Annotated in this window: 43 protein-coding genes (1 of these 43 cut by a window edge); 19 read left to right on the forward strand and 24 right to left on the reverse strand. The window is 63.7% G+C overall.

The window, feature by feature from the left end:
• Positions 1–1,041 carry the final stretch of a calcium-binding protein gene (locus IMCC21224_RS28900; protein ID WP_156178434.1) on the forward strand. It extends 1,251 nt beyond the left edge of the window, so 1,041 of the gene's 2,292 nt are visible here — the last part of the coding sequence; its start codon lies off the left edge, out of view; the stop codon is at positions 1,039–1,041.
• A gap of 10 nt (positions 1,042–1,051) precedes the next feature.
• On the opposite strand, the gene IMCC21224_RS25280 is transcribed toward IMCC21224_RS28900, so the two are convergent.
• Positions 1,052–2,020, reverse strand: a complete 969-nt coding sequence (locus tag IMCC21224_RS25280) for a sulfotransferase family 2 domain-containing protein (protein WP_082135467.1) — start codon at positions 2,018–2,020, stop codon at positions 1,052–1,054.
• 26 nt (positions 2,021–2,046) lie between these two features.
• On the opposite strand from IMCC21224_RS25280, the gene IMCC21224_RS25285 reads away from it, so the two are divergent.
• Positions 2,047–3,087, forward strand: a complete 1,041-nt coding sequence (locus IMCC21224_RS25285; protein WP_047998313.1) for a hypothetical protein — start codon at positions 2,047–2,049, stop codon at positions 3,085–3,087.
• Between the two features lie 23 nt (positions 3,088–3,110).
• On the opposite strand, the gene IMCC21224_RS25290 is transcribed toward IMCC21224_RS25285, so the two are convergent.
• A complete protein-coding gene (locus tag IMCC21224_RS25290; RefSeq protein WP_231582232.1) occupies positions 3,111–3,944 on the reverse strand; it encodes an ABC transporter permease in 834 nt (277 codons plus the stop codon).
• A gap of 70 nt (positions 3,945–4,014) precedes the next feature.
• Here IMCC21224_RS25290 and IMCC21224_RS25295 point away from each other — a divergent pair, with 70 nt between their 5' ends.
• Both IMCC21224_RS25295 and IMCC21224_RS25300 read left to right on the forward strand, forming a co-directional pair.
• Entirely contained in the window at positions 4,015–5,379 is a 1,365-nt protein-coding gene (locus tag IMCC21224_RS25295) for a sugar transporter (RefSeq protein ID WP_047998314.1), read from the forward strand.
• Positions 5,380–5,431: 52 nt separating this feature from the next.
• Positions 5,432–6,094 (forward strand): ABC transporter ATP-binding protein, encoded by a 663-nt coding sequence (locus IMCC21224_RS25300; RefSeq protein ID WP_047998315.1) that lies wholly within the window; start codon positions 5,432–5,434, stop codon positions 6,092–6,094.
• Between the two features lie 158 nt (positions 6,095–6,252).
• Here IMCC21224_RS25300 and IMCC21224_RS28760 read toward each other — a convergent pair whose 3' ends face one another.
• The 17 genes from IMCC21224_RS28760 to IMCC21224_RS25390 all read right to left on the reverse strand — a co-directional run bounded on the left by IMCC21224_RS28760 (position 6,253) and on the right by IMCC21224_RS25390 (position 30,466).
• The gene (locus IMCC21224_RS28760) at positions 6,253–9,468 is read right to left on the reverse strand and encodes a glycosyl transferase family 1 (RefSeq protein ID WP_231582233.1); all 3,216 of its coding nucleotides are present in this window, start codon (positions 9,466–9,468) and stop codon (positions 6,253–6,255) included.
• A gap of 38 nt (positions 9,469–9,506) precedes the next feature.
• Positions 9,507–10,838, reverse strand: coding sequence for a UDP-glucose/GDP-mannose dehydrogenase family protein (locus tag IMCC21224_RS25315; RefSeq protein ID WP_047998316.1), 1,332 nt, complete (start codon positions 10,836–10,838; stop codon positions 9,507–9,509).
• A 46-nt stretch (positions 10,839–10,884) separates the two neighbouring features.
• Positions 10,885–12,369 carry a phosphomannomutase/phosphoglucomutase gene (locus IMCC21224_RS25320; RefSeq protein WP_047998317.1) on the reverse strand — a complete coding sequence of 495 codons (1,485 nt, stop codon included), beginning with the start codon at positions 12,367–12,369 and terminating at the stop codon, positions 10,885–10,887.
• A 111-nt stretch (positions 12,370–12,480) separates the two neighbouring features.
• Positions 12,481–15,573 (reverse strand): FG-GAP-like repeat-containing protein, encoded by a 3,093-nt coding sequence (locus IMCC21224_RS25325; protein ID WP_047998318.1) that lies wholly within the window; start codon positions 15,571–15,573, stop codon positions 12,481–12,483.
• Between the two features lie 188 nt (positions 15,574–15,761).
• Positions 15,762–17,411 carry a sulfotransferase gene (locus tag IMCC21224_RS25330; RefSeq protein ID WP_047998319.1) on the reverse strand — a complete coding sequence of 550 codons (1,650 nt, stop codon included), beginning with the start codon at positions 17,409–17,411 and terminating at the stop codon, positions 15,762–15,764.
• Positions 17,412–17,583: 172 nt separating this feature from the next.
• Positions 17,584–18,861, reverse strand: coding sequence for a hypothetical protein (locus IMCC21224_RS26845; RefSeq protein WP_053079219.1), 1,278 nt, complete (start codon positions 18,859–18,861; stop codon positions 17,584–17,586).
• Between the two features lie 192 nt (positions 18,862–19,053).
• Positions 19,054–20,304: a hypothetical protein gene (locus IMCC21224_RS25340; protein WP_053079220.1), complete on the reverse strand. Its 1,251-nt coding sequence runs from the start codon at positions 20,302–20,304 to the stop codon at positions 19,054–19,056.
• A 46-nt stretch (positions 20,305–20,350) separates the two neighbouring features.
• A complete protein-coding gene (locus IMCC21224_RS25345; protein WP_047998320.1) occupies positions 20,351–20,773 on the reverse strand; it encodes a hypothetical protein in 423 nt (140 codons plus the stop codon).
• A gap of 218 nt (positions 20,774–20,991) precedes the next feature.
• Positions 20,992–22,257, reverse strand: coding sequence for a hypothetical protein (locus tag IMCC21224_RS26850; RefSeq protein WP_053079221.1), 1,266 nt, complete (start codon positions 22,255–22,257; stop codon positions 20,992–20,994).
• Between the two features lie 130 nt (positions 22,258–22,387).
• Positions 22,388–22,948 (reverse strand): hypothetical protein, encoded by a 561-nt coding sequence (locus IMCC21224_RS26855; protein WP_053079222.1) that lies wholly within the window; start codon positions 22,946–22,948, stop codon positions 22,388–22,390.
• Positions 22,949–23,075: 127 nt separating this feature from the next.
• Positions 23,076–23,597 carry a hypothetical protein gene (locus tag IMCC21224_RS25360; protein ID WP_047998321.1) on the reverse strand — a complete coding sequence of 174 codons (522 nt, stop codon included), beginning with the start codon at positions 23,595–23,597 and terminating at the stop codon, positions 23,076–23,078.
• Positions 23,598–23,873: 276 nt separating this feature from the next.
• Positions 23,874–25,088: a hypothetical protein gene (locus IMCC21224_RS25365; RefSeq protein ID WP_047998322.1), complete on the reverse strand. Its 1,215-nt coding sequence runs from the start codon at positions 25,086–25,088 to the stop codon at positions 23,874–23,876.
• 176 nt (positions 25,089–25,264) lie between these two features.
• Positions 25,265–26,260 (reverse strand): hypothetical protein, encoded by a 996-nt coding sequence (locus tag IMCC21224_RS25370; protein WP_156178435.1) that lies wholly within the window; start codon positions 26,258–26,260, stop codon positions 25,265–25,267.
• Positions 26,261–26,359: 99 nt separating this feature from the next.
• A complete protein-coding gene (locus tag IMCC21224_RS25375; protein WP_156178436.1) occupies positions 26,360–26,590 on the reverse strand; it encodes a hypothetical protein in 231 nt (76 codons plus the stop codon).
• Between the two features lie 139 nt (positions 26,591–26,729).
• On the reverse strand, positions 26,730–27,989 hold the full coding sequence (locus tag IMCC21224_RS25380) for an SEL1-like repeat protein (RefSeq protein WP_053079223.1): 1,260 nt from the start codon (positions 27,987–27,989) through the stop codon (positions 26,730–26,732).
• Entirely contained in the window at positions 27,986–29,605 is a 1,620-nt protein-coding gene (locus IMCC21224_RS25385) for an SEL1-like repeat protein (RefSeq protein ID WP_047998325.1), read from the reverse strand. Before IMCC21224_RS25385 ends, IMCC21224_RS25380 begins: the two co-directional genes overlap by 4 nt.
• A 90-nt stretch (positions 29,606–29,695) precedes the next feature.
• Entirely contained in the window at positions 29,696–30,466 is a 771-nt protein-coding gene (locus IMCC21224_RS25390) for an A24 family peptidase (protein WP_047998326.1), read from the reverse strand.
• 164 nt (positions 30,467–30,630) lie between these two features.
• Here IMCC21224_RS25390 and gspG point away from each other — a divergent pair, with 164 nt between their 5' ends.
• Genes gspG through gspM form a run of 7 tightly spaced genes read left to right on the forward strand, consistent with a single transcriptional unit; the run spans position 30,631 to position 35,330 of the window.
• On the forward strand, positions 30,631–31,122 hold the full coding sequence (gene gspG, locus IMCC21224_RS25395) for a type II secretion system major pseudopilin GspG (protein ID WP_082135469.1): 492 nt from the start codon (positions 30,631–30,633) through the stop codon (positions 31,120–31,122).
• Positions 31,107–31,586 (forward strand): prepilin-type N-terminal cleavage/methylation domain-containing protein, encoded by a 480-nt coding sequence (locus tag IMCC21224_RS25400; protein WP_047998327.1) that lies wholly within the window; start codon positions 31,107–31,109, stop codon positions 31,584–31,586. The genes gspG and IMCC21224_RS25400 overlap by 16 nt, the downstream gene beginning before the upstream one ends.
• Positions 31,571–31,987, forward strand: a complete 417-nt coding sequence (locus IMCC21224_RS25405; protein WP_156178437.1) for a prepilin-type N-terminal cleavage/methylation domain-containing protein — start codon at positions 31,571–31,573, stop codon at positions 31,985–31,987. Before IMCC21224_RS25400 ends, IMCC21224_RS25405 begins: the two co-directional genes overlap by 16 nt.
• Positions 31,987–32,691, forward strand: a complete 705-nt coding sequence (locus tag IMCC21224_RS25410; protein WP_047998329.1) for a type II secretion system protein J — start codon at positions 31,987–31,989, stop codon at positions 32,689–32,691. Before IMCC21224_RS25405 ends, IMCC21224_RS25410 begins: the two co-directional genes overlap by 1 nt.
• Entirely contained in the window at positions 32,688–33,617 is a 930-nt protein-coding gene (gene gspK, locus IMCC21224_RS25415; RefSeq protein ID WP_047998330.1) for a type II secretion system minor pseudopilin GspK, read from the forward strand. Before IMCC21224_RS25410 ends, gspK begins: the two co-directional genes overlap by 4 nt.
• A 10-nt stretch (positions 33,618–33,627) precedes the next feature.
• Complete coding sequence (locus tag IMCC21224_RS25420) at positions 33,628–34,842, forward strand: hypothetical protein (RefSeq protein ID WP_156178438.1); 1,215 nt, start codon at positions 33,628–33,630, stop codon at positions 34,840–34,842.
• Positions 34,839–35,330: a type II secretion system protein GspM gene (gene gspM, locus IMCC21224_RS25425; protein WP_047998332.1), complete on the forward strand. Its 492-nt coding sequence runs from the start codon at positions 34,839–34,841 to the stop codon at positions 35,328–35,330. The genes IMCC21224_RS25420 and gspM overlap by 4 nt, the downstream gene beginning before the upstream one ends.
• An 11-nt stretch (positions 35,331–35,341) precedes the next feature.
• On the opposite strand, the gene IMCC21224_RS25430 is transcribed toward gspM, so the two are convergent.
• Entirely contained in the window at positions 35,342–35,866 is a 525-nt protein-coding gene (locus tag IMCC21224_RS25430) for a hypothetical protein (protein ID WP_047998333.1), read from the reverse strand.
• Between the two features lie 120 nt (positions 35,867–35,986).
• On the opposite strand from IMCC21224_RS25430, the gene IMCC21224_RS26860 reads away from it, so the two are divergent.
• The 5 genes from IMCC21224_RS26860 to IMCC21224_RS25455 all read left to right on the forward strand — a co-directional run bounded on the left by IMCC21224_RS26860 (position 35,987) and on the right by IMCC21224_RS25455 (position 42,856).
• Entirely contained in the window at positions 35,987–36,472 is a 486-nt protein-coding gene (locus IMCC21224_RS26860) for a hypothetical protein (protein ID WP_156178439.1), read from the forward strand.
• A 140-nt stretch (positions 36,473–36,612) separates the two neighbouring features.
• Complete coding sequence (locus IMCC21224_RS25440; protein ID WP_047998334.1) at positions 36,613–37,875, forward strand: SulP family inorganic anion transporter; 1,263 nt, start codon at positions 36,613–36,615, stop codon at positions 37,873–37,875.
• 289 nt (positions 37,876–38,164) lie between these two features.
• Positions 38,165–40,123 carry a type II secretion system secretin GspD gene (gene gspD / locus IMCC21224_RS25445; RefSeq protein WP_082135470.1) on the forward strand — a complete coding sequence of 653 codons (1,959 nt, stop codon included), beginning with the start codon at positions 38,165–38,167 and terminating at the stop codon, positions 40,121–40,123.
• Position 40,124: 1 nt separating this feature from the next.
• The gene (locus tag IMCC21224_RS25450; protein WP_231582234.1) at positions 40,125–41,624 is read left to right on the forward strand and encodes a GspE/PulE family protein; all 1,500 of its coding nucleotides are present in this window, start codon (positions 40,125–40,127) and stop codon (positions 41,622–41,624) included.
• A complete protein-coding gene (locus IMCC21224_RS25455) occupies positions 41,621–42,856 on the forward strand; it encodes a type II secretion system F family protein (protein ID WP_231582235.1) in 1,236 nt (411 codons plus the stop codon). The genes IMCC21224_RS25450 and IMCC21224_RS25455 overlap by 4 nt, the downstream gene beginning before the upstream one ends.
• A gap of 39 nt (positions 42,857–42,895) precedes the next feature.
• Here the strand turns inward: IMCC21224_RS25455 and IMCC21224_RS25460 are convergent, their stop codons facing one another.
• From IMCC21224_RS25460 to IMCC21224_RS25470, 3 genes are read right to left on the reverse strand one after another with little or no spacing between them, the layout of a single operon-like run.
• Positions 42,896–43,864: a hypothetical protein gene (locus tag IMCC21224_RS25460; RefSeq protein ID WP_047998335.1), complete on the reverse strand. Its 969-nt coding sequence runs from the start codon at positions 43,862–43,864 to the stop codon at positions 42,896–42,898.
• A gap of 41 nt (positions 43,865–43,905) precedes the next feature.
• Positions 43,906–45,756: a sulfotransferase family protein gene (locus tag IMCC21224_RS26865; protein ID WP_053079225.1), complete on the reverse strand. Its 1,851-nt coding sequence runs from the start codon at positions 45,754–45,756 to the stop codon at positions 43,906–43,908.
• A gap of 35 nt (positions 45,757–45,791) precedes the next feature.
• Positions 45,792–46,805 (reverse strand): NAD-dependent epimerase/dehydratase family protein, encoded by a 1,014-nt coding sequence (locus IMCC21224_RS25470; protein WP_047998336.1) that lies wholly within the window; start codon positions 46,803–46,805, stop codon positions 45,792–45,794.
• A 236-nt stretch (positions 46,806–47,041) separates the two neighbouring features.
• Here IMCC21224_RS25470 and IMCC21224_RS25475 point away from each other — a divergent pair, with 236 nt between their 5' ends.
• Genes IMCC21224_RS25475 through IMCC21224_RS25485 form a run of 3 tightly spaced genes read left to right on the forward strand, consistent with a single transcriptional unit; the run spans position 47,042 to position 48,401 of the window.
• Positions 47,042–47,383 (forward strand): helix-turn-helix transcriptional regulator, encoded by a 342-nt coding sequence (locus tag IMCC21224_RS25475; protein WP_047998337.1) that lies wholly within the window; start codon positions 47,042–47,044, stop codon positions 47,381–47,383.
• Positions 47,380–47,847, forward strand: coding sequence for an SRPBCC family protein (locus IMCC21224_RS25480; RefSeq protein WP_047998338.1), 468 nt, complete (start codon positions 47,380–47,382; stop codon positions 47,845–47,847). The genes IMCC21224_RS25475 and IMCC21224_RS25480 overlap by 4 nt, the downstream gene beginning before the upstream one ends.
• 35 nt (positions 47,848–47,882) lie before the next feature.
• Positions 47,883–48,401, forward strand: a complete 519-nt coding sequence (locus tag IMCC21224_RS25485; protein ID WP_047998339.1) for an SRPBCC family protein — start codon at positions 47,883–47,885, stop codon at positions 48,399–48,401.
• Here IMCC21224_RS25485 and IMCC21224_RS28905 read toward each other — a convergent pair.
• Positions 48,359–48,714, reverse strand: a 356-nt coding sequence (locus IMCC21224_RS28905) for a tyrosine-type recombinase/integrase (RefSeq protein ID WP_304413794.1), incomplete at its 5' end; no start/stop codon positions are given. The two genes, IMCC21224_RS25485 and IMCC21224_RS28905, sit on opposite strands and share 43 nt — an antisense overlap.

The raw sequence follows: 48,714 nt of genomic DNA on the forward strand, positions 1-48,714 counted from the left end.
GACACAAATACATCCTCGAACGACATCACCTTTCTGGCCAATGAGGGCGGGCTTTATTACGTTGCCGTTGGGTCGAATTTCAGCGGCACCTACAGCCTAAACCTGACCTCATCCTCGGGCACTGGCGGCAACGATACGCTGATCGGGACCGATGGCAGCGACACCCTGCTGGGGCTGGGCGGCGATGACCGGCTTGAGGGCGGTGACGGCAATGACCGGCTAGAGGGCGGTGCTGGCGATGACGGTCTGCTGGGCGGCGATGGCAATGACACGTTGCTGGGCGGTGACGGCGACGACAACATGGCCGCGTCAAGCGGCGATGACAGTCTGCTGGGCGGCGCGGGCGACGACCAGATGGGCGGCGGTCTTGGGGATGATACGATGGACGGCGGCGCGGATGATGACCGCATGGGCGGTGGTCAGGGCGATGACGTGATGTCGGGCGGTGCCGGCGACGATACGGTCAACGGCGGCGCGGGGAATGATGTCCTGGATGGCGGTGCCGGCAATGATGTGATGGGCGCGTCCTTTGGCAATGACACCGTGACGGGCGGTGATGGCAATGACGACATGGGCGGCGGTGCTGGCCAGGATGTGATCGAGGGCGGTGCCGGCAATGACAGCGCTGGCGGCGGTGAGGGGAATGATACCATCGACGGCGGCAGCGGCGACGATTTCCTTGCTGGGGGTGGTCGTGACGATGACATCATGGGCGGCACTGGCGATGATACGATCAACGGCGGTGCTGGCAACGATACCATGTCGGGCGGCAGCGGCGCGGACGTCTTTGTGTTCAACGCCTTTGCGGCTGGCGAAGCCGACCTGATCACCGATTTCGAGGATGGCAGCGACATGTTCCGCATGTCCGGCGTAACCGGAGAGCCGGGGTCCGGCCTTCAGGGGCGGGTCGACGCGCTGGGGATCACCGACGTCACGCTGGACGGGCAGGCGGGGGTCAGCATGAGTTATGATGGCCAGACAATCACTGTTCTGGGGGTTGCCGCTGCGGATCTGGGGCTTGAGGACTTCAGCTTTTTCTAAGGGGGCAGGCCTATCCGGCCCGCTTTGGAGGGGGCACCAGAGACTGACTGAGCAGCGCCTGCATCCGGTCGCGCAGGGTTGGGCGTAACCCCTCCGGCGCGGTCGGATAGCCAAAGGTGTCAAAATCGCCGCCATAGATCCTGCGGATCCGGTGCAGGGTCTGCGGGCGGATGAAGTTACGGTAGCCAAAGGCGTGATCCGCCACATGGCGTGCCTCGACCTGACCCAGATACCCCTTGTGCCCGCGCTCGGTGACTTTGGTGCGGTTCATCGTGCGGGGCTGGAATTGCAGATCCAACTCAGCCGCCAGCGCGGTCATCTCTGAGTCAAAGTTTTCCAGATGCAGGATGTGGTCATACCGGAACCCCGGCATTCCGACCATAAAGGGCGGGATCTGCGTATCCCAATGGCCGTTGATCGGCTGGCGCGGCTGCGGTCGGGTGGCGTGCAGGTGCGCCACTGTGTCGAGGAACTGTTCAAAGCTCATTATATTGTTCTGCGTCTGCGCCCCGTGCAGATCGCAGAAACTATCGTGCAGCGCCTGGGCAAACACCTCTAGATCGGCGCGGACCCGCAGTTTTTTGCCGTTATAGAGACAGAATTTGTTGAAATAGGCGCTGATCACCCGGGTTGCCGGATGGCGCACCAGAATGACCGATCGATAGCCGCGCTGCCGGATTGCCGCCAGACAGATTTGGTGCGGCTGACTTTGAGTGTGAAAGAACTTCTTCTGTTCCGGGCGTTCGGGGATGTTCTCGGCCAGGATGTTGAACAGCGTGGTGCAGGCCGCCTTTTGCGACCAGAAGAACACGGTTTTGCGTGTGTCGTCGATATAGCCGCGCCAGCCCATGCCCGTTTGTTTCCGCTTGCCCGTTTCTGCGCGTCCAGCATAGGGCCGCGGGCGGGCCTTGGCCAGCGATGGCACGGCAGATGCGGGGTGTTTGTGGCTTGCCTGTGGCGCAGGGGGATGCGACACCATCCGGGCATCAAGGGGCGCACAAACGCATGAGCAGAACGGTTTTCTTGCATATCGGCATGCCGAAATGCGCCACGACCACCATCCAGGATTATCTGAAGGACAACACCGACGCCCTGCGCACGGCGGGGCTGCATTACGGTTTTCACCCCGACGACACGACAACGGATCAGGGCAATTGTGCCCTGTTGGTGGCCGCGCTGTACGGCGAAAAATTTGACCGGGTCGAGGTGTTGCTGGATCATCTTCTGGACGGTGACGGCGATGTCATCCTGTCGAGCGAGCTGTTCATCGGTCTGGGGCGCAGTCTGCTGGGGCAGCGTCTGATCCAGAGCATCCGCAGCCGTGGCTTTGATGTGCGGATTATCTGCTACATGCGGCGTCAGGATCTGTGGATCGAATCCGACTATAAACAGCATATCAAGGGCGGCGGCCCCTGGCTGGACGATATCCAGACGCTGATGGACTTCCGCGCTGAGAAAAAGGTGCTGAACTATACCTGGGCGCTCAAGACCTGGGCCCGCTACATTGATGAATCCGCGATTATCGTCGAGCCGCTGGTGCCCGGCCGACCCGAGGATGCTGCGGTGCGCCGCTTCCTGATCCATGTGGGCGCCACAGCGCTGGCGGCGGGGCCGATCACGGTGACCTCAAGCAATGTCAGCCCGCCCACTGGGCTGATCGAACCGGCGCGGTTTCTGAAACGGGCGTGGCTGCATCGGGGGTTGTCGCTTGAGGCGGCGACTGTCCGGATTCATGAATTTTTCGACACCGCGCCCGGCGTGATCGAGGTGCCGCAGCGCCGCTTTCTGCTGCCGCATCGCAAGCGGGCCCGGCTGGTGCGCATCCATGCACGGATCAATGCCGCTCTGGCGCAGGATTTTCTGGGCGGGCAGGCGCCCTTTGAAGATGTGGTGCAGGAGGATGCCGCCAGCGAAGTGGATCTGGCCCAGGAGGCGGGCGATCTGCTGGCGCAGTACCTGTTGGCAACCGAGGCGCCGTCGCGCTACCGCGACCTTCTGCAAAGCGGTTTGCGCCGGGTGTCGCGCAGCCTGCCGCGCCGCAGCTGAGCAGAGCTGTCGCGGCGCAGGGATCACATATTGATAATGTCGCGGTGATAGCGGCGCAGCAGCATCAGGCCAAGCGCCAGAACCGCCCCCGACACCGTAAACACAAACAGCGGTGACACATAAGACGCGTCATAGGTGGCATAGATCCCCGCGCGGGTCTGACCCACCACATGCACCAGCGGGTTCCACCACAGCCAGTCCTGATAGGGCTGTGGTACGGTGTCAAACGTGAAGAAAATGCACGAGATCAGGAACAGCGGCCGGTTCAGGATCGCCCAGGATCGTTCCCACAGCGGATAAACCGACAGCAGATAGCAGTTCAGCGTGCCGATTGATATCGCCAGACTGAACGCCATGGCATAGCCTAGGGCGATACTGGGCAAGTTCAGAATCACATTAAGGTCAAAGGCCTGGATGATCCCGGCGAACAGGATTGTGGAAATCAGGATCTGGGTAATCACGTTCAGCAGCACCCGCGCGATCAGCGCATCGACAAAAGTCACACCGGGATAGAACAGCAGCGGCTTGGAAAACCGCACTGCCACCGACACCTTGCCATGCAGGTCCATATAGGCACTGAACGGCAGGATGCCCGAGGCAAAGAACAGCGCAAAATTGGTACCAATGCTGGGAGAGCGGAATCCAAAGGCGAACAAAAAGCTCATCAATGCGATCCCGGCCACTGGTTCGAGGATGGCCCAGAGATACCCCATGAACGACCGCCCGTAGGTGGTGGACATCTCGCGCAGCATCAGGGCGACGATCACCCGCAACGTCACGAAATGCCGCGGCGGGCGGGCCGCGCGGTTGGGCAAGGGGGGGGGGGCACTCAGGTCGGTCATCACGATGACTGGCATAGCGCCTTCCGGTTTGCTAGGACAGCCCTAACGCAGACCCATCTGCGTGGTAGTGTCGGAGAGTTCTGAGTTGGAAGACGCAAAGCAGGTTCAGCAGGCCGCCCCGGGCGCTGCTTCGACGACATCACCCGCCGAGAAGGCCGCGGCACCTGCGCCCAAGCCGGGTCCCGCGCCCGCGCAACCCGGAGCGGCAGCGGCCAAACCCGCCGCAGGCAAGCCTGCCCAGCCGGCGGCCGCCAAACCTGCCCCGCCCGCTCCGACTGCTGCGAAACCGGCAAGTCTGCCGCCACCCGCACCCTATGCGACCCCGCGCAAACGGCACTGGATGTTGCTGCTGGTCTTTGTGATCTGGGTGCTGGCACCGATGGCCGGGGTCGGCTGGTATCTCTACACGGTGGCCAAAGATCAATATGCCAGCCATGTCGGTTTTTCGGTACGCACCGAGGAAATCGGCTCGGCGATCGAGCTGCTGGGCGGCATCACCCAACTGTCGGGGTCCAGCTCCTCCGATACCGATATTCTGTTCGAATTCATCCAGAGCCAGCAGATGGTTCGCGCTATCAACGCCGAACTGGATCTTGCCGCGATCTACAGCGCGCCTGAGGATCCGTATTTCGGTCTTGGGGATGACACGCGGATCGAGGCGCTGGCCGAGTACTGGCAGCGCATGGTCAAGGTGTTCTACGACCGTTCCAGCGGGCTGATCGAGGTGCGGGTTGTGGCCTTTGACCCGGTCAATGCACAAAAGATCGCGCGGGCGATCTTTGCCACCAGCAGCGCGATGATCAACCAGCTCTCGACCATCGCGCGCTCTGACGCCACCCGCTATGCCGAAGAAGAGCTGGAGCGCGCCCAGGAGCGGCTCAAGGCGACGCGCCAGGCCACCACGGCGTTTCGCAACCGCACTGGCATCATCGACCCGCAGGCCGACATCCAGGGCCAGATGGGTGTGGTCAACGCCTTGCAAAGCCAGCTTGCCGAGGCGCTGGTGTCGCGTCAGACCCTGCTGGACAGCGCCACCAGCGCCAGTGATCCGCGGGTGACGCAACTGGATGGCCGCATCGAGGCGATCCGCAAGCAGATCACCGCCGAGCGCAGCCAGTTTGGCGGTGCCAGCGGACCCGCGCCCGGAGAAGCGGTCGGGGATGGCACAAGCGAGTCGGCCTATTCCACCCTGCTAGAGGAATACGAGTCGCTGGAAGTGGACCGTGAGTTCGCTGAAAAAAGCTTTTTGTCGTCGCTGGCCGCACGGGATGCCGCGGTGGCCGAAGCACAGCGGCAGTTGCGCTATCTGGCCAGTTATATCGACCCGACTTTGGCTGAAACCCCGGAATATCCGCGCCGGATCGAGCTGCTGCTGATTATCGGCGGCATCCTGTTCCTGACCTGGTGCGTTGGCGCGATGATCTATTATTCGCTGCGCGACCGGCGGTGAGGACAGCCATGGTAACGGCAACGGCGGCGGGTCACAAAACGGATTTGGGCAGATGATCGAGTTGCGCAACGTCAACAAGACGTATGTGATGGACGGCCGCCGCAAGGTGGTCGCCGACAACCTCAACGTCATCTTTCCAACCAGGACCGCCGTGGCGGTGCTGGGACGCAACGGCGCAGGAAAATCCAGTCTGCTGCGCATGCTGTCGGGAGCGATGGAGCCTGACAGCGGCGAAATCATCCGCACTGGCACGATCTCATGGCCGGTGGGGTTTGCAGGCAGTTTTCATCCGGATCTGACCGGCTTGCAGAACACCCGCTTTATTGCGCGGGTCTATGGCGTGGATTCCGACGCGCTGGTGGAATTTGTCGCCGACTTTGCCGAGCTGGGCCAGCATTTCAACCTGCCGGTGCGGACCTATTCCTCGGGAATGAAATCGCGGCTGGCTTTTGGCGTGTCGATGGGGATCCCGTTCGATACCTATCTGGTGGACGAGGTGACGGCGGTGGGCGACGCGTCGTTTCGGCACAAGAGCGAGGCCCTGTTTGCCGCCCGCATGAAAAACAGCGCCGCCGTGATGGTGACCCACGCCCTGGGACAGGTCAAACGCCTGTGCAAACACGCCTCGGTGCTCGAAGAGGGCATCCTGCATTACTATGGCACCGACCTCGACGGCGCGATCGAGCATCATACAGAGCTGATGAAGGTGCGCTGAGGGGGGCGCGCCATGAATGCGCCGAAACCTTGGGTCGTTTGTCCATGCAAGGTCTGTCGTGGCTTACTTATCGCTAACCTGCTGACGTCGTTGCGACGCCTCAAACGGACACAAACTAGGGCTTTGGCCCTGGCTCCTTCGGTAAATATCTCGGTTTTTTATACGGTGCAGGCGACCTGTTCCGGCAGGCGGTTGTCGTAGCCGAAGGTTTCGAGCAGGGCCTGGTTCTGCGGCGCATAATGGCGTTCGATCCGCGCGGTGCGAGTCTCGGTGCGGCCTGAATCCGTATCACCTGCGTGGTGAAAGGCGGCGCGGAACATTTCGCGAATTTGTTCGGGTGGTATGGCGGGGTCCTGCATGGCGGCGGCAATGCGGTCACAATCCTCGACCCGCAGCGACGGGTTGGCGTGGTGATGCGGGACTGTCCAGTTCAGATCGGGCAGCGGCGTGCCGGGCCGCTGCAGTAACCCGGTCATGACCGGGCGGATCTGACTGTGCGGCGCGAGGACCACGGGTGTGGCGGGGAACAGTTTCTGCCAGTTGGTCAGGAACACCGCCGGGCGCAGCGATTCCGTCCGGCGGGTGGCAAAGGCGTGAAAATCCTTGCCGCCATAGGGTTTGCGGGTTTCAAGAAAGCTCTCGAAATGTTGCTTCATGAATTGCGAATAATCGCTGTAGAAGAAGTCGCTGAACGGTCGCAGAAAGGCCACCACCTGCACGTCGATCCCGGCGGCTTGGGCGGCCTTGGACAGTTCCAGCCCGGTGCGGGCCTTGGAATACAGATCCTCGTGGCTCAGCATCACTGTATGGATGTCCCCGGCAAAAAGCGCCTCAAGCCGGGCGGCGTCAAAGACGCTTAGGTCCGGGGCATTGCCGGGATGGTCGTCACCGTCATAAGGATAACGGATGCCCGCGCCCTCAAGGGTGTCGCGGTTTTGCTGCATCACCCGTTGCAGATAGGTCGATCCGCACTTGGGGGACCCGATGTGCAGGAGGATGCGGCGCTGGCCCGCGCCTTGCGGGTCTAATCTGCGGGTCAGCCGCCGTGCCAGCCGGTCAATCATCACCTCGGGCGGCAGGCCCAGTTCGGTCAGGTCGATCTGGCGTTCCTGCGCGGTGACGGGGGCGGCGGTCCAAGCCTGCGACAGCGCAGCGGCGATATCCGGTGCTGTCGGTGGCGCTGACAGGATCGCGGGGCTGAGGCGGCTCAGATCCTTGGGGCCAAAGCTGTTGGTCACCACCCGCACGCCCGAGGCGGCCATTTCAATCGGCGGATGGCTGGGATGCGGCGAATACATCAGCGACAGACCCAGATCGGTGTTCAGCAGGAAGGGGGGGTAATCCTCCATCGGCAGCTTGCCCTGCGAGTCCAGCAGCAGCCCGTTCGGCATCTTCAGCGGCGCATGTGGCAACCCGACTGAGACCAGTTCGATATCGTCGGGGCCAAGGTTGTGTTCACGCACAAACATCGCCAGCGCCTCGACTGCGGTGCCGTACATGTTGCGTGGCACTTCGGGACGGCCATAAAGCGCCAGTCTGCGCGGCCCTGTGCGATCGGGGCGCGCCCCGCTGGCATAGCGTTCGACGTTGATCGAGGGGTGAAAGGCCAGCGCGTCCGGCGTGGCAAAGTCAAAGCCGCGTTCGGCGAAATAGTCGCGCAGCAGGGCGGTGTTGAACACCGGCTCAAAGTCAAAATGATAGCTGGCCATGGCGTCGGCATATTCCACGCCCCAGGCGTAGAAATTCGGCTCAAAATCCTGAATCAGATACCAGAACCGGGTCTGAGTATAGCCAAAGTCGCGGATCAGCCCGTCGGCCAGATGCGCGCTCCACCAGGCGGTGGCCAGAAACAGATCGTCTTTGTGGGCGGGGACGGTGCCGTCCTTGACGCCGCAATGCAGCGATACGCGACCCTGGGCACCGCTCTCGGCACCTGCTTTGCTCAGACGGTGCAGCAGAAAGGCACGGCTGGTGCCGGGGGACGAGATCGGCAGGTCGGTGGCGATGAACCGCACGTGGTGCCCGCGCGCCGCCAGTCCCAGCCCGATATCGAGTGCTGTGTTGATGCCGGCAAAAATCTCGGAGGGGTTCAGCGTCGGGACCAAGATGGTCAGTGCAGGGCCGGGGGCGTCGAACCCGGGTTCCCAGCGGCGCACCTTGCGGATGTCGATCTGGCCTTCGTGGTTGTGCGGCTTGATCTTTTCGCGGGTGGCAATCTGCGGCGGGCGCGGCCGCACACCGGGCGACATCGAATAAAGCCGTGTGTCAAAGGCGTCGATCGCGGCGTTGAGCCCCGGTCCCAGCGCCTCGCGCAAGGTCCAGACGTTGCGCCCGGCGCTGACAACCATAAAGCCAAAGGCGATCCGCGCCAGCGTCATATGCCCGGTCAGCGCCAGTTTGATACAATCGCCCAGATGGCTGCCCCAGCCGCGCATCCGGCGCAGGAACGGGCGCAGCGGCGCGGTTCGGGCCTGATCTGGGGGCAGGCGTCCGTCATCCACCGCCTCGACCATGCGGTTTTGTGCCGAATGCGCCAGGAACCGGGCCAGGGCATAGCCCGCCGCCTCGCGTCGAACCCACATGGCATCGGGCAGGCAGCGGCCCGTGTTCTTGCCATTGCGCAGATAGCCGGCCTGCCGGTCTACAGCGCCGATAGCGTTCGCGCCGTGCTGGCGGTAATCGACCAGCGGCGCCTTGATCAGTGCGACCCCGCCGGTGGCGGCAGCAATCAGGCCAAGCCAGAGGTCGTGATAGTAATGCACGCCCGACTGCGCCGGGAACGGCACCGCGATGCGCGCGACCCGCGCCCGCGCCAGCAGCGTCATGCCGGTGATGTTGTTGCGATAAAGCAGCCCGCGCAGCCCCGGATTGCGGTGCCGCCGCTCGAACCGGAACATCGATGGCTGGAGTTGCGTGGTGCCGTCGCCAGCCACCAGCCGTGCGTCGCTGTGCACCATCTGGGCCTTGCTCGATTGCAGCACCGCCACCCCGCGCGCCAGCCGGTCCGGGTGCCAGATGTCGTCCTGATCCGACAGGGCGATCAGGCAGGTGTCATCGTCCAGCCCCTCGGCGTCGATCAGCCGCAGCACTTCGGCCAGCCCGGCCTCAAAGGCGCGCACCGCGTCCAGTTCAACGTCGCTGGGCACCAGATGTACGGCGATCCCGGCCTCTTGGGCGGTCTGGGTCATCAGATCTTCGGAGTGGGTATCGGCGATGACCGCGATCAGCCGCAGGGCAACACCGGACTGCCCGGTAATCGAGGCAATCTGCGCCGCCAGATGCGCAGGATCGGGCCGGAACACGGCCAGAACAACAAAGACGGTCGGCGCCATATCCGCAAGCGCGTCAGATGAAGGTACAGTCTTGTGCGACATCGGTTACTGCGCGTCCCTGGTCGCCCCGTGCACCACTGTCATGCGGTATCTCCTGCGGGATGGCCGGTCCGGCCGATGCTTTCGTAGGCCGCAAAACCCGCCTCGCTGGCGTCATTGACGGAATAGATATTGCGCAGATCGGCCATGTGCGGCGTGGCCATGGAGGCCGCGACGCGTTTCAGATCCAGCGCGCGGAATTCGTTCCATTCGGTCAGGATCACCAGCAGGTCGGCACCAGTTGCCGCAGTATAGGGATCGGTTTCCCAGATGACGCCGGGCAACAGCGCCTCGCCCTCGTGATGGCCCTGCGGATCGGTCACGCGGACCTTTGCACCGCCGCCCACCAGGGCGGGCACGATGGTCAGGCTGGGGGCGTCGCGCATATCGTCGGTGTTGGGTTTAAAGGTCACACCCAGTATCGCGACCGTCTTGCCGTTGAACGAGCCGTCGCAGAGATCGCGCAGCTTGTCGATCATCCGGCGCTTGACCTCCTCGTTGACCTTGATCACGGCCTCGGTGATCTGCATCGGCACGGCATGTTCCTGACCGATGCGGGCCAGCGCCTTGGTGTCCTTGGGAAAGCACGACCCGCCATAGCCGGGGCCGGCGTGCAGGAACTTGTTGCCGATGCGCCCGTCCATGCCCATCCCACGCGAGACCTGTTTGATATCCGCGCCGACCTTTTCGCACAGGGCGGCAATTTCGTTGATAAAGGTGATCTTGGTCGCAAGAAACGCGTTGGCGGCGTATTTGATCATCTCGGCCGATTCCAGATCGGTGGTGACAATCGGGAAATCGCGCAGATAAAGCGGGCGGTAGATGTCGGACATGACGGCGGCGGCGCGGTCGGTCTGCACGCCGACAACCACGCGGTCGGGCTTCATGAAGTCGTCAATCGCCGCGCCTTCGCGCAGGAATTCGGGGTTGCTGGCGACGTCGAAATCCAGATCCGGGTTGGCGGCGGCAACGACGGCCTGCACCTTGCGGTTGGTGCCCACGGGGACGGTCGATTTGGTGACGATGACGATATAGTGGTCTGATGCGCGGGCGATTTCCTCGGCGGCGGCCATGACATAGGTCAGATCCGCATGGCCGTCACCGCGCCGCGTCGGCGTGCCCACGGCGATGAATACCGCATCGGCGCCGTCGATGGCGCTCTTGAGGTCGAGCGTAAAGCTCAGCCGCCCGGCCTCAACGTTCTTGGCCATCAGCGTGTCGAGACCCGGCTCAAAGATCGGCACCTTGCCGTTTTCCAGCATCTCGATCTTGCGCGGATCCTTGTCGACGCAGATCACTTCGTGACCAAAGTCCGAAAAACAGACCCCCGAGACAAGGCCCACATACCCGGTACCGATCATTGCAATTTTCATGGCCGTGCTCTTTCGTTGCTATTGGTCTGCGGCGGGTTTTCGGGCCTTAGAACGTCTGGTCATAGGCGCCGACGCCGGGTTCCTCGCGGATCACCGCATCGGTGGCGGCAAAGAGTGCGCGCAGCTCTTCTTCGCTCTGGCTGCTTTCGCAGACGACCACAAGGTTGGGTGTGTTGGAAGAGGCCCGCACCAGCGTCCAGGAGCCATTTTCCAGGATCACCCGGGCACCGTTGACCGTGACCACCTCTTTGACCGGCACGCCTGCAAATTCGGCGAGCGGTTTCAGACGCGCCACAATGCGGTCCAGGATGTCGTATTTTTCGGTATCCGAGGCATAGGGCGACAGGGTCGGCATCGACCAGGTGCGCGGCAGGGCACGGCGCAGGTCCGACATCGAGGCGTCGGGGTTACGGTCCATCAGCTTGCAGATCTCGACCGCGACGCGCATGCCGCAGTCGTAGCCGCGCCCGATCGGCTCGGCCAGAAAGTAGTGGCCGGATTTTTCAAAACCCGCCAGCGCGCCCAGATCACGCACCCGGCGTTTCATGTGGCTGTGGCCGGTCTTCCAATAATCGGCGGTGACGCCGTTGGCCTTCAGGACCGGGTCAGAGGCAAAGAGCCCGGTGGATTTCACATCCGCCACAAAGGTGGCACCCGGGTAGATCGCGCTCAGGTCGCGGGCCATGATCACGCCAACCTTGTCGGCAAAGATTTCCTCGCCCTCGTCATCGACCACACCGCAGCGGTCGCCGTCGCCGTCAAACCCCAGCGCCAGATCGGCACCCGAGGCTGTCACGCTGGCGGACATGTCGTGCAGCATTTCCATCGCTTCGGGGTTGGGGTTGTAGTGGGGAAAGGTGTAGTCGGGGGTGCAATGGCTCTCGACCACTTCGACGCCGATGCGACGCAGCAATTCAGGGGCAAAGGCGCCCGCCGTGCCGTTGCCGCAGGCGCAGACCACCTTGAGCTTGCGGGACATTTTGAAGTCCCCGGCCAGATCATCCAGATAGGCCTCGCGTACACCATCGACAAATTCATACGATCCGCCCGGGCGGGGTTGCCCACGTCCCTCAAGCACGATGTCGCGCAGTTCCGACATCTCGTCCGGGCCGTGGGTCAGCGGGCGGTCAAAGCCCATCTTGACGCCGGTCCAGCCGTTGGGATTGTGCGAGGCGGTGACCATGGCCACGGCCGGTACATCCAGATGGAACTGTGCGAAATAGGCCATCGGCGACAGGCAGGGACCGATATCCTTGACGTTGATGCCCGCCTGCATCAGGCCCAGGATCAGCGCATTCTTGATCGACAGCGAATAGTCGCGGTAATCATTTCCCACGGCAATGACCGGGTCGATGCCGCGCTGGATCATCTGCGTACCCAGCCCCAGACCCAGCGCGGTGATGCCGGGCAGGTTGATGGCCTCGGGATATTGCCAGCGCGCGTCGTATTCGCGGAACCCCGTCGGTGCGATCATCGCGTCGCGCAGAAAGGACCATGTGTTGGGGGTGACTTCGGGCAGGGGTCTGGTCATGCGGGGTATCCGGATCTGGAGTGGAGCGGGGATTCCTGTTCCGCGCAGGGTTAGGGGCTTTTGCAGGGGGATCAACCGCTCGGGCGGGGTCCTGCTGTGTGTGTTGCACGTTCAGCCCGCGCGGCGCAGATGATAGAGCGCATCTGCCTCCAAAGGACCCATAATTGCGGTTTCGCTGCCATCTGCCCAGCGGATCCGCAACTGTGTGACGCGCCGGGCCGCACCCAGGCCGAAATGCACCCGGGGCGCGTCGAATGACATGAACCCGCCGCCCAGCTGCACCTCGCGGGTCATGGTGCGGCCCAGATCGTCGGTGATCTCGACCCGTGCGCCGATGCCGTCGCGGTTGCCGGCCATGTCGGTTAGTTGGAATGCGATGGCATGGCCGCTCTGTGTGTTGTTGCGAAACAGTGCCATCGGCCCGTTTACCGGATGGCTCAGAATATCCAGATCGCCGTCGCCATCCATGTCGAACGCGGTGGCGGCGGCGGTCATCAGATAATCCTCAAGCCCCATCGGACCCGACGCCTCGGTAAAGGTGCCGTCGCCATTGTTGTGGAAATAAAGGTTCGAGGGGCTGACCTCGTTGGGGACCCAGGTGCCGTTGACGATATAGACATCCTGCCAGCCGTCCTGATCGAAATCCGCCACCTTGGTGTCCCAGCTCCAGCCCCCAACCTCGAGCCCGTGCGCACCTGCGGTGTCGGTAAAGGCATCACCCGCCGCGTCATGTTCCAGCAGCACGTTCGAGCGCAGGACCTGCTGCACGGACTCTTCGGCCTCGACCGCCGTGACCGCGCGGATCGGCAGGAAATGCAGCTCGCAAAAGCTGCGCGGGCGCGGCTGGCCATTGGGGATCAGCTTGCAGATCGACGGGTCGTTGCGCTGGATCGCCAGATCCTTGACCAGCATCGCCTTGCATTCTGCCTGTAGTCGTCCGGTCAGATCCTGACATTTGCCGGCATAGGTCGGATCGAAATTATTGCCTGACTTGTACCAGGTCTTGATCTGCATGTTCTGTGCGCAGGCCGCTTTGGCCTGCGGGTCCGCGATGCCATCACAATAGCGCCCCAGCGGCTGCATCTTCAGCTTTTTTGACACGCCGGATGAGCGCCCGGCGATCTGGGCGAAATAGATCTCGGGCACACCGTCATTCATCAGATCGGCGGTCTTGATTGCCATGGTGGTGGTGGTGGTGTGCGGCAGAAGATTGTCCGCATGGGTGATGGCGCTGAACCCACCGGCCCCATCGCCACGGTAAAGGTAATCGGGGATCTCGAAATCATTGCCCACCAGCAGGTCGGTCTGCCCGTCATTGTCGAAATCCGAGAACAGCACCGAAAGCGTCTCACCGGGGATGCCGGGCAGGTCGGTAAAATTCTGACCCGTCAGGGCGCCCGCGTCGTTCCAGACCACGCGGTTGCGGCTTTCTTCGCCCGGCACGCGGCGGTACCAGCCCGAGGTCCAGTTGCCGAGGGCGAGGTCCAGATCGCCGTCGCGGTCCGGGTCACCCAGACTGAGGGCAAGCGACAGCACAGCGTCGTCGCGGTTGAGGATCGGTTCGGGCGCGCCGACAAAGCCATCCGCCGAATTGCGCCACAGATAATTGCCCTGCCGGTAGGTGGCCAGGATCAGGTCGCGCCAGCCGTCATTGTCGATATCGGCGATCACCGCGTTGAACACGGCCATGTCGGCCAGCGGGCCGGGGTTGGCAGCCATCCGGGTGAACTGCCCCGCGCCGTCATTGGCATAGAGATAAAGGCCCTGTTCCGTCGAGGCGACCGCCAGATCCAGATCGCCGTCATTGTCGATATCGCCGCTGGCGACGCTGCGCCCCTCCCAGAATGGCGGCCACATATCCGCCATCGAGAACTCCAACGGCTTGTCGATGCCGGCCTCTGCGGCCTCGACCCGGGTGAACCCGGTTTCGGCAGCGGGCGAGGGCGGGGCAAACGGCGTCGCCTCGATTGTGATGCGGGTGGCATCGTCGCTGACCACCTGCCACGGCACGGCGTCTGCGGCCTGCGCCGCCCAGAGCAGGCGGGGCGGAGTTTCGGGCACGGCCTCTCCGGTCAGCATCTTCAGGGCGCGGTCGGTCTGGTACTGGTGCCAGCCCTGCGCGCCGAGCCCTGCCAGCACGCCGCAGACCAGCACCGTCGCCGCCAGCATCCAGGCCGCGCGCGGCCCCACCGATTGCGCCACGATGAAGTGTGAATAGACACTGAAACTGCCCAAAGTGAACAGAAGCGCCATGACATAGCCCTGCTCCAAACCGCTCGCCAGCAGCACCCCGGCCATCACCACATCGAACCCGATGGGCACCGGCAGGAACACCCCGACCGCCGCGATCCCCACCAGCATCAGCAGCGAAAACGGCAATCCCATGATCAGCCCCGTCGGCAGCAGCACCGCCGCCACCGTGCCCAGAAACCCGGCCAACAGCATCAGCGGCACGGTTAGCCGGATGATGTACCACAGGTTCCGGGCATAGCTTTTTGCCACCTCCCAGACCGCCATGTGCAGCCCCTCGGGGCGGGCCTCACCTGCGGTCAGATCGGCGGCGCTCCAACCGGTCTGGATGCGGTGCTCGGGCGCGATTTCAGTGCGGGGCAGGGTGCGGCAGATCAGCGGCACCAGCACGAGGATGATGAGCAGACTCAGCGCCACCTTGGTCAGCGCCATGTAGACCGGCACCAGCGAAAACAGCATCGTCAGCACCACCATGTTGAGCGTGGGCGAGGCGATCATCGCGCTGAGCGTGGTTTCGGCCCGCAAGCCGCTGGAATACATCCCGCGCGCAATCGGCGCGGCGCAGTTGACACAGACCCCCAGCGGCGTGCCGATCACCAGCCCCAGCAGCGAATTCGAGAACCGGCCGCGAAAGCTTTTGGTCTTGAGGTATCCCGCTGCCGTCAGGAACGCGGCGGCAAACAGCACACCGAATGTCATGCCCTTTTTGTTGGTATTGATCCAGTTCATCGTCGACCAGAAGATATGCTCAAAGATGTTCATATCAGCGGTGACGGGGAATTTCGCCTCAAAGCTCAGCGCATCCTCAAGCTGGATCGCGCCGGACATCATCGCCTTTTCATTCAGCGCCGGATAGCGCGATCCGGTCCAGAACAGATAGGCCAGCACCGCGACGATCAGCGCAGCAAGGAAAAATCGTTTTTGAAACGGGCGGTGGATGAGCGTATCGAGCATGTGCAATGACCGGGTCCGGGAACAGGGAAAATAAGGTTGTGCCGGGGCAACACGCGCCGACGAGGAACAAAGACGATTGTGCGCGAGTCTAGCATCGGTGCCGTGGCAAGAAAAGCGTTCCGGGGCGCGCGGGTGGATCGGAATGCTTCACGTCTGTCACTGGACCGCCAGCGCGTCGCAGACGGCGTTTAGCGGGGGTCAAAGCGCGGATCAAAGAGCGGTCGCCCACTGCCCATATCGGTGATCATTTGCGGCGTCAGACGGCGTGCGCGGTCTGCCACCGCGCGAAACCAGGTCTGGCGCGGATGGAACCAGGGCAGGCGCTGTGCCTGCAGCCCGGCAGGGGCGCAGATCGCCTGTACCTCGTCCTCGTCAAAGGTGACGCATCCGGGATAGATCCAGCCCTCGGCCTGATCGCCGCGCGGGATATTTGCGGTGTTCGGCATGTCGCGCAGGATCGCCGTGAACAGGAACTGCCCCCCCGGGGCCAGCACTGCCGCTGCCGCCGCAATCGACTGGCGCAGCATCGCGGTCCCGGTATGGGAATAGATCGACTGGGCGATGATGAAATCCACGCCTGAGGGTCCGATATCGGCGGGGCTGAAATCGGGGTTGGCCAGAATGCGCGGGCGTTTGATCCGGGCGATGTCGGCGCCGATCTCGGTCTCGAGCGCGTTCTGCCACAGCCAAGTGTTGGGCTCGGTGCCAGTATAGCGGTCGGGCAGCAGATAGTGCAGCAGGAACTTGCCCGCCCGCAGCGACCCGCAGCCGATATCCAGCACCCGGTGTTCTTCGCGCAGACCCAGCCCGGTCAGCAGGCGAAACTGGGTGGCGCCCATGAAATCGTACTGGTTGGGCGGGCCGACATAGGCACGGTAATGCTGGCCCCCCGCGCGCATCTTGCGGGTGCGCAGGATTTCGATTTCCAGCGCGCCCTGCGCCGAGGCAGTTTGGGGCGCGGTTTTCAGGTTAGGGGGGGTCTGCTGCGGGGGGGTGGCCCCTGCGGTGGTCCCAACCGTGTCAAGCTGGGCGACATAAGCCAGATCCCGGGGCCGAAAGACCGACATGTCATGCGCCCGGTGCCGCCCGACTGTCTCAGGCGCAACGATCTGCGCCGCAAAGGCATCAAGCTGCCCCGGCGCAAGAGCAATCCCAAGAAAGCCGAACAGCCCGTCCAGAACTCCGGCAGGGTCATGCAGCATCCGGTCGTAATCCAGATGAAAGATCCGGTCGGGATACAGCGCCGCCAGCCGGGTCATGCGCTGGTGTACCGCGACCCAAAAGGCCAGCGCATCCCGTGGCCCCTTGGTGACATTGCGGTTGAGCAATACCGGGCCCCATTTCAGCAACTGGTTCTGGTTGGCGCTATAGGCCATGTCAGGTCCGTTGCGGCTGATGTGGACATAGCGCAGATCCGGCTGCAGGGTCAGAAGCCGGTCGATCAGGATATGGGTATAGGGCACCTTCCAGCCCCAGACCGGGGCCGGTCGGCCAGTCTGGCCATGCTGTTTCAGGCTTTGGGCCCAGGTCTGCAACCGTTCTGGCTGATGCTGAATTCGGTGCTGCGCCGCAAGTGTATCGACCAGCCGGATCTGCGCGTCATTCATCGGTTGCGGTGTCGACATCTGGCGAAAGAACAGCTGTGCCAGGGTCTCAAAGCGGGCATTATCCTCGACCAGCACCTCGCGGCGGCCAAACAGCAGCGCATACCATAGGTTGTCGCGGGCCTTGCCCATGTCGGCCCCCAGAAAAACGCCCAGTTCTTCGAGAAAGCCGGCAATCACCCGTGTGCCGCTGCCGCCGATGCCGCCCACGGCGATTGGTCCTGTTGTTGTCATACTGCCGTCTCTTTGTTGGTCTTGCCGGTCCGGGGCGTGGCCCGCCCGCGGTTTCGCGGGTGACTGTGCCGCGCCTGTGCCACAGGGACAACCGCCAAACGGCAATAGACCCCGGGTGGTTCATCCCGGGGTCTATCGTAGGTCGGATGCGGGCGATCAGCCCGCGTTGCGGTTATCTGGCTGCAAGCGCCGCCTCGACCGAGGCAAGGCGTGCGGTCAGAGTCGCGATGACGGCATCTGACTGGGCCTGTGTCCGGGTCTGGGACTGGTGCAGTTCGGCGATGTAGATATGCGCCTTTTCCAGTTCGTTCAGCATGCCGGCCATCTTTTGCGTCACGTTGAACGGGCCGTCTTCGGGTGTTGGGCCAACATTGGGCAGATGCCGGTCGGCGAACATCATGGTTGCCTGTTCGGTGATGCTGGGCAACGGGTAATCCGCATCGAACACCCGGTCACACCCGGCCGAGCAGACTCCGCCGGTGGTGAACAGATCACCCTCGATCGTCAGATCGCCCTGGGGGGTCAGGATCATCTCGATATCGCCGGCGCCGCCGGGCGCGGTGGTGACGCGGAATGTGCCGCCCTGGTTCTGGAAATTCCATGACCGCCCGGTATCGTCGCCCGCCGCAATCGAGGTGTCTTCGAGCGTGAGGAAGGTGGTGCCGTTGTTGCGCAGGGTCAGCAGGCCGCGCGCGGCGACGGAGCTGCTGGCCTCTTCGACCAGCACGGTGGCGCTGCCGTCGGTCTGGCGCACATGCAACTGGGCCTCGGCCGTCAGGATGCCGATGCCGACATCGCCGTCGGTGTCGATGACCAGCGCCTGGCTGGGCGCGCTCGGGCGGATGCGGAACGGCAGGGTCGAGCCGTTGGTGGTGTCACGGATGAAAAAGCTGGTCTCGTTACCGGCCATGTCCCAGGTCTGCGGCGCAAAGCCGGACGACCCGTCCTGCGCCAGCCGCAGCGTCGGGGTGTCGCCGTCGATCACATGCAGCTCTACCGACGGGGTGCTGGTGCCCAGACCGACCCGGCCGCCATCGTCGACATAAAGCGCGTTGCTGCCGGCCCCGGCCTCGACCGTGAACACATTGGCGGTCGGCGAACCGCAGCCGCCATTGTCCGAGGCGGTGCCGCAGTCAAGGATCGCGAACTGGTTCCTACCGCCGTTGTTCAGCTGGTTGGCCTCCAGCTCCCAGTCGCGGTTGGGGAAACTGCCAGTCGAGGTGTCGGCGAATTTGAGCCGGGTGTTGTTTTCCTTGAGGATGATCGTGCTGTCGTCAAACGCGATACCGGCCTGACAGTCGCCACCAACGCACAGGCTGTTGCGCACGATGCCATTGGCCGTGGTCAGGACGGTCTGCGCGTCGGCAGTCTGGGCAGGCAGCCAAGGCAGCGCGACGCCCAACAGCAGGACGGCCGGGTGGCGCAGGGCGGGAAACAGGGAATAACGCATTCAAATGCTCCTTTGGTCTAAGAGGGCCGGAGAAAGGCGGCCCGCGGTAATAATACGCAGCAGAGACGCACAGCGCCCCACCTGCATAGTCTATAGTTAAAACGCCCGAAGCGGCACCAATTTCTGGTGCCGCCCGGAAAGGTTCCGGAATCCGGGCGGCAATACACCCCAGACCCCGCTGTTCAGATCCGCTTAGTTGCGGGTCTGTTCCAGCATATCGAGCCGGGCGCGCAGCGCGTCCATCTCGGACAGACGTGTGCGCAGTTCGGCAACTTCTTCTTCCTGCGTGGTGACTTGGCCATGCAGCTCGGCGATGTAGATATGTGCCTTTTCCAGCTCGTGCAGCATGCCGCCGACCTTGGTTGTGATGTCGAAGGGCGCATTCTCCAGGGTGGGACCAACAGCCGGCAGATGCCGGTTGGCGAACATCATCTCTTTCTGCTCGGGGATCGTCGGCAGCACGCTGTCGGCATCAAAGATCCGGTCGCAGCCGCCGCCGCCGCAGGTGGTGCCACCCGTGGTCAGGCTGCCCGAAATGGTCAGATTGCCCTGTTCCGTCAGGGCGAATTCAGGCCCCGCCACCGCCGATGTGGCAAAGCGCAACTCATTATCTTGGTTCTGCAGGTTCCATTGCACAGAGCTGTTGTCGAGGGTCATGAACACGGTGCCGTTGTTCTTGAGGCTCATCAAACCACGCGCGGTATTGGTGCCGCTGGTCTCGTTGATGGTCAGCTTGGACGTACCGGCCGAGCTGGTCACCAGCACGGTACCATCACCACCTGCCACATGCAGGTTGGCCGTGGGGATGTCCGTTCCCAGGCCGATATCTCCGTTTGCTTTGATGAATATGGAGTCTTCCGGGGCACCCGGCTTGATCCTAAACGACAGGGCCGAGCCGTGGGTGACGTCGCGGATAAAAAAGTTGGCCTCGTTGCCGGCGATATCCCAGGTCTGGGCGGAAAAACCCGACGATCCGTCCTGTTCCAGCCGCAGGGCCGGGCTATTGCCGTCCGTTACATGCAGTTGCACCACCGGATTGCTGTTGCCCAGACCGACATTGCCATTGTTTTTTACATAGAGCGCATTGTTGCCCGCGCCCGCCTCAACACGGAACGGGATCCGGCCTGCGGTGCTGTCCTCAATGGCAAGGTAGTTTGCGCCACCGTTGTTGCTGTCATTGGCGATGATACGCCAGTCGTTGGCAGGGAAGCTGCCCGAAGACGACGTGTCATCGAAATGGATGCGCAGGTTGTTTTCCTTGAGTCGCAGCGTGTCAAAACCAAAGTTTTCGCCGCTGTTGCAGTCAAAGCCGGTACAGGTCGACCCTTGGACGATCAGATCGGTGGCAAAGACCTGGGCGGCCTGTGCGGTGCCGGAAATCGCGCAGAGTGCGGTGGCCCCCAAAAGGGCTGCTCCGATCCGGTTGTGCAGCGTGATACTCATTATTTGGAACTCCTATATTTTCATTACTTTGCTGATCCCAGCAGGCTCAGCCGTCTTCTTCCTTGATCTCTTCGGGGGTGATGATCACCCCGCGTTCGACCACAAAAAAACCGGTCGAATAGTATGGCTTGGCCATAGTGCCGTCATCGCTGCTGTCACCGCGGCCGTTGTCCACCTGGTTGACGATCTCGACCTTTTCGTCGGTCGCGGCGCGCAGTTCGAACCGGTAGACGCCATCCTGTGCCTCGGCGCGGTCAAGCTCGAACACCGGGGTGCCGGATTCGGCGTAAACCGTGGACATCTTGCCATTGGGTGCGGCGACCACCAGTGTGGCATTGGTCAGCCCGACCCAGTTTTCAAACCAGACGGCGTTTGAATTGTGCTGTTGCACCGGATCAGCGGCCAGAGCGGCACCCGCGCCAAACCCCATGAGCATCGTCGCAACAAAAACAGTTCTTAGAATATGCATGCTCAAGTCTCTTGTTGTCTTTACCGGATTTCGTGCCGTGCCGATCCGTTTTGGCACAGGCGTTCATATACATATTAACATTATAGTAAGCATGTTTCTTTTTTAAGAGAAAACTTGCAACATTACGGCGCAGGTGTGGCATTCAAGCGGTGCTCGGGGGGAAATCCCGAGCACCGCAAGCTCAGCACGACCAGTATTATGGTTGCCCGGCTTGTGCGCTATTTGCGGGATGCCGGTGACTGGCGCGCTCCAAGGCCCTCGACCAAGGCCTCCAGCCGGAGTATGCGGGCTTCGCGGTTCGCGGCCTGGTCATGCAGCTGTGCGATATACAGATGCGCCTTTTCCAGCTCGTTCAGCATGCCGCCGACCTTTTGCGTCACGTTGAACCGGCCCTGTTCATCGGTCGGGCCGACATTGGGCAGATGCCCTGTGGTACGCATCATCGCGGCCTGCTCGGCCATTGTCGGCAGTGGGTAATCGGCGTCAAACACCCGGTCGCAGCCCGCCGCGCAGACGCTGCCGTTGGTGAAAAGGTCGCCGCCGATGGTCATGTCACCGCCGGGTTCCAGCACCATCTCGATGGCGCCGCCGCCGCCCGGTCCGGGTTTGGTGGTGACGCGAAAGGTGCCGTTCTGGTTTTGAAAATTCCACGCCCGGCCGTTGAAATTGGTATCGGCGCGCGAGGTATCTTCGAGTGTGAAGAACGTGGTGCCGTTGTTGCGCAGGGTCAGCTGCCCCAGGATGCCCGCGCCAGTCTCTTCGATCAGCAGGGCGGCGGTGCCGTCGGATCTGACCACATGCAGGGCGGTTGCCGGATCGTCGGTGCCGATGCCGATGTTGCCGGTGGCTTCGACAAAAAGACTGTTGTCCGGCGCTGTCTTCTCGATCTGCAGGGGCGTCTGATTGTTGGTATTGTCATGGAAGCGGAGCGTGTTGCCGCCGATGAACTGCCAACTTTGCGCCCCGACGCCTATGGAATCCATCTGAATGTTCGGTTTGACGATGTTCCCGACGATATGCAGATTGGCGGTCGGTATCGAGGTCCCGATGCCGATGTTGCCGAAGTTGCTGATCCAGAGGGCATTGTCCGGCGTACCCGCCTCGATGGTGAAGGGGATCGTGCCCGCCGACAGATCCTCGACCGAAAACCGGTTCATACCGCCGCTTGCCAACAAACTGCTTTCGTTGACGAGGAGCCGCCAGTCGTTGCCGGGATAGGTGGAGCTAGCGCTATCCTGAAATTCGATGCCGGTGACAGGGCCATTCAACTTGAGCAATGTATCGGTGGCGAATGTCTCGGTCAGAACGCAGGAGTTGCCGATACAGACCTTGTCATCCAGAACGGATGGCCCCTCCACATACAGGTCGGCATTCGAGATATTGCTGTCGAATATGGTGATGCCACCGGCATGGGTGTTCTGCGCCAGAACAGGCATCCCTGAAAGAGCACAGACAATCGTTGCAAAAAGCATTTTCGAGAACATGGGTCATACTCCGTCCACCGCCGCGAAACCGGGGGCGCGGGGGAAATGAAGTGAAATGATGCAGCGCCGCATCCCCCCGGGGGGCGACGCCCAAAGCTATGTGGCACGACCGCATTCTGTCAATTTCGGGTCATTTGGCGGTCTTCTGGCCAAGCCCAAGGACCAACGCGCGCAATTCGGCGATCTGCGCCTGCTGGTCGGCACGGGCCTGCTCCAATTCCAGCGTATACAGCGTCAGTTCCTCGACCTTTTGCAGCAGGGTCATCTGCATCCTGCTCAGGTTGTGGCTGGTATCTGCGATCTGCGCCGCCGAGGGCACATCGGGCAGATGCCGGTTGGCGGCGATGAAACTGGCCACCTCGCTCAGCGGCCGCAGGGCATAGGCATCGTCAAAGACGTAATCCGGCACCGGCGAGCCGCCGTTGGAGAAGTAATCGCCCGAGATTGTCATGTCGCCGGTGGGTGTCAGGATCATCTCGATGCTATTCGCGCCGCCCGGCGGGGTGGTGATGCGAAAGGTGCCGTTCTGGTTCTGAAAGTTCCACTTGCGGCCCGAATTGGCGGTGTCGGGGCGCGAGGTATCCTCGAGCGCGAAATAGGTGATGCCGTTGTTCTTGAGATGCAGCTGGCCCAGGGTGCCGGGGGATGTCTCCTCGACCAGGATTGCGGCGCGGCCGTCACTGCGTTTCACATGCAGGCCGGGGTCAGGGTCCCCACCCCGACCCCCGGCGCGCCGACCACCAGCGCATCGTTGAGTGCCCCGGACAAGACCCTGAACGGGGCCACGGTTCCGCCCGTGGCGTCGCTCCGAGTGCGGTTCAGCAGGGCAACTCGAATTCGTAGCCATACATGTCCCAGGTATATGGCGTCCGCCCGCCAGCGCTGGTCTGGTCGAACTTCATCCCCGGAAAGGCGGGCGACGCGATGTGCAGCCGGGATGCCGGCAGCGCCGTGCCGATGCCGATATTGCCGTCTCCGGCGACATAGAGCGCATTTGTCGGCGCGGCGCCCTCGATTGCAAAGGGCATCCGGTTGAGGGTCAGGTTGTTGACCGCAAAGAGGTTGCGCCCGAACTGGTCCGCGTCGTTCACCAGCAATTGCCAGTCGTGAAAGGGATAGCCGCCGGTGTTTGACGACAGGTCGTCGAAGCTCAGGCGCGGCGAGATTCCTTTGACCTTGATCTGTTCGGTGCCATAGACCTCTCCGTCGATGCAGTTTGTACCGGCGCAGAGCTTTGGCGTGGCGATGGCGTCCGCGATGACAAAATCGGCGCTGGCGCCGGTGACGGCGGAACTCCAGAGGGCGGCGGCCAGCGGCAGGCTGAGAGAAATGGAGCGCATCGGTCAGATCCTTGTGAAAAATACAGGCAAAAATAGATACCTCCACAGGGGGAAGGCCGCAGACGAAACGGACGTGCAGGGGCCGTTTCCGGGCGGCGATCCATCGCAAAGGTTCAGTCCGGGAAAACGGACAGTGCACGGGATTAACAGTGCAGGCTGGCCCGGTCTTGTCGAGTTTTTCCGGCCTTGCCGGGCATTTTGCACCCCCCCGCGCGTGCCCGCACCGGCAGGCACACGCGGCCCAGAAGGCGGCTCTGCATGCAGGGCGCCGGGGCCTTACCGGGTGATCTGCGCCTCGATCCCGGCCAGACGCGCGGTCAGCCCGGCAATGGCGCCGGTCTGCGCCGCATTGGTCTGTTCCAGCTCAAGGGTATACAGCGTCAGTTCCTCGATCTTGCGCAGCAGGGCCATCTGCATCCGGCTGACATTATGCCCCTCTGCCGCGACCTGCGCCGCCGACGGCACGTCGGGCAGGTGGCCGTTAACGGCGATGAAATCCTGCACCTGATCTAGCGGCCGCAGATCATATCCGGCGTCAAAGACATAATCCGGCACTGGCGTGCCACCATTCGAGAAATAATCGCCCTCGATGGTCAGATCGCCGGCGGGCGTCAGGATCATTTCGATATCGCCCGCCCCACCCGGCGCGGTGGTGACGCGGAACGTGCCGCCCTGGTTCTGGAAATTCCACGACCGCCCGGTGTCGTTGCCCGCGGTGATCGAGGTATCCTCGAGCGTGAGATAGGTGATGCCGTTGTTGCGCAGGGTCAGCTGGCCCAGGGGGCCTGCCCCCGTCTCTTCGATCAGCAGCGCGGCGGTGTTGTCGCCGCGCTGCACATGCAAGGCCGCATCCGGTGCGGAGGTGCCGAGGCCGATATCGCTGCTGTCTGAAATGACCAGACTGCCATCGCCTGCCCCGGCGCGCACCACAACCGGCACCCGATTGGTCGTCACGTTCTTCAGGAACCAGTTGAACCGGTTGGCCAGCATGTCCCAGTTGTACGGGGTGCTGCCGGTCGACTGCTGCCGGATGCCCGTGGTTGACCCGCCAACCACGTGCAGGGCCTGCTGCGGCAGCATTGTGCTGATGCCGACCCGGCCGTTGCCGCCCAGGACCAGGGTGTTGGTCAGGGCGGTGTCGTCGATAAAGAACGGGATTCTGCCGTCGGTGACGTTCCGGATGGCGAAATGTTCGCTGGAGGTTAGGGTGTCGTTGGCCTGTAGCGCCCAGTCGGTGGTCGGAAGACCGGACGAGGTTGAACTGTCCTGAAACCGGATCTCGAGGTCACTCGCATCCAGCAGGATCTGGGTGGCGGTGTCAAAGGGCTCGCCATCGGCGCATTGAAACCCGACGCAGAGCTTGGCGTCGACGATGACATTCTGGGTAAACACCTCATCAGCCTGTAGCGGAGCGGCGACAAAAGCACCGAGCGCGGCAGTGAGCAGGCCGGAGCAGAGGGCGGGTGTCGGGGTGTATCGGTGCAGGTGCAAAACGTGTCTCCTGATAAAAAGCGCATTGGGTCGAAATACGCGGCACAGGCCGAAATGGCCTGACGATGGGTCGTCACATGAGGGCATGCGCGACACAGGGCAACCGCGCCCCGCCGATTGGGGCAGGACGGGTGCGTTAACTTTTGTGAATGTCGGCCTGACCTGTCAAGCCAATGTCAGGGCGGGGCCGATTCAAGTGAGGTCAGTCGCGCGTCAAGATCCGCCAGCCCGGCCAGCCGGGTACGCAGCTTGGCAATTTCGACCGTCCGGGCCTGATTGTCCCGGTCCTGCGCTTTTTCCAGCTCGTTCAGCATGCCGCCGACCTTTTGTGTGACATTAAAGGGGCCGTCCTCATCCGTTGGGCCAACATTCGGCAGATGGCGGGCGCTGCGCATCTGCGCCGCCTGTTCGGCAATTGTCGGCAGCGGATAGTCGGCGTCGAACACCCGGTCGCAACCGGCCGCGCAGACCGAGCCGTGGGTGAAAAGATCACCCTCGATGGTCAGGTCGCCGGTCAGGATCAGATCGTCGTTGCTGATCTGCACGACGCCGTGATCGGCGCTGCTGAGGATGGTCAGCAGAGACCTGAAGGTGGGGTTGGTCACGTTCCGGCCCGTGGCCTGGAAATTCAGCCCAAAGGCATTGGCCGACAGCCGGAATGCGGCGCTGCCGTCGCTGCCCGCGATCCCCATCCGCAGGCTCGAGGTGCTGCCGCCCTGAAGATGCAGGTCGTCCTGCGGCAGCGACGCGCCGAGGCCGACATCGCCATTCCCGGCGACATAGAGACTGTTAACCGGCGCCGGCCCTTCGATGGTGAAGGGGGTGGTGTTCTCGCTCCGGTTCATAATCGAAAAGCGGTTGATCGCCGCGGCGCTGTTGCCGACGTCATTGGCCAGGATCTGCCAGTCGTTGGTGGGGCCGCCATCGGACGAGACGTCGTCAAAGCGGATGGCGGTGTCGGTGCCGCGCAGCAGCAGGGTCTCGGTCAGGAACCCCTGCGTCGTGCCGCAGGGGACGCCGACACAAAGCTTGCCCTGCACCACGGCGTCGGTGGTGCTGAGCACGGTCTGCGCGCCCGGCGACGTGGCCAGTGCACAAAGCGTGGCGGCGATCAGGGCAGCGGCAGGCGCGGCTGTGTCATGTCGGCGGGGAAAGAGAGCAAAACGGATCAAGGTCAATTCTCCAATAGGGCGGCCGGGACCGGGGAAAATCCGGCCCGCACTCCATGCTGAGAATAAGTGCGTTAATGATTGTTAATCGGGGAGGGCGGGTCAACCCGCGTCGCCTCGATCACGGCCAGACGGGTCTGGAGGGTGGCGATCATTTCCCCCTGCCGCGCAATCGTACCAACCTGCCGGTCGATGTAGAGGCTCCAGCGCTTTCAGCATCCGCCCCAGCTTGTCCGAAACAGTGATCGGCGCGCCTTCGGTCGCAGGACCGGCCTGCGGCATCACCGGATAGTCCGCACCGAACAGCCGGTCCGGGCGCGCGACGCGCGGCATCCCCCGGGACAGCCGTACCCCAAACAAGCGGAAAGAGCCGTCCTGCGGCTTCTTCTCTTTGCAAATACGCCCCTTTTGGCGGCCCCCCCGCAGCCGGCGCGGCGGACGGGCGTGCGGGGGCGGTTGCAGCCGGGGGCCGTCAGGGCTGCCCGCCCGCCGGGTCTTCTGGCCTCTGCAACCCGCCCTGCCACAGCGCCTCGGCGCGGGCCTGCGCCTCGTTGATCTGGGCGGGTGTCATGCGGGTGGCCAGCGCCGCGCCGCGCTCGGCCGCCTCGGGCAGCCCGGCAGAGCCTGCCAGCACCAGCCACATCTGCGCCAGCACGTAATCCTGCGGCACGGCGCGGCCCAGCACATAGAGCTGCGCCAGATTGGCCATCGAGGCGGCGTGCCCCTTGGTGGCGGCGGCGGCGAAATAACCGGCGGCGGCCTGCCAGCTGACCTGCGTCGGCTCAGCGAGGTTCGCCAACAGCCAGCCCGTCTGGATCTGCGCCACCGGATCGCCGGCCTGCGCCGCCGCCTCAAGCGTTTGCAACGCCTCTGCGTCCTGTGGTGGGGGGGCCAGGCGCGGATCATAGACGAAATCCGCTGTCGTTGGCTCCGTGGCTTCGGCGCCGCCCTGTCCGCCCATGCGGTAGAGGCTGGCGGCGCGGGCCTCATCATGTGGCACGCCAAAGCCGTTTTCGTACATCACCCCAAGGTTGGTCATCGCCAGGGTCAGCCCCTGATCGGCGGCGGCGGTGAACAGGGCCACTGCGCGTTCGTAATCCTGCGGCACACCCGATCCGCGTGCATAAAGCAGGCCAAGGTTGTTCTGTGCCCGGGCATTGCCTGCTTCGGCGGGGCCTGCGTACAGCGCGCGCGCGCGCTCGAGGTCCTGCGCCACGCCGCGCCCGTTCTGATACAGCACCCCCAGGCTGACGGCGGCGTCCTCATGCCCGGCATCGGCGGCCCGTTGATAAAGGACTGCGGCACTGGCCAGCGCTTCGGGTGAATCAGGATCCTGTTCCAGCACAGAGGCGTAATCAAAAAGGTATTGCGGATTGCCGCTGTCGGCAGCAGCACCAAGCCAGCGCAGGGCGGCGGCGCGGTCCGCTTTGACACCCAGCCCGGCGTGGGCATAGCGCCCCAGCGCGTTTTGGGCCTGCGGGTCGCCAGCCTGCGCGGCACGGCTGTACCAGGCGGCGGCCTCGGCATAGTTCTGCGGCACGCCCGTGCCGGTGTGATAGCGTTCTGCCAAGGCAATCTGGGCGGCGATATCACCTCCGGTCGCGGCCTGTTGCAGGCTGGCAATATCGGTCTGGCCCAGATCCTGCGCGGCCAGCGGTGTGGTAACTATCAGCGCCAGCAGCACCGCCCGGTACACGCGCCGTGTCAGGCCCGAAAACGCGCCCGCTCTCATTGCCCTGTCACCACACTCTGTTCGGTCTGCGGCATCATCTTTGCCTGCGCTGCGTACAGATCGCGGGCGCGGGTCTGCGCCTGGGCAATCTGTTCGGGGGTCATCAGGGCGGCGATCACATCGCGTGTCTCGCTTGCCCCTGCATTGCCCCCCGCAGCAGCGAGGTTGAGCCAGCTGTGCGCGGTGACGTAATCCTGCTCCAGCCCGTAATCGCCTGTGGCCCAGGCCTGCCCCAGCAGCGCCTGGGCGGCGGTCTCTCCGGCCTCGGCGGCGGCGGTCAGCAAGGCGATGCCGTCTGCAGAGCGGTCAGGATCGGACAGCAGTTCCTGCCCCAGAGCGAGCTGCGCGGTGCGCATCCCCTCGTCCGCGCGGCTTTGCAGCCAGTCCCCGGCGCCGTCCTCATCCTGCTGCATCGCCAGCAGCACCCAGGGCACCGCCCGTTGCGGCGCGACTCGTCCGTCAAGCAGGCCCGCCACCGCCATCTGCCCCAGCCGCAGCCGGGCACTTGGTTCTTCGGCTGTGGCGGCGCTGCGATACAGTTTGATCGCGGCGTCCAGATCCTGCGGCAGACCGCGACCTTCTTCGGTCAGCTGGCCCAGTGCGGTCATGGCGCGGGGGATTTCAGCCTGTACACCGCGCCGGTACCATTGCACTGCCAGCGCGTCATCCTGCGCAAGGCCGGTGCCGTTGGTATAGGCCGAGCCCAGATTGAGGATCGCGCCCGGCTCTCCGGCCTTGGCTGCGGGTTCGAGCCAGCGCAGCGCCTCGTCCGGGTTGGCGTCGACGCCGTCGCCGGTCAGATAACGGGTGCCCAGGATGCGCTGTGCCCGCGGCATCCCGGCCTCGGCGGCGCGGCGGTACCAGCGCAGCGCCGCGACGCGGTCCTGCGCAACCCCCCCGCCGGTCTCGAGCGCATTGGCCATAAAATACTGCGCCTCGATATGGCCCGCATCGGCGGCCTTTTCGAGCCAGCGCAGCCCCTCTTCGTTGCTCTGTTCGGTGCCGGTGCCGCTGGAATAGGCCTTGGCCAGCTCGTATTGCGCGGCGACATAGTCCTGTTCAGCGGCGGCAAGGAACCAGTTGAACGCGGCCTGCGGATCCTGTGGGGTGCCGGTGCCGCTCTGGCTGAGCTGGGCCAGATAATACTGCGCCTCGGCCTGACCGCGTGCGGCGGCGCTGGCCAGCAGGGTGGCGGCGCGTTCGGGATCGTAAGGCGCGCCGACGGCATCGCCGCGCAGCAGCAGCCGCGCCAGCAGGGTGGCGGCCTCGGAGTGGTTCTGCGCCACGGCCTTTTGCAGCCACTCAAGCGCGGCAGTCATGTCACGCGGTCCGCCGCGTCCCTCGACCAGCACGCGGGCATAGCGGTACTGGGCCAGGGGGGTTCCGGTCTCTTCCGCCAATTGTTTGAGCCCGTCGCGCACAAAGATGAAATCGCCGCGTTGCCAGGCTTGCTCGACCTCGGCCATCGACGGCAGGGCACTGGCGTCCCCGGCTGTGTCGGCATCGACCTGCGGTTCTGGGGCCACAGTTTCGGCGGGCACCTCCTGAGCGGAGAGCGGTATGGAAAGGCTGGTCAGCAGCAGCGACAGGGGCAACAGAGGCAGGCGAAAACGCATGATATCAGGTCTCTTTTCAAAGGGCATGGGCGTAAATGGCGGCTATTTCTGCCAGAGCCTAACGCGGTTTGCGGCGCGGCGCGAGGGGGGTCAGCCCACCACGACCGAGAGCCGCATCAGCCAGAGGCCCGCCGCCGCCGCCGCCAGCGCCGCGCCAAAGGGCAGCGGGCGGCTGGCCCGCAGCGCGGCGCGACCCCGGCCCGACATCAGCGCGCCCCCAAGGGTCGCCGCCAGCGCCGCAAGGGCGGCGAGCAGCACCAGCAGCGGCAGATCCCAGGGGCCCAGCAACGCCCCCAGTCCCGCCATCAGTTTGACATCGCCCAGCCCCAGCCCCTCGCGTCCGCGCAGAGTCCGGTAGCCCAGCCGCAGGGCGGCAAAACTGCCCGCCCCCAACGTCGCCCCAATCAGCGCGCCGCCGGGATTCCCATCCACGCGCAACGACCACAGCAGCGCCAGTGCCAGCAGCGCTCCGGTCATCACATCCGGTAGGCGGAACCACAAAAGATCCGCCACCCCCAACCCCAGCAGCAGCCAGAGCAGTGCGGCAATCATTGCCATCGCCACCATATCCTGCCCGAGGATCACCGCGATACCCGTCGCGCCGGTGGTGGCGATCTCAATATACAGCAGCCAGGGCGGGATGGTGGCACCGCAATGGCGGCAGCACCCGCGCGACAGCGCAAACGACAGGATCGGCACCAGATCGCACGGACCCAGCCGCTGATGGCAGGACCGACAGGCCGATCCGGGCCAGACCACGTTTTGACCACGCGGCAACCGGTCGATCAGCACACCTAGGAATGACCCCATCACCGGGGCCAGCAGCAGCAGAAGGACGGCAAAGACAGCGGTGTCTGACATGCGGGCTGGTGTAGGGCTGTGCGGCGGGCCTGTCCATGGCGGCGCGGCGGCGGCACACGCTTGTCTTTGACCCCTTGCCGATTGTCAGCGCCCCATGCGCTGCCTATCATGCGATCCGAGCGGACGGCCCGAACAGAAGGCCGCAACAATAGGATTGATCTGAAATGCATAAGACCCTTCCAAGCCCGACGCAGTTTGGCGCAGATTTGCCCCCGGACCGCGGCCCGACCGCAGGGCAGGGTGGGCAGGCCGGTTTTTCGCTGCTGGAACTGATGGTGGTGGTGGTGATCCTGTCGATTCTGGCGCTGGTCATTGTGCCGCGTGTCATCGACCGACCCGATCAGGCCCGAGCGGCACGGGCGCGATCAGATATCGCGGCAATTTCGAGCGCGGTGAACCTGTATCGGCTGGACAATTTCCGCTATCCGACCACCGAACAGGGGCTTGGGGCGCTGGTCAACCGGCCCACCGCCGCACCGCCGGCACCGAACTGGGCGGCCTATATGGACCGGCTGCCGATCGACCCCTGGGGACAACCCTATCTTTATCTTGCCCCCGGCGTGCATGGGGATTTCGACATCTTTTCCTATGGCGCCGATGCCGCGTCGGGCGGTACCGGGCCAGATGCGGATCTGGGGTCATGGGACACAGAATAGAGCCTGATACAGCCGGAAACGGCACGATCCCACGCGGATTCACCCTGATCGAGCTGCTGGTCGCGGTGGCGGTTCTGGCGGTTCTGGCGGTGGGTGCCAGTCTGGCCGCCACCCGCCGGGGCGCGGGTGAGGATGATGCAGACCGCTTTGCCCGGCTGTATGCCGCGACCCGTCAGCAGGCGGTGCTGGCGCAGGGCTGGCGTGGCATTGCGCTGGACAGTGGCGGCAGTCGCACGGCGCAGCGTCTGCGCGGGATCTGGCAGATCACCGAGCGGGCCGAACCCTGGCGCGGGCGCATGGTCTTTCAACCCGAAGGGCCACCTCTGGCGGGAAATGCGCCGGGGATCGTGGCGCTGCCCAACGGTCAGACCAGCGCCTTTTCCGTCAGTTTCAGCCCTCGGGGCGAGCGAACGGTGCGGTGCCATACCGATGGTTGGGAAGCGCTGCAATGCACCGGCGGATAGGGCGCAGACCGACCGCGCTGCGGCGGGGTCACCGGGCCATGGCGGGCCTGAGCCTGCTGGAGCTGGTGGTGGCCATCGCGGTGTTGTCGATCGGGACGTTGGCGGCACTGCGGGCCAGCGATCAGGCCCGGCTGGTCATTGGCGGGGCAGAGCCGCGGGTACTGGCGCAGCTGGTGGCACAGAACCGCGCCGAAGAACTGCGCCTGCTGGGCTCGGCTGTGGGGCGTAGTCTGCCGGAGCATGTCACCATGGGGCCGCAGGGCTTTGTCGTTGCCACAACATATGAAACGACAGCTGCGGGCTTGGTTCGGGCCGAAATCACCGCCCGCGCCGATTCTGGCATGCGCCCCGGACCGGGAGCGCTGGTGGTGACCTGGCTGCCCCGGGCCGGCGTCAACTGATGGCCCGCCTGATCCCCTGCCGCAGCCACAGCACCAAGGGTCTGACCCTGATCGAACTGGTCGTATCCATGGCGATCTTTGCGTTGGTGGCGACGATGGGGTTGCAGGCGCTGACCGGGGCGCTGCGGATGCGGGATCGGCTGATCGCCACCGAGGCAGGCAGTGCCGAACTGGCCTATGCTCTTGGTTTGTTGCGGCAGGATCTGGCGGCGCTGACGCCGATGATCTTTCACCCACCGGGCGCTGGGGGGCCACGATCGTCCATCGATCTGACACCGGGGGGCCGGATGCTGAGCCTGTCGCTGTCGGGCCAGCCGGATCTGCCGCCGCTGTCGGGGCCGGGCCTGCACCGGGTCGACTGGCGGCTTGTGGTTGCACCGGGGCAGGACACCGGCCAGCTCACCCGTCAGGTCTGGCCTGCGCTGAACCCTGCCAGCGCCGCCGTGGTGCAGCCCGAAATCACCGTTCTGGACGGAGTGCGCAGCCTTGGCCTGCGGACCTTTTGGCCCCGGATCGGCTGGATCACCGGCAGCACCAGCGCTCAGGTTCAGCAGAGCCGGTCAGTTACCGGCAGCCCGGCCGATGGTGACGCGGCGCAGGGGGTGACCTTCAACGGCTACTCCAGTCAGCTGCCCGACGGTGTGGAACTGACGCTCGACACCGCCCGCTTTGGCCGCCTGGTACTGATCGAGTCCCTGAAATGAGCTGGCGCGGCGGTACATCATCGCGCGGGTTTGTGCTGGTCAACGCGCTGGTGCTGGTGGCTGCGCTGGCGGGGATCGCGGTGCTGCTGCTCAGCCGGGCCGAAGCGGCGCGGGTGCGCCAGCTTGAGATCCAGACCTCGGCGCAGCTGGGTCTGTATCTTGATGCTTTCGAGTCGCTTGCCCTGACGCTGCTATCGTCTGATCGTGCCGGGGCCCCCGTCGACCACCTGGGTGAGAGCTGGGCGCAGGCTGACTATGACGTGCAACTGGATCGGGGGCGGGTCACAGGGCAGATCACCGATCTGCAAAGCCGGTTCAACATCAACTGGCTGAGCAATCAGAACGACACTCTGGCCGAAGAGGGGTTTGCCCGCCTGACCGCCCGGCTGGGGATTTTGCCGCAAGCGGCTGACGCAATTTCCGGGTTCCTCGGCCCCGGTGGCCCTGACAATGCCACGCCGTACGCCCGGCTGAACCCGCCGATCCGTCCGGTGGGGGGGCCGGTGCTGATACTCGATCAGCTGGCGACGATTGTGCAGCTCAGTGCCCGCGACCTTGACCGGTTGCGCCCCTTTATCGCGGCGCTGCCGGGGGGCAGCAAACTGAACGTCAACACCGCCTCTGCCACCGTTCTTCAAAGCCTGATCCCCGGTCTCAGCGCGGCATTGGCGGACCGGCTGGTGCAGCTGCGCAGCATCACGCCATTTACCTCGGGTGGTGAATTTGTCGAACGGTTGACCGAATTTGGCGGCGTGGCCTTGACCGAGGATCTGGATCCCGCCCGGCTGGACGCGGGCAGCAAATGGTTCGAGGTGCGGATGCAGGCCGACCTTGATGGGCGTCAGCGTGGCCGTGTTGCCGTGCTGGAGCGCAGACCGCTTCCCGAACCGGTGCGGGTGGCCTATCGTCGCGATATCGTTGAATGAAACCGCAGGCATGACCAGACAGAAAAAGAGGGCAGGGGTGGCACGGCAAAAGACCCTACAGGATACGGCATTATTTTCGCTGACCGGTGGTACGGATGCGCCCCGGGGGCGATATGTGGCGCTGGTGCCGGGGGCCGAGGTGCCGTTGCTGGCGCTTGATTTGCCAAGAGGGTTGCGCGGCCCTGCCCGCGAAGAGGTGGCCCGGCGTCAGCTGCGCGACCGCATCGGCCCGCAAGGTGATCGGGTCGAGATGCGGCCCTTTGTTCTGACGGGTGACGGTGATGGCTGGAGCAGGGCATTGGTCGCGGATGCCGGTCTGCTGGCGGGCTGGCGCACTCGGACCGGGGCGGCCTGCCGTGCCGTGCTGCCGGATTATCTGGCGTTGCCCACAGGGCCGTCGCTTTGGACGCTGCAGATCGAAGCCGGCTCGGTTCAGGCCCGGCTTGGTCCCGGGGATGGGTTCAGCGCCGACCCCGATCTGGCCCGGGTGATGGTAAGTCGCGCACTGGACGCGGCTGCCGCGACGCCCCCCAAAGCTGTGCTGGTGCTGAAGGCCGACAGGGAAGTCACAGAACTGCCCTGGCTTGCGCCGCTATTGGCAACGCAGGACATTGCCCTGCTCACCAGCCTTGATGCGGTCGAGGCGGCAGGTCTGGCGCGCCCGCAGGTGCTGGCGCATGGTGAATTGCGGCTGGATCTGCGCACTGACCCACGCGCGGCGCGGGCGCGGCTGCGGGCGCGGGTGTTGCCCTGGCGCTGGCCGCTGCTGATCGGGCTTTTGGCGGCCGGTCTGTGGGGGACGGCCCAGATCCTGGCTATTCAGGCTCTGACACAGGCGCAAATGGCGGAACGGGGCCGGGCGATGGCATTGGTGCGCGACCATTTTATCCCGGTGGGGCCGGTGCTGGATATCCGGGTCCAGGTTGCCCGTGCGCTGGCCGAACGCGAAGCGGCGGCGCAGAACTGGCGCGGGCGGACCTCGCCGCTGCTGCTGTTCGGACAGGCGGCCGAGGTCATCGCAGCTCAGGGGGCCCAGCCGCAAGAGCTGCGGTATGACCGCTCCGAAGGGCTGCGCGTGGTGCTTGATGTTGCGGATTTCGCCGCCGCCGAACAGGTGGCCGGGGCCTTGCGAGAGGTCGGCCTGCAAACCGACGTGGTGGAATCCCGCGTCAGTGACACCGGCCCGGGTGTGCGCACCGAATTGCGGCTGAGGGAGGCCCCATGAGCGCGCGTCTGATCGACCTTTTGCTGAAACTTGCGCCGCGTGAACGCTGGCTTCTGGCGCTGCTGGTGCTGGTGGCGCTGCCTGCGGCGCTTGGCTTTGGCTGGTTGCTGCCGTTGTCTGAACGCCGCGCCGCCGTCGAGGTGGCGCTGCAAGAGGCCCGTGCGGTCACTGGCTGGGTTTCGGCCCGCGCTGCTGATCAGGCCTTGCTGGCCCCGGCCCAGAGCAGCGGTCCCTCTGAGCCGATCGGCCTGTCCGGGCTGGAACAGAGCCTGATTTCTGCCCGCTTGCGGCCATTGCTGAGCGAGCTGGCGAACGGTTCAGATGGTGGTATCGCGCTGCGGTTCGATGCGGTGCCGTTTGGTGATCTGGTGCGCTGGCTTAGCGCGTCAGATCCCGGCTGGGGCTATGATATTGTGGATTTCCGGCTTTTGCGCAGTGACGATCCCGGGATCGTGTCCGCCGAATTGCGGCTGGTGCCGCAGGGCTGAGTCACGCCGTCTTAGTCCTGCGATTTGAGCCGCACCCGGATGCTGGCCTGCCGTCCGGCCAGCGCACCCAGCGGATCAAGCGCGGGATCGCTGCCCAGCACCTCGCTGATCGCACTGTCGGCCTGCTGCAACAGCGACCGGCCGGTGTTGCGGTCGCCCGCATCAATCGCCGCCAGACCCAGTTCGTGCTCCGCAGTGGCCTGCACCGCCAGCGCCGCGGCGCGTGCTGTGCCGTTCTGGCTGCGCGCCAGTATCCGGGCCTCACGCGCGGCCTCGGCGTATTTTTCACCGCGCAGCAGGGAATGGGCGTATTCCAGACGGATGCGCGGCTCGAGCGGGCCTGCGCGGGTCAGCAGCCGCAGGTAGGTGCGGCTGGCGCGGTCGTATTTGCCCGCCTCCAGCGCGTCGCGCGCGGCAAAATACTGGGCGCGGAATCCCGAACTGTCAGCCGGGGACACCGCCCCCTGTTCGCAACTGACCAAAGCCAGCGTGGCAAGGGCAAGGACCCCCGCACGGAGTGAATGAAATCGTTGCATTGCCTGCCTGCCCGCTTTTTTGTATTTATGCCTTCTTTTAGCATCAACGCGGTTTTGCGTCTACTTATTCAGGCTGGTATCATTCCGGCACTGCCCGCCCCGCGCCACAAAGGATCTGCCATGCGGATGATCGCCGTTGTCTTCAGCCTGCTTGCCCTGGCCGCCACGGCGCTGGCCGGGCAGGAGCTGTGGCAGGTCTGGCAACATCCGCTGCCCTCGGTGAGCGGGTTGCGCGCCGCTGCCTCCAGCGCAACCCCGGCAGGCGCCGAACCACAGCCCCCCAGCCCCCCACGCCGCTGGCCCGCCCTGTTCGGAGAGTTGCGCCCCCCCGAACCGCAGCCCCCCAAACCGCCCGAGCCGCAGGCCGAACCGCAGCCCCCCGCGCCGCGTGCGCCGCCACTGGCGAGCCTGGGGTTTTCCCTGCGTGGCATGGTCAGCGACGGCGCCAGCCGCTGGGTCATCGTGGCGCATCCGACCGGTGATCAACTGTTCAAGGTGGGGGATGCGCTGACCCCCGACTACACCATCGCGCGGATCGACGAAGAGGGCCTCTGGGCTGTGACCGCTCCGGGAGCCGAGCCGCAACTGCTGGGCTTTGCCGAGTAAGGGACGAAGCAGTTGTTTTCAGTGGAAGGGGATCGGCGAGGTGCCGTGTTCGCTGTGCGGACAGAGCCGCCGTTCGCGTCATTAATTCGATTGTCCGCTTTGGCAATGACAGCAAGCCAACACCGTCCTAACGTCTAAGCATGAAACCTAAAATTCTCACAATCCTGCCCGACTACACACGGGTGCTCTTGGTTCAAGACGCAATAGCGGGCGTGACCGTGGCCATGGTGGCCTTGCCGCTCAGTCTTGCCATTGCCATCGCATCTGGAGCCGACCCTTCAAAAGGTCTGATAACGGCAATTGTAGCAGGCTTCCTGATCTCGCTTCTGGGGGGCAGTCGCGTGCAGATCGGCGGCCCGACCGGGGCCTTCATTGTTGTTGTGTTCGGTGTGGTTGCGGAACATGGATACGACGGCCTGGTCCTGGCCACCTTCCTAGCGGGGCTCATTCTGCTTGTCGCGGGCTATTTCCGAGCCGGAAACCTAATTCGAATGATACCGGAACCGGTCATAAATGGCTTCACAATCGGGATCGCCGTCATCATTGCGACAAGTCAGCTCAAGGACCTACTTGGGCTCTCGGTTGACACGGTCCCAGCCGAGTTTCTTGCGAAGATTGAAGTGCTTTGGGCGGCGCGTCCGACTTTGTCGGCAGCGTCGGCGCTGATCGGCCTTGCTACAATGTTCTTGATCGTGCTGTTTCGCCGCGCTGCGCCAAAACTTCCGGGACTAATCGTTGCTGTTGCCGCCACGTCGGCCATCGCCTCATTGATCGATTTGCCGGTGGATACGATCCAATCGCGGTTCGGCGATTTTCCCAACACCCTGCCTTGGCCCACGACGCCTGAAATAGGCTTCGACAGGATCGTCGAATTGCTGCCTTCTGCGCTGATAATCGCGTTTCTTGCTGGTGTCGAATCTTTGCTGTCTGCCATGGTGGCCGACCGTATGATCGACGGTAGGCACCGCCCAAATGCCGAGCTGTTGGCGCAAGGTGCTGCAAATATCGGATCATCTCTGTTCGGCGGGATGCCTGCAACTGGGGCGATTGCCCGAACTGCGACCAACATCAGGGCTGGTGGCAAGACCCCGGTGGCTGGAGTGGTCCATGCGCTGACAATTCTGATCGTCATGCTCTTGGCATCAAAGCTTGTTGGATACATGGCCATGCCAGCCTTGGCGGGGTTGCTGATCTTGACCGCTTGGAACATGAGCGAGCCGCATAAGTGGCGAAGTTATGCGGCGGAGCGCAAATCCGACGTGGTCCTTTTGATGTTAACTCTGGTTCTGACGGTTCTAGCCGATCTGACCGTCGCAATTGGGGTCGGTGTGATATTGGGTCTGGCTTTGCGGATGCTGCGCCGCGATGTGCCGCCGTCCGATTGGTCCGAACCTGATCGTTAGTTTGCGAAATACTCTGCTCATCTTGGGAAAGCTGTCTTTGGCGCTCTCCGCAGCATCTGATAATTTGGGCTCTGTGCTGGCATTCGCTGCGCGGCAGATTGATCGATCTCTGTGCGCCATGACCTCCGGGCCAAATAGACCACAGGTCATGAAAAGCCTTGCATCGCGGCACGACAGAGATGCCATTTGCGCCACAATGGTCTAGAGTGGCGCAAAAGCGGAGCAAGACGTCTGGCCACACCCCCACAAACGGGGCAGGAACCGGGCGCGGGTGGTGAGAGAGCAGAGCATGATTTTTGGTATGGCACGGCGGGTCTGTTTGGTCCTGATGCTGGTGATGGCACTGCCCATGCTGGCACCAGGCACTGGGCGCGCCCAGGTGGCACTGGATCTGCGCGAGGCGGATCTGCGCAGCTTTGTGCAGATCGTGTCCGAGGCGACAGGGCGCAATTTTGTGCTGGATCCGACGGTGCGCGGCACGGTCACGGTACTGGCCCCCGGCACGATGTCGCCCGCGGCCCTCTATGAGGTGTTCCTGAATGTGCTGGAACTGAACCGCCTGACCATTGTCGAGGGGGTCGAGGCAGACCGGATCGTGCCACTGAACACCGCGCGCGAACTGGCACCGGGGGGTGGCGGTTCGGGGGGGTACGAGACGCGGGTGATCCAGACCCGCAACATGACACCCGACGAGGTGGTCAACGTCATCCGCCCGCTGCTGCCCGCCGAGGCGGTGGTGTCGGTGGTGCCGGGCACCCGCATGCTGATCCTGTCGGACCGGGTCGGAAACCTGCGCCGGATCACCGATCTGATCGACCGGCTGGACACCCCCAAGTCCGAGCCGATTGAAATGGTGCGCCTGCGCAATGCCGATGCGGGGGACGTGCTGCAGGTGGTGCAGTCGATGAACCTGATCCCCGAAGGCGCCAGTGTCACCGTTGATCGGCGCTCAAACGCATTGGTCGTGTCGGGGTCCGAGGGGCTGCGCTCTCAGGTCCGGGCGCTGGCCGGGCGGCTTGATGCGCAGCAGAACACGCTGGCGTCTAGCGTGGTGCAGCTGAACTATGCCGATGCGGCGACGCTGTCGGATGTGGTTCTGCGCAGCTTTGCCAATGCTTCTGTTGATGGCGCGCCGGACAGTGGCAACACCATCCGCATCGTGTCGGAGCCGCAGACCAATTCGCTGCTGATCACCGCGCCGCAGGAACGCATGGGCGATATCGTCGCGATGATCCGCCATCTCGACCGCAGGCCCACGCAGGTGTTGGTCGAGGCGGTGATCTTTGAGATGTCGGTCGAGGGGTTCTCGGACCTGTCGGCCCAGTTCGGCGCCATCGTCAACGAGGCGGTGGTGGGTGGCGTGCAGTTTTCGCTTGAGGGGCGGCCCAGTCTGACTGGTCTGGTGTCGTCGGTGCTGAACGGCGATTCCGTCGATGTGGGCAGTGGCGGCGTGATCGGCGGTGTTCCGGGGCAGGGGACGCGTGGCTTTGCCGGGTTCCTGTCGGCGATTGCCCAGACCAACTCTACAAGGCTGCTGTCGACCCCGTCGATCCTGACCCTGAACAGTCAGGAGGCCGAGATTGTCGTGGCACAAAACGTGCCGTTTGTGACCGGGTCGTTTGCCACGGTGGGCGACACCGCGCTGCCGGAAAACCCGTTCCAGACGATTGAGCGGCAGGATGTCGGCCTGACCCTGAACGTCACACCGCAGATCAATGCCGACGGCACGGTCAAGATGGTGATCAAACAGGAAGTGTCGAACCTGACCAATTCGCAGGCCTCGTCGGGGGGTGAGATCACGGCGCGGCGTGCCCTGTCGACAACCGTTCTGGTGCGCGACGGCAATGTAATCATGCTGGGCGGTCTGCTTGAAGATGGCTTTGGTTCGGTCAGCCAGCGGGTGCCGGGTCTGTCGAACCTGCCGGTGCTGGGCGGGTTGTTCCGGGGCAAGAACCGCTCAAAGGATCAGCGCGTGCTGCTGGTGATGCTGCGCCCCCGGATCGTGCGCGACGACAAGGATGCCGCCAAACTCACCCGCGAAGTCGCCAGCGCCGCGCGCAAGGCAAGCCTTGCCATTGAGCCGGTGGACGCGGAACAATACCCGCGCACGCCCTCGGCGGCGTTTCCGTTCGACGGGGCGGATCTGAACCAACCTTTTGATGCCGGATTCATTGATGACGTTGCCCAGGACCGCAATTTTCCCCCCCTCCCGACCCGGCTCCGCTTCAACGGTGCCGCCAGTCGCTGAGTTGGACGCCGTCCCGGCGTCTGCGGGGCTGGCGACCGATCCGGTGTCAGGCACAGTATTGGCGCGCCTGCCCTTTGCCTTTGCCCGCGACAATCAGGTGGCGATTGAGGGTGCGCGGCTGATCGCGGGCCCCGGTGCCACCCTGACTGGCCTGCGCGAGGCGCGCAGGCGGGCAGGCCACACGCTGGAGATCACGCAGGAGGACGCGCCGGGATTCGAGATGGCGCTGGCGCGGCTGTATCAATCCGGCGACGAGGGCGCGGATGATGACACGCTGCTGTTCGACCTTGAGGACACCAACCGCCCCAACCGCGAACGCGATCTGCTGGACGAGGCCGAGGATGCCCCGGTGATCCAGCTGGTCAACCAGCTGCTGCGCCGTGCGGTGCTGGCGGGTGCGTCGGATCTGCATGTGGAACCTTATGAGGGGGGGCTGCGCGCCCGGATGCGGATCGACGGATTTTTGCAGCCGGTGCTGGACCGCGCCGACGTGCCGGTGAAACGCATCGTCTCACGGCTCAAGGTGATGGCGGGGCTGGATATCGCCGAAACCCGCCTGCCGCAGGACGGGCGCATCCCGCTGCGGCTGGGGGGCCGGCTGATCGACACGCGGGTCAGTTCGCTGCCCGGCAATTACGGCGAACGGGTGGTTTTACGGATCCTCGACCGGCAGGCGGGGCTGATGCCGCTGGACGGTCTGGGGCTGTCGCCCGATCAGATCGTGTTGCTGGAACGGCTGTCGCGCCTGCCCAACGGCATCATCCTCGCCACCGGGCCGACCGGATCGGGCAAGACAACAACGCTTTATTCGCTGCTCAAGCTCGCCAATCGGGAAGAGCGCAATATCGTCACGGTCGAAGATCCGATTGAATATGACCTGCCAGGGGTCAGCCAATCCCAGATCAACGCCGAGATAGGGATGACCTTTGCTGCCGGTCTGCGCGCCACCCTGCGCCAGGACCCGGATGTCATTCTGGTGGGCGAGATCCGCGATGGTGAAACCGCCGGTGTCGCGGCGCAAGCGGCACTGACCGGGCATCTGGTGTTCTCGTCCCTGCACGCCAACGGATCGGTGGGCGCGGTGGTGCGGCTGCGCGACCTCGGGCTTGATAACTTCCTGATTGCCGCGACTCTGCGGGGGGTGATCGCGCAGCGGTTGTTGCGCAGGCTTTGCCCGGAATGCCGCCATCCGCATGCGCCCAGCGTGTCCGAGGCGGCGTTTTTTGACAAACATGCCTTGCCACTGCCGCTGCGGATCTATGACGCGGTGGGCTGTCCGGCTTGCAACGGCACGGGCTATTCGGGCCGCGTCGGTATCTTTGAGATGCTGGAAGTCACCGAAGAACTGCGTGCCGCCATCGACCGCAACCTGCCCGAGACCGAGCTGCGCCCGATGGCGCTGAGCGCGCGCGAGACGCTGGCCGGGCAGGGGTTGGCCGAGGTGGCAGCGGGCCGCACAGCATTGGCCGAGGTGCTGCGCGTGGTGGGCGACGTGGCGTGAAGGCCTATAGCTACACAGCATATACTGACACCGGCCGCAGGCGCACCGGCACCGTGGTCGCCGAGACCGAGGCCCATGCCGCGCAGGAGCTGGCCGCCAAGGGGCTGTTTGTATCGGAACTGGCCGACCGGGGGACTGCAGGTCGCAAACCCGGGGGCGGGCGGGCCCGGGGCGGGTTTCTGACCCGCAGCACCCGGCTGAATGCTGATCTTCAGGCGGTCTTTACCCGGCAGATGGCGGTTCTGCTGGGGGCCGAACTGCCGATGGAGGCCGCGCTGGAAGCCGTGCGTGCCGGTGGTGCCAGCCCTGCAATGGATGCTGTGGCAGCGCGCGCGCGGGCGGCGCTGCTCGAAGGGCAGGCGCTGTCGGATGCACTGGAACACTCGGGGGCGGGCTTTGCGCGGGCCTATATCGCCGCCCTGCGCGCGGGTGAACGATCCGGCGATGTCGGCACTGTCATGGCCGAACTGGCGGACTATCTGGACACCCAGGGCAACGACCGGGCACAAATTGGGGCTGCGCTGGTCTATCCGGGTTTTGTCGCTGCCGTGGCGGTGCTGGTCTGCGGTATCCTGATGGTCAATGTCGCCCCCGAAATCGTGGCGATGTTCGAACTGTCGGACCGCCCGCTGCCTGACATTACCCGGGTGGTGCTGGGAATCAGTGACTGGATCCGTGGCAACCTGCTGCTGATCGGTGCAGGGATCGCTGGATTGGTGGTGCTGGGCATCACGAGCGGGCGGGTGCCGGTGTTGCGCAATGCCCGCGACCGAATGGTGTTGCGCCTGCCAGTCGCGGGGCGGCTGATGCGGTTATCATCCGCAGTGCAATATCTGCGCACGCTGGCGCTGGTATTGGGCAGCCGCCATGCGGTGCTGTCGGCGGTGGATTCTGCGGGCGAGGTTCTGAGCGTCGCGCGGTTCCAGCGCGAGGCGCAGGCGGTGTCCGAGGCGGTACGCCAGGGCGAAAGCCTGTCCACGGCGCTGGACCGGCTGTCGTTCATCCCACCCGTTGCGCGGCAACTGGTCAGCGCGGGCGAGATGTCGGCCAAGCTGGCGCGCATGGCCGAACGATCCGCCGTGCTGGTGGAAAATGGCCTGAGCCTTGAGCGCAAGCGCATCGCCGCACTGCTGGAGCCGATGCTGATGATGCTGGTGGGCGCGCTTGTGCTGACCATTGTACTGGCGGTGCTGCTGCCGATCTTTGATCTGCAATCGGTGGTCGCGGGGTGACACCGCAACCCGCGCACCCGGGCGACCGCAGACTGCAGGTCAGCTGCGCGCCTGCGCCGCGATCTGGTCCCACCAATAGGCCAGGCCCAGACGGTTCATCAGCTCTGTGCGCGATGCGGGGGCGTCCTGGACCGGGGCAAAGGTATCGCGCCAGCGGGCCAGACGCTCAGTGCTGAGGTCGCATTCGTGCCAGGTGTCGACAAAGGCCACAGGCAGTTGTGTGTAGGCGCGGCCCGTGGCTGTGGCGCGGATGATCGGGATCGACCCATGCAGCATCGTCTGCCAGGCCTTCGGTGACGGATCAAACCCACCCCCCTCGGCGCAGAGAACAAAGGCGTGGCTCTGCATCAGGGACAGGAATTCCGCCTCGGGCACCTCGGTGTCCAGAACGGTGCAGACCCCGCCCCAGTCGCTGCGGGCGCGGTCGCTGATCTGGCGGCGCAGATCCCATTGCGGACCGGGGCGTACCCGATGGCCGACCAGAATCCGCAATGGCCGGTCCCGCAGGGGAACAGAGGGGCCAACGGGAACGCCTGTGTCGGGCGGCCCATCGCGAAAGACCATCCCGGTGGGCAGGGAGGCAAAGCGGGGATCAGCGCCATCGGACAGGTTCTCGGCAAACCAGCGGATCAGATGCGGATGGTCCAGAATGGCCTGAATGTGACCCTGTTCTATGGCAGTATAGCCGCGCCAGCGCTGATCGCATTGCCGTGGCAGGGTCACATCCTCGGACCCTGAGACCAGCACAAATGGCTGCTTCAGGTCGGGCAGGATCCGTGTGGCAAATTCGGTCAATGCGTGAAACGGATCGCGCAGCGACAGAAAGATATGCCGTGGTGCCGGGGTCGCATCATTGCGATGCAGGTGAATCCGGGGGGCCTTGCCATCACTAAGGACAACCCAGTCGCAGCGCGCCGCGATGCCGGTGATCCGGTATGCATCCGCCCCGGCCCCGCGGGGAAACAGGCGGATATTGTGGGGGTCATCCAGGGTCTGTGGTGGGGTCATCGCCGCTATACTCTGTCTTTGGTCGCGCCGCCTGTCGCGGGTTAGCGAGGTTTTGGGTCAGGCCTGCGGCCATTGGTGAGGATCGGCGCAAATACCGGAACGGCGTCGTCGAATTCGGCCCGGATGGCATCCAGACGGGTCAGGTCAGCGGCGTCATCAACACCCGCCGCCAGGCGCTCGAAAATGGCGTAGCTGTCGCGATACCACCTGGCGAGCAGTCCGGCCCCCGATCCCGCAGTGGTGCGATGGTTGCGCAGTCCGGCCGACAGGAACCCTTCCATGTCCTGTGCCGCCGTGTCGGTGTACAGCGGCAGACCAAAGGTTTTGGCGATGCCGGCAACCACGGCGGGGGCGGTCTCCAACAGCCGGTCATAGCTGGTGAAATGGCGGGGCAATCCGCGACACGCCGCCTCGGCCTCGAGGGTGTGACGCAACCAGAGCAGGTGGGTAAAGGCCGGTTCAAAGCGATAGCGGCTGGCCAGAGACCCCGCCACCTCTTGTGGATTGCGATGGGTCAGCAGCGGCAAAAGCCGGGTGCCACGCTTTTCCAGCACGGCGTGCCAGAACGGCAACAGGCGACAGATCCGCGGATCTTTCAGCACAAAAAGTCCGGTGGTGCCGAATTCGCCGTCCAGCACCCTAATGGCGGCATCATGCTTGGCGCGCACTTCGGGTGTGGTGAACCAGTCCGGGTCGATCGGGCGCCAGTCCTTCCAGCTGCTGCCCGCAGAGGCCAGCAGCGCATCGTTGAGATCGCGCACCGGGATGGATTCAAAGAACCCTTTGGGATTGCTGAAATGCGGCTCCATCTGGGTGCCGGGCGGAGTGGCCCCCAGCAGCGTCAGCGCCCCCGCCAGCGCCGAGGTACCAGACCGGTGCATCCCCAGCACCATGAGACAGCTTTGCTGTGGGTTGGTTGGCTTTGCGGCCCTCACCGTCAGAGTCGGCTCTGTTTTGGCGATTTCATTGCGGGCCTGATCCCGGTCTGACATCTCACCAAGAGGTCCGCCGATACGGCGGGCCAGCCGGGCGCGCAGATCCCGCCCGCCGGACCAGTCCAGACTGCCGCGCGGATGATACTGCAACCCCATGAGGCTGTGAAACTCAAGCTCTTTGAGCGGCAGCAGATTCCACCCGGTCTTGAGAAAGACAAGTTCGAACGGATGCGGGGTCAGGCCGAAATAGGCCCCTCTGGTCTGCGGGTGCCCGTTCTGGGTCGCCGGATTGATATCGCTGTGCGGCTGACGGTAATCCAACGCGCCATAAGGTGGCAGCCAGCACGAGATGTTCCAGCCATTGCCACGCACCAGCGCGCTCATCCGCAGCTCGCAATCGGACACGGCGCCGTTCTTGTCCAGCCCAGGCGCATTGGCATAAAGGTTCTGCGCCTTGAGCAGGTCAAAGCAGTCCCCGGTCATCGCATGGGCCGAGCTTTGGACATGCGAATAGGGCGTGGGATCGTTCGGATGCCGATCGCGATAGGCTGCATGCGCCGGGCGGTTGTCATGCAGGATGTTGATCGTCGCACCGCACAGATGCACGTCACCCGTCAGCTGATTCAGAAAGGGCACGGTCCAGCTTTGATCGGCGTAGTGCGGCAGAAACGGGCCGCGCACGGTGCAATTGACAAAGATCAGCCGGTCATAGGTATCCAGCGCACCGCTGGCAGCAAGCCCGGCATAGCTGCCAAAATCATGGCCGAAATTGCCGGTGTGAATGTAGCGAATATTGTCACGCTGGGGCAGATCGACGCTGTGTTCCCCCGCGATCACGATGAAAAATTCGAGATCCGGCTGCCAGCCCCGGGCCAGAAAGTAGATCAGGTTGTCACGGTAGCCCGGTGTTTTTTCAAAGTAGTGATAGACCACTGCGATCTTGCCATGCTGGCCCATTGTCTGTCCTTTTATCCCTGGCACAAGATCCGGCTCTATTTGCCCGAATAGTCCCGATACCATTTGATGAACTGCGCAATCCCGTCATGCACATCGGTCTGCGGGCAATATCCGGTCAGCGTCTTGAGCAGCGACGCATCCGCCCAGGTGGCCGGAACGTCGCCGGGCTGCATCTCCATCATGTTGCGCTGTGCTGTCACGCCCAGGACATCCTCGATCGCCTCGACAAAATCCAGCAAGCGGACCTTGTCGGAATTGCCGATATTCACCACCCGCCAGGGGGCAACGGCAGACAGGCTGTCACCCGGCGCAATATCGTCAGGTGTCTCAGGGCGCACCGGCACAGCGTCGATCAACAGGCGGATGCCCCGCACAAGATCATCGACATAGGTAAAGTCACGGTACATCTCGCCGTGATTATAGATGTCGATCGGGCGCCCTTCGAGGATGGCATCGACAAATTTGTAGAGCGCCATGTCGGGGCGTCCCCAGGGGCCGTAGACGGTGAAAAACCGAAACATCGTGGTTGGCAGGTCGTACAGATGCGCATAGGCGTGGCCCATGCTCTCGGTCGCCTTTTTGGTGGCGGCGTAGATCGTCAGCTGGCTGTCGGCCTTCTGCGTCTCGATATAGGGCATGGCGGTTTCCGCACCATACACCGACGAGGTCGAGGCCATCAGCAGATGCGATACGGCATGCCGCCGCGCCGCCTCGATCACGTTGAAGCTGCCCACCACATTGGCGTCGATATAGGCGCGGGGGTTTTCGAGGCTGTAGCGCACTCCGGCTTGCGCCGCGAGGTGCACGATCACATCCGGCGCAAAGGCGTCGATGGCATCGTCCAGCGCCGCGCGATCTTCGAGCATGGCCTCGGTTGCGGTGAAGTTGGGGGATTGCAGCAGGATCTGATGGCGGCGCTGTTTGAGCGCGACATCATAGTAGTCTGTCATGCCGTCGAACCCCGCCACGATCAGGCCTTCGTCCAGCAACAGCCGGGCGAGGTGAAATCCGATAAACCCGGCGGTCCCGGTGATAAAAATACGCTGCATGACGCCCCCGTTGCGACCAGATTTCGGCCTTGCCCGGTGATAGTCGCCCAGCCTGTCAGGAACAAGGGAGGGGTGGCCTCAGGAATATCTGGCAGGCGTTCACGTGTCCGGTGCGAGCCCATGTTGCTCCTTGGTGTGAGTGCGACAAATGTTTGCTCTTCTTGGTTGTATGCCATCAGTTAGGATATTTCCTAAGTATTATTGACATCTGCTCTTGCGTGATGTTACTTAGGGAGATGTCTAAGTTTGATCCCAACCTCGATCAGTGCTTTTCCGCTCTCGGCGATCCGACGCGGCGCTTGATCCTGCAACGCCTTGCGCAAGGCGAGGCGAGCGTCAGCGAATTGGCCGAGCCGCATGACATGGCGCTGCCGTCCTTCATGGAGCACTTGAAGAAGCTGGAATCGGCTGGCCTCGTCACATCGAAAAAGCAAGGTCGAACACGAACCTGCGAACTTGCCCCCGATGCTTTTGCGCCCGCCAAAGACTGGCTGAGCGAGCAAAGCGCGATCTGGGATGCGCGGCTCGACCGCCTTGATGATTACGTCACCAATTTGATGAAGGAACGCAAAAAATGAACCTCGATCCCAAAACCGATCTGACCTTCACCCGCACAATCAATGCGCCAGTTTCTTTGCTTTGGGAGTGCTGGACCACACCTAAACACATCAAGAATTTCTTCGTTCCCAAACCGCATTCCGTTGACGATTGCGAAATCGACCTGCGAGTCGGTGGTCGCTTCAATACCGTCATGAACGTCGATGGCAATCAAATGGTGAATGAAGGCGTTTATCTTGAGGTTGAGGAAGGTAAGCGTCTGGTGTTCACCGATACCTACAGTGAAGATTGGAAGCCCGCCGCCGATCCGTTCATGACCGCTATTATTGAGTTTGAAGACGATGGAAATGGCGGGACCACTTACACCGCAACTGCACGACATCGCACATCTGACGCCCGCCAAACTCATGAAGAGATGGGGTTTTTCGATGGATGGGGAACTGTGGCAACCCAGCTGGAAGAATATGCAAAAACGCTTGAATGAGTGCAGCGGATGAAACGCGAAGAAAGGGAAATCCCATGACTGGACACATCAAGCAAGAGACCTCGGACTGGGCATCGTGGCCTTTGAACCGGGAAATCGCCATTGCACGTGTCGTTGACGCTGATCGCGAAACTGTTTTCCAAGCATGGACTGATCCGGCGCATATTGTGCAGTGGTTTGGACCCGATGGGTTCCGTATCGAGACACATGAGATCGACATTAGCACGGGCGGCCTATGGCGATTTGATATGGTTGCGCCGGACGGAACCCGTTTCTCTAATCGAATGGTGTTTTTACGCATCAAAGCACCGGAGTTGATAGAATCCAACCACGGCGCGGACAACGATAATGATCCTGACTGCTTCCGGCTCCTAGTTACTTTCGATGAACAGGATAACGGCAAAACCGTTGTCACCTTACGTCAAATGCATCCGACGCCAGAACGTCGCGCCATCGTCATTGGGTTTGGTGCTGTCGAATTTGGCGCGCAAACGCTGGGAAAACTCGCCGATTATGTCGCCAAAAATTTCGACGCCGCATCCGCCAAAGGCTGACCGTTGTGCGTTGCGCACGCCCCACGTAAGCGGACGTTCGTCCAGACAATACCAACTCCGGCTTTGTTTAAGGTTTTTCGATGCGGGCCCGAGCGCGGCTTTTCCTCTTGTTGCGACTGTGGCCCGCGTTGGGAAACATGACTAGGAGGAAGCCCTGGGGTCTGGGCGCGTGCTATGGAGAAAACTCCAATCCGGTTCAGCCGAGGGTACCGCGCGGCGGTGCTCAACTTTGCGTGGCCGAGCAGTACCTGGATGACCCGCACGTCGATATTGGCTGCCAGCAGGTGGGTCGCGAAGCTGTGGCGCAGCGTGT

This window comes from Puniceibacterium sp. IMCC21224, from assembly GCF_001038505.1.
Lineage (GTDB): Bacteria > Pseudomonadota > Alphaproteobacteria > Rhodobacterales > Rhodobacteraceae > Puniceibacterium.

What these genes read in the sequence shown, in the direction of transcription:
- IMCC21224_RS25280 (WP_082135467.1), bottom strand. Translation starts at nt 2,020, where the DNA reads ATGGTGTCGCATCCCCCTGCGCCACAGGCAAGCCACAAACACCCCGCA.
- IMCC21224_RS25285 (WP_047998313.1), top strand. Translation starts at nt 2,047, where the DNA reads ATGAGCAGAACGGTTTTCTTGCATATCGGCATGCCGAAATGCGCCACG.
- IMCC21224_RS25290 (WP_231582232.1), bottom strand. Translation starts at nt 3,944, where the DNA reads ATGCCAGTCATCGTGATGACCGACCTGAGTGCCCCCCCCCCCTTGCCC.
- IMCC21224_RS25300 (WP_047998315.1), top strand. Translation starts at nt 5,432, where the DNA reads ATGATCGAGTTGCGCAACGTCAACAAGACGTATGTGATGGACGGCCGC.
- IMCC21224_RS28760 (WP_231582233.1), bottom strand. Translation starts at nt 9,468, where the DNA reads ATGTCGCACAAGACTGTACCTTCATCTGACGCGCTTGCGGATATGGCG.
- IMCC21224_RS25315 (WP_047998316.1), bottom strand. Translation starts at nt 10,838, where the DNA reads ATGAAAATTGCAATGATCGGTACCGGGTATGTGGGCCTTGTCTCGGGG.
- IMCC21224_RS25320 (WP_047998317.1), bottom strand. Translation starts at nt 12,369, where the DNA reads ATGACCAGACCCCTGCCCGAAGTCACCCCCAACACATGGTCCTTTCTG.
- IMCC21224_RS25325 (WP_047998318.1), bottom strand. Translation starts at nt 15,573, where the DNA reads ATGCTCGATACGCTCATCCACCGCCCGTTTCAAAAACGATTTTTCCTT.
- IMCC21224_RS25330 (WP_047998319.1), bottom strand. Translation starts at nt 17,411, where the DNA reads ATGACAACAACAGGACCAATCGCCGTGGGCGGCATCGGCGGCAGCGGC.
- IMCC21224_RS26845 (WP_053079219.1), bottom strand. Translation starts at nt 18,861, where the DNA reads ATGCGTTATTCCCTGTTTCCCGCCCTGCGCCACCCGGCCGTCCTGCTG.
- IMCC21224_RS25340 (WP_053079220.1), bottom strand. Translation starts at nt 20,304, where the DNA reads ATGAGTATCACGCTGCACAACCGGATCGGAGCAGCCCTTTTGGGGGCC.
- IMCC21224_RS25345 (WP_047998320.1), bottom strand. Translation starts at nt 20,773, where the DNA reads ATGCATATTCTAAGAACTGTTTTTGTTGCGACGATGCTCATGGGGTTT.
- IMCC21224_RS26850 (WP_053079221.1), bottom strand. Translation starts at nt 22,257, where the DNA reads ATGTTCTCGAAAATGCTTTTTGCAACGATTGTCTGTGCTCTTTCAGGG.
- IMCC21224_RS25360 (WP_047998321.1), bottom strand. Translation starts at nt 23,597, where the DNA reads ATGCGCTCCATTTCTCTCAGCCTGCCGCTGGCCGCCGCCCTCTGGAGT.
- IMCC21224_RS25375 (WP_156178436.1), bottom strand. Translation starts at nt 26,590, where the DNA reads ATGCCGCGCGTCGCGCGCCCGGACCGGCTGTTCGGTGCGGACTATCCG.
- IMCC21224_RS25380 (WP_053079223.1), bottom strand. Translation starts at nt 27,989, where the DNA reads ATGAGAGCGGGCGCGTTTTCGGGCCTGACACGGCGCGTGTACCGGGCG.
- IMCC21224_RS25385 (WP_047998325.1), bottom strand. Translation starts at nt 29,605, where the DNA reads ATGCGTTTTCGCCTGCCTCTGTTGCCCCTGTCGCTGCTGCTGACCAGC.
- IMCC21224_RS25390 (WP_047998326.1), bottom strand. Translation starts at nt 30,466, where the DNA reads ATGTCAGACACCGCTGTCTTTGCCGTCCTTCTGCTGCTGCTGGCCCCG.
- gspG (WP_082135469.1), top strand. Translation starts at nt 30,631, where the DNA reads ATGCATAAGACCCTTCCAAGCCCGACGCAGTTTGGCGCAGATTTGCCC.
- IMCC21224_RS25400 (WP_047998327.1), top strand. Translation starts at nt 31,107, where the DNA reads ATGGGACACAGAATAGAGCCTGATACAGCCGGAAACGGCACGATCCCA.
- IMCC21224_RS25405 (WP_156178437.1), top strand. Translation starts at nt 31,571, where the DNA reads ATGCACCGGCGGATAGGGCGCAGACCGACCGCGCTGCGGCGGGGTCAC.
- IMCC21224_RS25410 (WP_047998329.1), top strand. Translation starts at nt 31,987, where the DNA reads ATGGCCCGCCTGATCCCCTGCCGCAGCCACAGCACCAAGGGTCTGACC.
- gspK (WP_047998330.1), top strand. Translation starts at nt 32,688, where the DNA reads ATGAGCTGGCGCGGCGGTACATCATCGCGCGGGTTTGTGCTGGTCAAC.
- IMCC21224_RS25420 (WP_156178438.1), top strand. Translation starts at nt 33,628, where the DNA reads ATGACCAGACAGAAAAAGAGGGCAGGGGTGGCACGGCAAAAGACCCTA.
- gspM (WP_047998332.1), top strand. Translation starts at nt 34,839, where the DNA reads ATGAGCGCGCGTCTGATCGACCTTTTGCTGAAACTTGCGCCGCGTGAA.
- IMCC21224_RS25430 (WP_047998333.1), bottom strand. Translation starts at nt 35,866, where the DNA reads ATGCAACGATTTCATTCACTCCGTGCGGGGGTCCTTGCCCTTGCCACG.
- IMCC21224_RS26860 (WP_156178439.1), top strand. Translation starts at nt 35,987, where the DNA reads ATGCGGATGATCGCCGTTGTCTTCAGCCTGCTTGCCCTGGCCGCCACG.
- IMCC21224_RS25440 (WP_047998334.1), top strand. Translation starts at nt 36,613, where the DNA reads ATGAAACCTAAAATTCTCACAATCCTGCCCGACTACACACGGGTGCTC.
- gspD (WP_082135470.1), top strand. Translation starts at nt 38,165, where the DNA reads ATGATTTTTGGTATGGCACGGCGGGTCTGTTTGGTCCTGATGCTGGTG.
- IMCC21224_RS25460 (WP_047998335.1), bottom strand. Translation starts at nt 43,864, where the DNA reads ATGACCCCACCACAGACCCTGGATGACCCCCACAATATCCGCCTGTTT.
- IMCC21224_RS26865 (WP_053079225.1), bottom strand. Translation starts at nt 45,756, where the DNA reads ATGGGCCAGCATGGCAAGATCGCAGTGGTCTATCACTACTTTGAAAAA.
- IMCC21224_RS25470 (WP_047998336.1), bottom strand. Translation starts at nt 46,805, where the DNA reads ATGCAGCGTATTTTTATCACCGGGACCGCCGGGTTTATCGGATTTCAC.
- IMCC21224_RS25475 (WP_047998337.1), top strand. Translation starts at nt 47,042, where the DNA reads ATGTCTAAGTTTGATCCCAACCTCGATCAGTGCTTTTCCGCTCTCGGC.
- IMCC21224_RS25480 (WP_047998338.1), top strand. Translation starts at nt 47,380, where the DNA reads ATGAACCTCGATCCCAAAACCGATCTGACCTTCACCCGCACAATCAAT.
- IMCC21224_RS25485 (WP_047998339.1), top strand. Translation starts at nt 47,883, where the DNA reads ATGACTGGACACATCAAGCAAGAGACCTCGGACTGGGCATCGTGGCCT.